Annotated in this window: 56 protein-coding genes and 1 riboswitch (1 of these 57 running past the window's edge); of the genes, 22 read left to right on the top strand and 34 right to left on the bottom strand. The window is 54.9% G+C overall.

Annotation, left to right across the window (positions count from 1 at the left end):
* The 9 genes from KCR01S_RS25585 to KCR01S_RS06210 all read right to left on the bottom strand — a co-directional run.
* A protein-coding gene (locus tag KCR01S_RS25585; protein ID WP_244886197.1) for a ferredoxin reductase crosses the window boundary here: on the bottom strand, nt 1-6 show its start. 567 nt of this gene lie to the left of the window's left edge; only the first 6 of its 573 coding nucleotides appear in the window; it begins with the start codon at nt 4-6; the stop codon falls past the left edge of the window.
* 11 nt (nt 7-17) lie between these two features.
* A complete protein-coding gene (locus KCR01S_RS06245) occupies nt 18-752 on the bottom strand; it encodes an SDR family NAD(P)-dependent oxidoreductase (protein WP_061281178.1) in 735 nt (244 codons plus the stop codon).
* A gap of 10 nt (nt 753-762) precedes the next feature.
* Nucleotides 763-1,245, bottom strand: a complete 483-nt coding sequence (locus KCR01S_RS06240) for an aromatic-ring-hydroxylating dioxygenase subunit beta (RefSeq protein ID WP_061281174.1) — start codon at nt 1,243-1,245, stop codon at nt 763-765.
* Nucleotides 1,246-2,556, bottom strand: a complete 1,311-nt coding sequence (locus KCR01S_RS06235; protein ID WP_082767945.1) for an aromatic ring-hydroxylating oxygenase subunit alpha — start codon at nt 2,554-2,556, stop codon at nt 1,246-1,248.
* A complete protein-coding gene (locus KCR01S_RS06230) occupies nt 2,546-3,100 on the bottom strand; it encodes a nuclear transport factor 2 family protein (RefSeq protein ID WP_244886196.1) in 555 nt (184 codons plus the stop codon). Before KCR01S_RS06230 ends, KCR01S_RS06235 begins: the two co-directional genes overlap by 11 nt.
* 8 nt (nt 3,101-3,108) lie before the next feature.
* Nucleotides 3,109-3,468 (bottom strand): hypothetical protein, encoded by a 360-nt coding sequence (locus KCR01S_RS06225; RefSeq protein ID WP_061281168.1) that lies wholly within the window; start codon nt 3,466-3,468, stop codon nt 3,109-3,111.
* Nucleotides 3,469-3,490: 22 nt separating this feature from the next.
* Complete coding sequence (locus tag KCR01S_RS06220) at nt 3,491-4,618, bottom strand: acyl-CoA dehydrogenase family protein (protein WP_061281165.1); 1,128 nt, start codon at nt 4,616-4,618, stop codon at nt 3,491-3,493.
* Between the two features lie 101 nt (nt 4,619-4,719).
* Nucleotides 4,720-5,844, bottom strand: a complete 1,125-nt coding sequence (locus KCR01S_RS06215; RefSeq protein ID WP_061281162.1) for an amidase — start codon at nt 5,842-5,844, stop codon at nt 4,720-4,722.
* Nucleotides 5,845-6,177: 333 nt separating this feature from the next.
* Nucleotides 6,178-6,651 carry a MarR family winged helix-turn-helix transcriptional regulator gene (locus KCR01S_RS06210; RefSeq protein WP_061281158.1) on the bottom strand — a complete coding sequence of 158 codons (474 nt, stop codon included), beginning with the start codon at nt 6,649-6,651 and terminating at the stop codon, nt 6,178-6,180.
* A gap of 257 nt (nt 6,652-6,908) precedes the next feature.
* Here KCR01S_RS06210 and hpaX point away from each other — a divergent pair, with 257 nt between their 5' ends.
* On the top strand, nt 6,909-8,312 hold the full coding sequence (gene hpaX / locus KCR01S_RS06205; RefSeq protein WP_061281155.1) for a 4-hydroxyphenylacetate permease: 1,404 nt from the start codon (nt 6,909-6,911) through the stop codon (nt 8,310-8,312).
* 39 nt (nt 8,313-8,351) lie between these two features.
* On the opposite strand, the gene KCR01S_RS06200 is transcribed toward hpaX, so the two are convergent.
* Nucleotides 8,352-10,472 carry a TonB-dependent siderophore receptor gene (locus KCR01S_RS06200; protein WP_061281152.1) on the bottom strand — a complete coding sequence of 707 codons (2,121 nt, stop codon included), beginning with the start codon at nt 10,470-10,472 and terminating at the stop codon, nt 8,352-8,354.
* Nucleotides 10,473-10,635: 163 nt separating this feature from the next.
* Entirely contained in the window at nt 10,636-10,890 is a 255-nt protein-coding gene (locus tag KCR01S_RS06195) for a GlsB/YeaQ/YmgE family stress response membrane protein (RefSeq protein WP_052285463.1), read from the bottom strand.
* 269 nt (nt 10,891-11,159) lie between these two features.
* Between KCR01S_RS06195 and ycgR the strand changes: the two genes are divergently transcribed.
* On the top strand, nt 11,160-11,891 hold the full coding sequence (gene ycgR, locus KCR01S_RS06190; RefSeq protein ID WP_061281148.1) for a flagellar brake protein YcgR: 732 nt from the start codon (nt 11,160-11,162) through the stop codon (nt 11,889-11,891).
* Here ycgR and emtA read toward each other — a convergent pair whose 3' ends face one another.
* On the bottom strand, nt 11,892-12,503 hold the full coding sequence (gene emtA / locus KCR01S_RS06185; RefSeq protein ID WP_061281145.1) for a membrane-bound lytic murein transglycosylase EmtA: 612 nt from the start codon (nt 12,501-12,503) through the stop codon (nt 11,892-11,894).
* 93 nt (nt 12,504-12,596) lie between these two features.
* On the opposite strand from emtA, the gene ldcA reads away from it, so the two are divergent.
* Entirely contained in the window at nt 12,597-13,511 is a 915-nt protein-coding gene (ldcA, locus tag KCR01S_RS06180) for a muramoyltetrapeptide carboxypeptidase (protein ID WP_061281142.1), read from the top strand.
* Between the two features lie 95 nt (nt 13,512-13,606).
* Nucleotides 13,607-15,340 (top strand): potassium/proton antiporter, encoded by a 1,734-nt coding sequence (locus KCR01S_RS06175; RefSeq protein ID WP_061281139.1) that lies wholly within the window; start codon nt 13,607-13,609, stop codon nt 15,338-15,340.
* Nucleotides 15,341-15,430: 90 nt separating this feature from the next.
* On the opposite strand, the gene dadX is transcribed toward KCR01S_RS06175, so the two are convergent.
* Complete coding sequence (gene dadX / locus KCR01S_RS06170) at nt 15,431-16,501, bottom strand: catabolic alanine racemase DadX (RefSeq protein ID WP_061281134.1); 1,071 nt, start codon at nt 16,499-16,501, stop codon at nt 15,431-15,433.
* 9 nt (nt 16,502-16,510) lie between these two features.
* Entirely contained in the window at nt 16,511-17,809 is a 1,299-nt protein-coding gene (locus tag KCR01S_RS06165; protein WP_061281131.1) for a D-amino acid dehydrogenase, read from the bottom strand.
* Between the two features lie 320 nt (nt 17,810-18,129).
* Here KCR01S_RS06165 and KCR01S_RS06160 point away from each other — a divergent pair, with 320 nt between their 5' ends.
* A complete protein-coding gene (locus tag KCR01S_RS06160; protein WP_061281126.1) occupies nt 18,130-19,662 on the top strand; it encodes a SpoVR family protein in 1,533 nt (510 codons plus the stop codon).
* A gap of 58 nt (nt 19,663-19,720) precedes the next feature.
* On the opposite strand, the gene fadR is transcribed toward KCR01S_RS06160, so the two are convergent.
* Complete coding sequence (fadR, locus tag KCR01S_RS06155; RefSeq protein ID WP_061281123.1) at nt 19,721-20,440, bottom strand: fatty acid metabolism transcriptional regulator FadR; 720 nt, start codon at nt 20,438-20,440, stop codon at nt 19,721-19,723.
* 212 nt (nt 20,441-20,652) lie between these two features.
* Between fadR and nhaB the strand changes: the two genes are divergently transcribed.
* Entirely contained in the window at nt 20,653-22,206 is a 1,554-nt protein-coding gene (gene nhaB / locus KCR01S_RS06150; protein ID WP_061281119.1) for a Na(+)/H(+) antiporter NhaB, read from the top strand.
* Between the two features lie 138 nt (nt 22,207-22,344).
* Nucleotides 22,345-22,875 carry a disulfide bond formation protein DsbB gene (dsbB, locus tag KCR01S_RS06145; RefSeq protein WP_061281115.1) on the top strand — a complete coding sequence of 177 codons (531 nt, stop codon included), beginning with the start codon at nt 22,345-22,347 and terminating at the stop codon, nt 22,873-22,875.
* 265 nt (nt 22,876-23,140) lie between these two features.
* Here dsbB and KCR01S_RS06140 read toward each other — a convergent pair whose 3' ends face one another.
* The 3 genes from KCR01S_RS06140 to KCR01S_RS06130 all read right to left on the bottom strand — a co-directional run bounded on the left by KCR01S_RS06140 (nt 23,141) and on the right by KCR01S_RS06130 (nt 24,676).
* Nucleotides 23,141-23,587: a YcgN family cysteine cluster protein gene (locus KCR01S_RS06140; protein ID WP_061281111.1), complete on the bottom strand. Its 447-nt coding sequence runs from the start codon at nt 23,585-23,587 to the stop codon at nt 23,141-23,143.
* 93 nt (nt 23,588-23,680) lie between these two features.
* Nucleotides 23,681-24,340 carry a fumarylacetoacetate hydrolase family protein gene (locus KCR01S_RS06135; protein ID WP_061281108.1) on the bottom strand — a complete coding sequence of 220 codons (660 nt, stop codon included), beginning with the start codon at nt 24,338-24,340 and terminating at the stop codon, nt 23,681-23,683.
* A gap of 54 nt (nt 24,341-24,394) precedes the next feature.
* On the bottom strand, nt 24,395-24,676 hold the full coding sequence (locus KCR01S_RS06130) for a YcgL domain-containing protein (protein ID WP_061281105.1): 282 nt from the start codon (nt 24,674-24,676) through the stop codon (nt 24,395-24,397).
* Nucleotides 24,677-24,802: 126 nt separating this feature from the next.
* Between KCR01S_RS06130 and minC the strand changes: the two genes are divergently transcribed.
* From minC to minE, 3 genes are read left to right on the top strand one after another with little or no spacing between them, the layout of a single operon-like run.
* A complete protein-coding gene (minC, locus tag KCR01S_RS06125) occupies nt 24,803-25,510 on the top strand; it encodes a septum site-determining protein MinC (RefSeq protein ID WP_061281102.1) in 708 nt (235 codons plus the stop codon).
* Nucleotides 25,511-25,533: 23 nt separating this feature from the next.
* Entirely contained in the window at nt 25,534-26,346 is an 813-nt protein-coding gene (minD, locus tag KCR01S_RS06120) for a septum site-determining protein MinD (RefSeq protein ID WP_061281099.1), read from the top strand.
* 3 nt (nt 26,347-26,349) lie between these two features.
* A complete protein-coding gene (gene minE / locus KCR01S_RS06115) occupies nt 26,350-26,619 on the top strand; it encodes a cell division topological specificity factor MinE (protein ID WP_052285609.1) in 270 nt (89 codons plus the stop codon).
* A 77-nt stretch (nt 26,620-26,696) separates the two neighbouring features.
* Here the strand turns inward: minE and rnd are convergent, their stop codons facing one another.
* The 5 genes from rnd to KCR01S_RS06090 form a co-directional block, all read right to left on the bottom strand.
* Nucleotides 26,697-27,812: a ribonuclease D gene (gene rnd / locus KCR01S_RS06110; protein WP_061281518.1), complete on the bottom strand. Its 1,116-nt coding sequence runs from the start codon at nt 27,810-27,812 to the stop codon at nt 26,697-26,699.
* 81 nt (nt 27,813-27,893) lie between these two features.
* Nucleotides 27,894-29,579, bottom strand: coding sequence for a long-chain-fatty-acid--CoA ligase FadD (gene fadD, locus KCR01S_RS06105; RefSeq protein WP_061281095.1), 1,686 nt, complete (start codon nt 29,577-29,579; stop codon nt 27,894-27,896).
* Between the two features lie 207 nt (nt 29,580-29,786).
* The gene (locus KCR01S_RS06100; protein ID WP_061281092.1) at nt 29,787-30,371 is read right to left on the bottom strand and encodes a Slp/YeaY family lipoprotein; all 585 of its coding nucleotides are present in this window, start codon (nt 30,369-30,371) and stop codon (nt 29,787-29,789) included.
* A gap of 39 nt (nt 30,372-30,410) precedes the next feature.
* Nucleotides 30,411-31,106: a tRNA (adenosine(37)-N6)-threonylcarbamoyltransferase complex dimerization subunit type 1 TsaB gene (gene tsaB / locus KCR01S_RS06095; RefSeq protein WP_061281089.1), complete on the bottom strand. Its 696-nt coding sequence runs from the start codon at nt 31,104-31,106 to the stop codon at nt 30,411-30,413.
* Nucleotides 31,107-31,215: 109 nt separating this feature from the next.
* Entirely contained in the window at nt 31,216-33,126 is a 1,911-nt protein-coding gene (locus KCR01S_RS06090; protein ID WP_061281086.1) for a DNA repair helicase YoaA, read from the bottom strand.
* A gap of 206 nt (nt 33,127-33,332) precedes the next feature.
* On the opposite strand from KCR01S_RS06090, the gene KCR01S_RS06085 reads away from it, so the two are divergent.
* Nucleotides 33,333-33,677 (top strand): RidA family protein, encoded by a 345-nt coding sequence (locus tag KCR01S_RS06085; protein WP_061281084.1) that lies wholly within the window; start codon nt 33,333-33,335, stop codon nt 33,675-33,677.
* Nucleotides 33,678-33,720: 43 nt separating this feature from the next.
* Here KCR01S_RS06085 and KCR01S_RS06080 read toward each other — a convergent pair whose 3' ends face one another.
* The 5 genes from KCR01S_RS06080 to KCR01S_RS06060 are packed head-to-tail and all read right to left on the bottom strand — an operon-like array spanning nt 33,721 to nt 39,064.
* Nucleotides 33,721-34,860, bottom strand: a complete 1,140-nt coding sequence (locus KCR01S_RS06080; RefSeq protein WP_061281517.1) for an alginate lyase family protein — start codon at nt 34,858-34,860, stop codon at nt 33,721-33,723.
* A 7-nt stretch (nt 34,861-34,867) separates the two neighbouring features.
* Nucleotides 34,868-35,962, bottom strand: a complete 1,095-nt coding sequence (locus KCR01S_RS06075) for an ABC transporter ATP-binding protein (protein ID WP_061281081.1) — start codon at nt 35,960-35,962, stop codon at nt 34,868-34,870.
* Between the two features lie 10 nt (nt 35,963-35,972).
* Nucleotides 35,973-36,812: a carbohydrate ABC transporter permease gene (locus tag KCR01S_RS06070; RefSeq protein ID WP_061281078.1), complete on the bottom strand. Its 840-nt coding sequence runs from the start codon at nt 36,810-36,812 to the stop codon at nt 35,973-35,975.
* Nucleotides 36,813-36,821: 9 nt separating this feature from the next.
* Complete coding sequence (locus KCR01S_RS06065; RefSeq protein ID WP_082767944.1) at nt 36,822-37,763, bottom strand: carbohydrate ABC transporter permease; 942 nt, start codon at nt 37,761-37,763, stop codon at nt 36,822-36,824.
* 11 nt (nt 37,764-37,774) lie between these two features.
* Nucleotides 37,775-39,064, bottom strand: coding sequence for an ABC transporter substrate-binding protein (locus KCR01S_RS06060; protein WP_061281076.1), 1,290 nt, complete (start codon nt 39,062-39,064; stop codon nt 37,775-37,777).
* A 527-nt stretch (nt 39,065-39,591) separates the two neighbouring features.
* Here KCR01S_RS06060 and KCR01S_RS06055 point away from each other — a divergent pair.
* Nucleotides 39,592-40,830, top strand: a complete 1,239-nt coding sequence (locus KCR01S_RS06055) for an alginate lyase family protein (RefSeq protein WP_061281073.1) — start codon at nt 39,592-39,594, stop codon at nt 40,828-40,830.
* A complete protein-coding gene (locus tag KCR01S_RS06050; protein WP_061281070.1) occupies nt 40,830-42,827 on the top strand; it encodes a heparinase II/III domain-containing protein in 1,998 nt (665 codons plus the stop codon). The genes KCR01S_RS06055 and KCR01S_RS06050 overlap by 1 nt, the downstream gene beginning before the upstream one ends.
* Nucleotides 42,828-42,857: 30 nt before the next feature.
* Here KCR01S_RS06050 and KCR01S_RS06045 read toward each other — a convergent pair whose 3' ends face one another.
* Together KCR01S_RS06045 and KCR01S_RS06040 are read right to left on the bottom strand one after the other, a co-directional pair.
* Nucleotides 42,858-43,586 (bottom strand): phosphodiester glycosidase family protein, encoded by a 729-nt coding sequence (locus KCR01S_RS06045; protein ID WP_061281067.1) that lies wholly within the window; start codon nt 43,584-43,586, stop codon nt 42,858-42,860.
* A 4-nt stretch (nt 43,587-43,590) separates the two neighbouring features.
* Nucleotides 43,591-43,776, bottom strand: a complete 186-nt coding sequence (locus KCR01S_RS06040; protein WP_061281063.1) for a YoaH family protein — start codon at nt 43,774-43,776, stop codon at nt 43,591-43,593.
* A gap of 91 nt (nt 43,777-43,867) precedes the next feature.
* Between KCR01S_RS06040 and pabB the strand changes: the two genes are divergently transcribed.
* The 4 genes from pabB to KCR01S_RS06020 all read left to right on the top strand — a co-directional run bounded on the left by pabB (nt 43,868) and on the right by KCR01S_RS06020 (nt 49,029).
* A complete protein-coding gene (pabB, locus tag KCR01S_RS06035) occupies nt 43,868-45,226 on the top strand; it encodes an aminodeoxychorismate synthase component 1 (protein WP_061281060.1) in 1,359 nt (452 codons plus the stop codon).
* A gap of 2 nt (nt 45,227-45,228) precedes the next feature.
* Nucleotides 45,229-45,807: a CoA pyrophosphatase gene (locus KCR01S_RS06030; RefSeq protein WP_052285621.1), complete on the top strand. Its 579-nt coding sequence runs from the start codon at nt 45,229-45,231 to the stop codon at nt 45,805-45,807.
* A gap of 164 nt (nt 45,808-45,971) precedes the next feature.
* On the top strand, nt 45,972-47,336 hold the full coding sequence (sdaA, locus tag KCR01S_RS06025; protein ID WP_061281058.1) for an L-serine ammonia-lyase: 1,365 nt from the start codon (nt 45,972-45,974) through the stop codon (nt 47,334-47,336).
* Between the two features lie 136 nt (nt 47,337-47,472).
* Nucleotides 47,473-49,029, top strand: coding sequence for an EAL domain-containing protein (locus KCR01S_RS06020; protein ID WP_061281055.1), 1,557 nt, complete (start codon nt 47,473-47,475; stop codon nt 49,027-49,029).
* 65 nt (nt 49,030-49,094) lie between these two features.
* On the opposite strand, the gene yoaE is transcribed toward KCR01S_RS06020, so the two are convergent.
* Complete coding sequence (gene yoaE, locus KCR01S_RS06015; RefSeq protein WP_061281052.1) at nt 49,095-50,654, bottom strand: CNNM family cation transport protein YoaE; 1,560 nt, start codon at nt 50,652-50,654, stop codon at nt 49,095-49,097.
* 455 nt (nt 50,655-51,109) lie between these two features.
* On the opposite strand from yoaE, the gene manX reads away from it, so the two are divergent.
* The 5 genes from manX (at nt 51,110) to mntP (ending at nt 55,258) form a co-directional block, all read left to right on the top strand.
* On the top strand, nt 51,110-52,072 hold the full coding sequence (manX, locus tag KCR01S_RS06010; protein WP_061281049.1) for a PTS mannose transporter subunit IIAB: 963 nt from the start codon (nt 51,110-51,112) through the stop codon (nt 52,070-52,072).
* Between the two features lie 60 nt (nt 52,073-52,132).
* A complete protein-coding gene (manY, locus tag KCR01S_RS06005; protein ID WP_061281045.1) occupies nt 52,133-52,933 on the top strand; it encodes a PTS mannose transporter subunit IIC in 801 nt (266 codons plus the stop codon).
* Between the two features lie 12 nt (nt 52,934-52,945).
* Entirely contained in the window at nt 52,946-53,797 is an 852-nt protein-coding gene (locus KCR01S_RS06000; protein ID WP_052285627.1) for a PTS mannose transporter subunit IID, read from the top strand.
* A 52-nt stretch (nt 53,798-53,849) separates the two neighbouring features.
* Nucleotides 53,850-54,308 (top strand): DUF986 family protein, encoded by a 459-nt coding sequence (locus tag KCR01S_RS05995; protein ID WP_061281043.1) that lies wholly within the window; start codon nt 53,850-53,852, stop codon nt 54,306-54,308.
* Nucleotides 54,309-54,506: 198 nt separating this feature from the next.
* Nucleotides 54,507-54,687, top strand: a riboswitch (yybP-ykoY riboswitch).
* Between the two features lies 1 nt (nt 54,688).
* Entirely contained in the window at nt 54,689-55,258 is a 570-nt protein-coding gene (gene mntP / locus KCR01S_RS05990) for a manganese efflux pump MntP (RefSeq protein WP_061281040.1), read from the top strand.
* Here mntP and rlmA read toward each other — a convergent pair.
* The 3 genes from rlmA to KCR01S_RS23975 all read right to left on the bottom strand — a co-directional run bounded on the left by rlmA (nt 55,255) and on the right by KCR01S_RS23975 (nt 56,588).
* On the bottom strand, nt 55,255-56,052 hold the full coding sequence (gene rlmA / locus KCR01S_RS05985; RefSeq protein ID WP_061281038.1) for a 23S rRNA (guanine(745)-N(1))-methyltransferase: 798 nt from the start codon (nt 56,050-56,052) through the stop codon (nt 55,255-55,257). The genes mntP and rlmA overlap by 4 nt on opposite strands.
* Nucleotides 56,053-56,219: 167 nt before the next feature.
* Complete coding sequence (gene cspE / locus KCR01S_RS05980; RefSeq protein WP_001062678.1) at nt 56,220-56,429, bottom strand: transcription antiterminator/RNA stability regulator CspE; 210 nt, start codon at nt 56,427-56,429, stop codon at nt 56,220-56,222.
* 42 nt (nt 56,430-56,471) lie between these two features.
* Nucleotides 56,472-56,588 carry a DUF2627 domain-containing protein gene (locus KCR01S_RS23975; RefSeq protein ID WP_072277114.1) on the bottom strand — a complete coding sequence of 39 codons (117 nt, stop codon included), beginning with the start codon at nt 56,586-56,588 and terminating at the stop codon, nt 56,472-56,474.
* Between the last annotated feature and the right edge of the window lie 9 nt (nt 56,589-56,597).

Below are 56,597 nucleotides of genomic sequence, written 5' to 3'. Positions count from 1 at the left end.
CAGCATCAACCTCTCCTTTAGCGCATGAACAGCCCGCCGTTGATGTCCCAGGTTGCCCCGGTAACAAACGACGCGTGTTGAGAGGCCAGCAGCGCCACGGCATGGGCGACAAACTCTGCTTCACCGAGCTCACCTACCGGGATCATCTGTAGCAGCCCGGCCATTTTCTCTTCCGGCACCAGTGCGTGAACGGTCGGCAGGTCCATCGGCCCCGGCGCGATGGCGTTAACGGTGACGCCGGATTTCGCCAACTCGCGGGCAAAGACTTTGGTCAGCGTCAGGATCCCGCCTTTAGACGCCGCATAGTGCGCCCCGGAAGCGGTGCCGCCGTTTTGCCCCGCCAGAGAGGCCAGGTTAATGATTCGGCCGTAGCCGCGGCTGGCAAAATAGCGCCCCATCGTCTGGCAGCCGACAAAAGTGCCGCGCAGATTGGTGGAAATCACCCGATCAAACTCATCAACGGTAATGTCCATCACCGGCGTCGCCAGAGTCAGCGCGGCGTTATTGACCAGCGCGTGCAGGCTGCCAAAACGGGCGACGGTGGCGGCAAGCGCCGCGTCAAAATCCTCGGGCTGGCGTATATCCAGCCCCAGCGCCAGCACGTTGCGGCTGTCCAGCTCAGCGGCGGCGGCTTCGGCGCGGGCAGCATCAACGTCGGTCAGCACCACCTGATACCCCTGCGTCAGCAGATGGCGGGCGATTACGTTGCCCAGCCCGCTGGCCGCGCCGGTGACTAATACGGTTTGCGTCATAAACGGCTCCTTACAGGATGTAACCGATGCTGTGCAGCACATCATCGCTGTTGACCAGGCGGATCACTTTCTGGCTTATCCGCCAGCCGTCAGCCTGCGGCTGCAGGTGCCAGGTGATATCGGCGGCATAGTGGCGGCTATGGCCTTTGCGGTGTTCCCACAATGACTGGGCGCCGCGCACCACCACTTCGCTGTCGCTGGCCTCCAGCAGGCGAAAACGCGACAGCGTACGCAGGGTTCTGGCGCGCGGAGTGGTCGAGATAGACTCGCCGCTGTACAGGCGTTTCACCCGTTTGGCGCGCATTTCGTGGTCGTCGCAGGCGTAGTTGAGGGTATTTTTAAAATCGGTCTCCTGCGGATCGATTGGCACCACGTATAGGCCGTCGTGCTGCCACAGATCCAGCCAGGCATTGAATTCGCCCTGATCGAGGAGATCGCCTTCGAGGTTAATCACCGCGATGGCCTTAAACAGTACAGATTCAGCGCTCGTCATTTATTCCATCTCCGTCATCAGTTTTTTCCACTGCTGATACGCGGCGCGCATCCCGGTCTCGGCGCTGACATCGCTGCGCAGGCCGTCATCGGTGCGGTATTCGCCCGCCAGACCGCGATTAAGCATGATCCACAGATCGTCACCGGCGGTGGCGCCGCGCTGGACGCGCTCCCATGCTTCCGAGTCATCTGGCGTGCCGAAGCCCATCGGCCCCTGGAAGTGCTCGTGCAGACGCAGACGGGCCTGGTTGGCGATTTCCGGGCCACCGTCCATGGTGATCACCGCGTGGTGAATTTCGGTTTCATTGACCGACAGCGGTTGCAGGACACGGAAGAACGCCATCGAACAGGCGATGTTAGGGAAGATATTCAGGTTGAAGCCGGAGCCGCCGACCGCGCGCACGATACGGCGCACCTGGTCTTCATCGTGGTCGGCGCGCAGGGCATCGGCCAACTCGGTAAAACGTTCCGGGATCGGCGCATCGAGGTTGGCTTCCAGATCCACCAGTTCCGGGATCATCACCATCACACTGTGGCCGTTACCGAGATCTTCGACATAGCCGCTGCCGTCAACAAAGTTGAGCATCTCTTCGGTCTGCTTATCGACCGAGCTTAAAAACGAGCGATGCACCACCGGGAAGTGGTAGCCGTCGGTGGTGTTCTCGAGCTGGATTTTCCAGTTGCCCGGGAAGCGGAAACGGTGCGCTGGGCCGGTTTTAATCGGGTAGCCCGCGCCCTGCTTCATAAACAGATCCATCCACTTTTTCGCCGCGCCGAGGAAATCTTCCAGCGGCTCAATGTGGTCGTTAAAGGTAGCGAAGATCATTCCCGCGTACTGTTCGGTGCGCAGTGATACCAGCCCCAGCTCGCCTTTTTCCAGCTGGTCGGCATAGCTTTCCGGGTGCGGCACGCCGCGCAGACTGCCGTCCAGCGCGTAGCCCCAGCCGTGGTAAGGGCAGACAAAGCTGTTGGTTTTGCCGCTGCGGTGTTCACACACGGTGGCCGCGCGGTGGCGGCAGCGATTCAGCAGCGTATGCACGGTGCCTTTACGATCGCGCACTACGATAACCGGCTGAGTGCCGATCTCGGTGGTTTTAAAGCTGCCGGTGTCGGGGATTTCGCTGGCATGCGCCACCCACACCCAGGTTTTGCCGAAAACTCTGTCCAGCTCCAGTGCGAACAGCTCTTCAGAGGTGTACAGCGAGGTATGCACACGGTCGTGCTGCACCAGCGATGCAATCTCTTCGCGGCTCGGCGCGGTGGGCATCGTGGTATCGATATTTTTCACATTAATGAGGTGGTCACACTGCATGTCCATTCTCCTGCACGTCTTCGACGGTCTGATGGTTTTCCGGCACCGGGAGCGTGTCCTCGGCGTGCCAGTGGCTTACGGGTCGGCTAAACAGGTTGCGGGTAGTGAAATGGTGCATCACCATCTCTCCCGCTTCGCGCCGAAAGCTAACGTTGATTTCAGCGGCGTTGAGGTGCGCGCCGCCGGCGCTAAACGCCGAGGTTTGCAGCATTAGCCAGCGGCCGTGCAGCTCACCGTTGGCCGCTGCGCTGAGCGCCTCGGAGCATAGAAAATGTGCGTTCATGGCGAAGTGGGCCGGTTTGCGCACATACCCGGCCATCATGCTGGTAATGGCTGCGCGCCCGACATGACGCCCCAGGCGGGTCGCATACGGTTCACCCACCCCTTCCCAGCAGGCGTCAACGGTGAACAGTGCGCCGATGGCGCGCACGGTTTCGCTATCGTCGAGCCGGTCGCACAGGTGCATGTACTGGCTTATGCACACGCGGGCGGCCTGCTGATCTTCGAGCTGCTGTAAGCGCTGCGCATCCTGAGAGGTCATCATCGACTCCGTTAGTTCTGAATAATCAGTTCACGGCCGACGCGGGCCTCGATTTTGCAGTACTTCCACAGTTTGCTGCCGCCGTCACCGACGGGCGTTGTGCGGAACAGGTTGCAGACGGCGGCCACATTTTCCAGCGCCTGAGCGTCGGCCAGCACGTAGGTGGTCCACGGGGCGGTGGTGGATGGGCCGACCATCAGTTGGTCATCGTCCATGTTGCCGATAACGGTGATCCCCGGCGTTTCGTCAATGCCTTTCATCATCACGCCGAAAGCGGCCCACACCTGCTTGGCTTCCGCCGCGCTGGCATCGAAAAAGTTCTGATTCACGCCGATGCAAAACAGCACGCGTAAGGTTGTGGTCTGGCTCATCTGATGCTCCTTAAGTTAAAAATCACAGGTAGCCGGGCTGCGGCTTGCCACCGAAGAAGACGGTGCCTGCATTGAGATATGAGAGATCGCCCATAAAGGCGTGTTGGGTAATGACCATGGTGTCGCGCACATAGCGCTGCAGCGGGCTGGTCATGGTGACGCCGCCCATGCCGTTTAACGCCAGCGCCTGACGCGCCACGTCGGCGGCCACGCGCGTCACGTGAGTCGACGAAAGACGCAGCGCGTTAATCTGCTCGCAGCTAGCATCATCGCCGGACAGCAGCTGTTGCCAGACATCATCAATAGCGTCATAGAACCAGGCGCGGGCGGAGCGCAGATCGGCCTCACAGCGGGCTATTTGCATCTGCGCCTGCGGGCGGTCGGCCAGACGCGGCGCGCCGGTCACCGATTGCTGGCGATGGGCAATGGCATAGATTTCATTGAGCGCCGCGCGTGTTACGCCGAGCGCCACCACCGACAGCACTTGGGTTGCCAGCGACAGCACCGGATAGCGATACAGCGGGCCGTCGAGATTCAGCGCACCGCCGCGAATAAAGGTCCACTCCTGCGGCACAAAGACATCGTCCACCAGCAGATCGTGGCTGCCGGTACCCGCCAGCCCGACGGTGTTCCACACCGGGTCAATCTGCACGCTGGCACGCGGTAACACCGCCATGCGCGGCAGCGGCTGTTCGCCGTCGGGCAGGATCCCGACGCCGAGAACTGAAGCCCCCATACTGCCGCTGGCAAAGCTCCAGCGCCCGCTGACCCGGTAGCCGCCATCGGCCTGCCGCGCTTTTTGCGTAGGGAAGATACCGCCAGCAAAGACCACATCCGGGCCCTCGCGATAGAGCTCTTCCAGGGTCTCAACCGGCAGCGCACCGAGATAAAACGGGCTCATGCCGAAGCTTGCCACCCAGCCTGCGGAGCCGTCGGCGGTGGCAATCTGCTCAATCAGTTCGCAAAACTGCGCCGGAGAACACTCGTCGCCGCCGTAGCGTTTCGGCACCAGCGCACGATAGACGCCCACCTGTTTAAAGCGGCTGATAATGTCGTCAGAAATATGACGTTGATGCTCAAAATCCTGGCTACGAGTCGCAACTTCGCTTAACAGCGGCTCTAGCGCTTCACGGGCGTGGACGGCAGACATAGCGTTCTCCGGTAGTTGTCACGGCCATGCGCAGAGCGCACGAGGCCGCAATGAGTCGAACTCACTGAGTCATCAGGAATAAAGAAAAAGAGAGTGCGCGGTTAGCGACGTCGTCGCGCGGTCAGCCACTCGGCGGCCTGAACCAATAATCCCTCAGCCCCTTTACGGGCCACCAACTGGAGGGCAATCGGCCTGCCGTGTAGCTCGCCGGCGGGTAGCGTCAACGCCGGGTGCCCGCTGAGGTTGAACGGGCGGACAAGGCGAGTCAGATTGACTACGCTCAGCGGATCGGCCGCTTCGGCAAGCGTCGGCGGTAGTTCCGGGAGCGTAGCCAGCGCCAGCAGCGGCGTTTTCGCCAGCAGTGCATCGACATCAGCGGTGAAGCGTTGGCGGATCTGTTCGGCCTCTTCCAGCGTCTGCTGGCTTACCGTCTCACCGGCGCGAATACGCGTGGCGACATCTGCTGAGACCGCCCCAGACGTCAGTAAAGAGTGAAAAGCCTGCCAGTTTTCATGGCTGATAATGGCAATACCAGCGCGGTGCGCATCGGCAAGCGTGGGCAGTTCTGCGCGATGCGGCTGCACACCCGCATGGGTGAGGAATTGCATCAGCAGCGTATCGATTTCCGGCAGCGCGGCGGCAATAAAGGCCACCTCGGGAAGATCGGTAAGGGGGGCAGCAACCGGCAGACTAAGGTGATTCAGCGCCAGGCGCAGAACATGCGTATCGCGGGCAAACAGGCCGACGCAGTCCAGTGAACTCTCGGCGGGCAATACGCCCTCGCGGCTGAGCACACCGTAGCCCGGCTTGAGCCCGAGAATACCGCAGCAGGCAGCAGGCATCCGCACCGAGCCACCGGTATCGGTGCCCAGTGAAAAGTCGACTTCGCCGGCAGCGACAACCGCCGCCGAACCGCTGGAGGAGCCGCCGGGGATCAACGTTGGATAAAGCGGATTGACCGGGGTGCCGCCCCAGGCATTAATCCCGGTAACGCCAAACGCCAGCTCATGCAGCGTGGTTTTCCCCGTCAGCCGACAGCCGCTAGCGAGAAGCGTTTCGACCACGCCGGCGTGCTGCGCTGCGGCGGTTGTTTCCGCCAGCGCTGGACAGCCCGCCTGAGTGCGGTATCCCGCCACGTTGAGGGTATCTTTGACGGCAAAACTGAGCTCACCCTCACCGAGGGTAAAGCGTTCGACAAACCCATTGCTCTCGTAAACTGGCTGCATGATTAACACCTTAACCAGAAATAATGAATCATATTCAGGCGAGCAGTCGATGCTGCTTTTTTGTCCTGAGTTGCGTTAAATCAATACTGGCAAATTTAGATGAATATTCAAGTAATATTTCACGTTAATTTTACGCATACGCAACAACCCATTAACCTTTAAAAGGATATGGTTAATCACGCAGTTTGATGAAATATAAAGCAAATTAATGCATATAGGCAGGCACAGCCTGCGAAGGGATTTTCGCAGACTGTGTTTAAAAATCGTTTATTTACAGGTGGTTATAAATATTTTCTACGCGAGTCACAATTTTGTCATTGTGGCGGTGGAGGGTCAAAGTTCGTTGAGATTATCGAGGACTTTAGCCAGCGACTGATTCATCTTTTCAACCTGGCTGGCGCTCATTCCCTTAAAACCTTTATCAAAAATCTTGCCTACCAGCGGCATGGCTTCCGCCACTTTCTGCTGCCCGGCTTCGGTTAGCATCACCACCGTTACGCGGGCATCGCGTTCGCTGCTGGCGGTGGTCACCAGGCCGTCATCGCGCAGGCGACCAACGATTTTGGTCACGGTAGGCATTTTCGCCAGCGCATATTCCGAGATTTGCGAAATGCTCGCTTCGCCATACTGGTGGGTGATCATCAGCACGCGAAAGCGCGATACGTCTAGCGCTATCTTTTTGAGGGCGATTTCTACGGTCTGGGTGTAGCGCGCATAGACGTTAACAATCCAGTAGAACGGAAACTCTTCCCGGTGAAACACGGTCTCATCTGACTGACCGGCAGCGCTCTTTTTAGTCGGACTCATGCGTTTCCTTACCCCAAAATGCAACAGATTTGCCGATTATACCCTGTGTCTTTGCGCCCGTCCTGACACCATTACGCCCGCTCCGCTTCCCTCTTGCATGTTTACGCGACTCAGATCGCATTATGATTCACAAATGCCACATACATAACAATTACGTATCATTTTTCACACATAAAATTGACACTCATCATGGCTATTTTCTATACGTTAGCAGCCTGTACGACCCTTATACTAATAAACACAATGTGGAGCTTTTCATGAACGATAGCCCTTCTACGGAACAGACACGCTCCGGGGCGCAAGCCCCAACGCAAATACCTCTGAATCCCCGCCAACAGGCGGTTATTAATAAACTTTTTCGCCGTCTGGTCGTTTTTTTGTTCGTACTGTTCGTTTTCTCCTATCTCGACCGCATCAACATCGGTTTTGCCGGTCTGACGATGGGCAAAGATCTCGGGTTAACCAGCACCATGTTTGGGCTGGCGACCACGCTGTTTTACGTGATGTACGTGGTCTGCGGGATCCCCAGCAACGTGATGTTGACTATCGTGGGCGCACGGCGCTGGATTGCTATCCTGATGATCGTCTGGGGAATTGCCTCTACCGCCACGCTGTTCGCTACCGGGCCGAATAGCCTGTACGCCCTGCGCATGCTGGTGGGGATTGCCGAAGCGGGCTTCCTGCCGGGCCTGCTCTATTACATGACCTACTGGTTCCCGGCGCACTACCGCGCGCGCGCCAATGCCCTGTTTATGATTGCCATGCCGGTCACTATGGCGCTGGGATCGCTGGCGTCCGGTTATATTCTCAATATGGACGGCATGCTGAATCTCAAAGGTTGGCAGTGGCTGTTCCTGCTGGAAGGCTTCCCGTCGGTGCTGTTGGGTCTGGTGGTCTGGTTCTGGCTGGACGATAGCCCGTCAACCGCGAAGTGGCTGACCGACGACGATAAAGCCTGTCTTAACGAGATGCTGGAAGCGGATAAGCAGCAGGCGCTGCAAACTCAAAGCGCCATTGCAGCGGCGTCGGTGGGGCAAAAAAGCGTGATGCGCGAGCTGTTCACGCCAATCATCATTCTCTACACCGTGGCCTATTTCTGCCTGACCAACACCCTGAGCGCCCTGAGCGTCTGGACACCGCTGATTTTGCGCAGCTTTAATGCCGAGAGCAGCAACGTCACCATCGGGCTGCTAAGCGCCATTCCGCAGGTGTGTACTATTATCGGCATGATTTGGTGGAGCAAACGTTCAGACCGCTACAACGAACGCAAACTGCATACCCTGCTGCCGTATCTGTTTGCTGCCGCCGGTTGGATCCTGACCGCCACCAGCCCGAATCCGCATCTGCAGTTTACCGGCATTGTGATGGCATCGATGGGGGCATTCGCGGCAATGGTGATTTTCTGGACCACGCCGGATCGCGCCTTGTCGCTGCGCGCTCGCGCGCTGGGGATTGCGGTGATAAACGGTACCGGGATGACCGGTGCGGCGCTGGGACCGTTGCTAATGGGCTGGATGAAAGATGTCACCGGCAGCTTTAACGCCGGGATCTTTATGGTCGCTGGATTCCTCGTGCTCGGTGCAATCGTAGTGGCGTTTATTCCGATGAAGACCGTGGCGAAACCGATGGTGAATGCCGGAACCGCGCCGGAATCAGCGTAACGGATTGTCCGGGCGATAACGATCGCCCGGACATTTCACTTAGAAGGTGTAACTCGCCCCTACCTGAACCGTACGATCGCGGCCAATCCAGCAGTTGGTGCTGTCATAGCAGGTAAACGTCTCTTTATTGGTCAGGTTCTGTGCGCTGGCCTTAAGCATCAAGCCGCTCAGGCTGCTGTCCAGAGCCGACATATCGTAAGACACCGACATATCGTACTGCGTGGTGCCACCCAGTTTGCCTTCATTATTCGCCGGTGCAATTTCCATCGGCCCGGTATAACGCACCCCGGCGCCGACCGTCAGCCCGCGCACCATGCTCTGGTCAAAGGTGTAATCGCCCCACAGATTAAACGCATTTTCCGGTACCTGAGTCGGGCGTTTGCCCTGATAGCTCTCGTCTTCGGTGTTGATGGCGTGGGTATAGGCGTAGTTGGCAATCAGGTTGATATTGTCCGTCGGGCGGCTAATGACCGACAGCTCGGCACCTTTCGATTCAATTTCGCCGGTCTGGTGATAGTTCCAGCTCGGATCTGCGCTGAGCACATTTTTCTGGCGAATATTAAATACCGAGGCGGTAAAGGTCGTGGCGTAATCCGCCAACAGATACTTCACGCCGCCTTCCACCTGTTTACTGGTGGTCGGTTTCACCTGATCCGCCGTCAGCCCACGGGCCGGTGAAATCGGTTTGAAGCCTTCCGAGTAGCTGATGAACGGCGAAATGCCGTTATCAAAGGCATACAGCACGCCCAGACGTTTGGTCACCCGATCCTGCGAAATCCACTCTTTCTGGTCGCTATTGAGATAGTCGGTGGTCGCCGACTGGTACTCGTCATAGCGCAGGCTGGCGAGGATGTTCAGGCCACCGTAGGCCATCTGATCCTGCAGGTAATAGCCTTTTTGGTTGTAGGAAAGACGATTTTTCTGCGCGGTATACAGCCCCAAGGCATCTTCACTCACCAGGCCAAAGTCTGGGTTACGCATATCCAGATTCGGCGGCGGGGTTAAATAGTTAGAATACCGGTAATGGTAATGCGAATTCAGTTTCTGATAATCAAACCCCGCCAGCAGATGGTGCTGCCAATCCCCCAGGCTCAGCGTGCGGGTGAGTTGGTTATCAATGTTAAAACTGTGCAGATTTTCATCGGTCGTATAGGCGGAACGACTAATGTCGTAGACCGCCGTTGGGCTATTGCCGGTGGAGTACACGCTTTGCTGATGGGTATCGATATCAAAGTAGCGCGCTTTCTGTGCGATGCCCCAACCGCTGTCAAACTCATGTTCAAAGCTGTAGCCAATCATCCACTGGCGCTGTTTAAAACCACTCCAGTCATCGCCGGCAAAGGCGCGTTTGTCGGCATACTGCGAGCGTAAGTAAGAGAGCGGCAGCGGGTTAGACGGCGTCAGGCTCGGGGTATTCTGCGCCAGCGCGTCGAGGGTCAGGCGCGTTTTGTCGCTCGGCTGCCAGGTGACGCTCGGCGCGACCAGATAGTCTTCGTAGCGGGTGGTGTGCGGCTGATCATCGCCCTCGGTGGCTTTCCCCAACAGACGATAGCTCCAGTCGCTGTCGGCAATCCGGCCGGTAGAGTCGATATACCCTTCTTTCAGATTGCGGGTGCCGGTGTTAAAACCGATTTCGGTGCGCGGCGTGGTCTGCGGTTTTTTACCCTGAATATTTACAAGCCCGCCCGGCGAACCGTTGCCGTAGAGCACGGATGAAGGCCCTTTCAGGATATCGACGCTATCAACAAGCAGCGGGTCGATACGCGCTTTGGTATTGCCGGTGACGTTATACGGTAGCTGTAGGCCGTTGTAATATTCGTTATCAACGGTAAAACCACGAATTTTGTATTCGCTCATATAGGTCGTGCTTCCGCGCGATTCAGTCGAAACGCCTGGCGCATAGCGCAGGATTTCATTAATCGACGTCGCATGACGCTCGCTGATTTCATGCTGGCTGATGGTGTTAATCACCTGCGGCGTTTTGCTTTCCGGCACCGCCGATTTGGTGGCGCTGTTGGTCCAGCCGGGCAGTTCACTCCCCTCACCGTTTGCCGAACCGGTGACCACCATGGTCGACTCCTGGGCAGCGTACCCCTGTGTTGATAGTGCTAGCGCAATCATCCCCGAAAGCGTGCAAACGCGAAAAGCGGTCTTATTCATTATATGTGGCTCAAATCAAACAAAGAACGATAATTATTATCATTCATGTTTGCAATTCAACGCCAAAATCAGCAAGGGATTAGAAATGTGACAGAGGTAGCAGTTTTGATGCAAAAGAAAACGGCCCCTTATGGGGCCGTCGATGAATATGCTTCGGGAAACATTATTCGCGGCGAATCAGGCGGAATACCGCCAGTACAACAATGGCGCCCACTACCGCTACCAGGAAGCTGTGCAGATTAAAGCCACTGACGCTGCCGCCAAGACCAAACGTGGTCGCTAACCAGCCACCGACAACGGCACCGACAATACCCAGGATACAGGTGAGGAAGAAACCACCCCCATCACGCCCCGGCATAATCAGTTTGGCAATAACACCGGCAATCAGACCAAAAATAATCCAGGCAATAATACCCATTTTTCCCACCTCTTCAGTTCCATTAACACCAATAAAAGCGCCGTCATTCTGCGCCGCTAATGTTTCAAGTATAGGTAATTGTTCTTAAAAAGCCTGGTTCGCCGATGATATTTTATGCAGATAAATACGAATATTGACGTAGGCACTGCCTTAAGTGCTTTACGCAGCCGAAACCGATAAAAATGTTAAAAAATTTTACGAGGAGGCTGAAGTTCTGTTTTTCAACGCCGATAGATAAATGAGAGTCTGCCATTCAGGAGCCATACCCGGTGAGTGAGCACAACACACAGTTTCTTAAACAAAATCCGCTCGCAGTATTAAACGTTCTGCGCGACCTTCAGCAGGCAAACGCCGCGCTGCGCGTGAGCTGGTCATCACGCCAGTTTATTAGCCGTATTCTTGACGTCAGCCAACAGCAGTTGGTGATCGATTTTGGTAGCCGTGAGGAAGATAACACGGCCGCCTTAGCGGCCAAAAATCTCTCGATGGTGGCCGAAACCAATGGCGCAAAAATCGAATTTTCGGTACCACAAATGCAGGTTGAGAATTATCAGGGGCTGCCCGCCTTCGTAATGCCCACGCCGCCTGCGGTATGGTTTATCCAGCGTCGTGAATATTTCCGCATCCCTGCCCCGCTGTATCCCCCTTATTACGGCTGTGCGACCTTGCCGGATAAGAAAACGCTGCGTTTCCGCCTGTTTGATTTGTCACTGGGTGGCATGGGGGCGCTGCTGGACGCGCCGCCGCCGGAGATGCTGGTTCCCGGCATGGAGCTGAAAGAAATTGAGCTGGATATGGGGCAATGGGGGCGTTTTCGTTTCGACGTTCAGCTACTGGCCATCAGCGAACGTAAAGTGGTCGACAGCAAGAATGAAACGATTGTCACGCCGCGCCTGAGCTTCCGTTTTCTGTATATGAATCCAGTGTTGGAGCGCTCGCTCCAGCGAATTATTTTCTCGCTGGAGCGTGAGGCGCGCGAACGGGCAAATAACGTTCGCTGATTACATGGCGTCCATGGCTTTCTGGATTTTCCAGATATAGCGTGGCGCCTGCGGTGACGGATGGTTTTTCACCACGTGGTCGAAGAATTCATCCGCATCCAGATCGTTTATTTTCGAAATGGCTTTTTTACGATCCGACGAGAAGGTCCTCAGCAGCGCACCTGCACCGTTGGCGTAGGACACCACCAGCGCATATTGCATCACCTGCGGGTCGGAAATCCCGGCCAGCGAACCATGTTCCAGAATGCTCAAATACGCCGCGCCCATCGAGATGTTGCGTTCCGGATTTTTCAGCTCACTGGTTGACGGCTGACCGCTCCAGCCCATATGACGATAGACATCCAGACCCGATGTCGATGCTTTAAGCTGCATCAGCCCGACCGCATTGGATTTACTCACCAGCGTCGGGTTACCGCCTGACTCGACGGCAATAATGGCGGTGATAAGGCGTGGGCTCACGCCCCAGGCCGCACCGGCTTTTTCAGTAATTGGCATCCACTGCATCGCGCGCTTCACTGGAACCTCGGGATTCCACGGCGGATTGCGGTAATCCGATTTAGAGCTACACCCGGCAAGTAATACAATTAAAAAAGCAAACCATCTTAATTTCACGCATCTATCCTTTTAGCTGAACTTTGCTGTCGCTAATGACAACCACTGGCTCAGGCGGCATGATACCCGTTTCATTCTCAGCAAGGAAATGCCATGTCTTCGTTTCATCTTATCGCTCCCTCTGGTTACTGCATCAACCAGGCCGCTGCACGGCGCGGCGTTTCACGGCTGGAGGCATCAGGGCATCAGGTGACGAACCAGCAGGTGATTTCTCGCCGCCATCAACGATTTGCCGGTACTGAGGCCGAACGGCTGGCGGATATCAATGGCCTTGCCCAACTGCCGGGAGAAAATCAGATTGTGATGGCGGTACGCGGCGGCTACGGCGCCAGCCGCCTGCTGACGAACATTGACTGGCCGTCGCTGGTCGCTCGCCAGCAGCGCTCCCCGCTGCTCATCTGCGGGCACAGCGATTTCACCGCGATTCAGTTCGGCCTGCTGGCCACCGGTAACGTCGTGACCTTTAGCGGCCCAATGCTGGCGGGTAACTTTGGCGCAGAAAGCCTTGATCCTTTTACCGAGGAGCATTTCTGGCGCGCGCTGCGTCATCCCACCTTTACCGTTGAGTGGAACGGTGACGGCCCGCAGTGCGCCACCGAAGGCACACTCTGGGGCGGGAATTTGGCGATGATCGTTTCGCTCATCGGTACGCCGTGGATGCCGGATATTCGCGACGGCATTCTGGTGCTTGAAGATATTAACGAGCATCCGTTCCGCGTTGAACGCATGCTGTTGCAGCTGCTGCACGCGGGTATTCTGCCGCGCCAGCGCGCTATCGTGCTGGGTAGCTTTAGCGGCTCCAGCCCGAACGATTATGACGACGGTTATAGCCTGGACGGCATGTATGATTATCTGCGTTCGCGGCTGTCGATTCCGCTGATTAGCGGACTGGATTTTGGCCATGAACCCCGTACCGTCACCCTGCCGCTGGGTGCCCGCGCGCAGCTTAGCCATAATCCCGGCCGTTCAGCGCTGACGCTAAGCGGTCATCCGGTATTAGCCGAATAAAAAACAATAATCACCGCTTATTTATCCAATGTTTGCGCCCTAATTATGGTAACGTTTTGTAACTAGCTTGTTCGTTATCGGGGAGTGCGTGAACATTGGACGCCGCGGCAGTCATTAGTCTTTTTATTTTGGGTTCGGTCTTAGTAACCTGCAGTATTCTCTTAAGCTCATTTTCTTCCCGTCTTGGTATCCCGATTCTGGTTATCTTTTTAGCCATCGGCATGCTGGCGGGCGTCGACGGCATCGGCGGCATTCCCTTCGATAATTATCCTTTCGCCTACATGGTCAGTAACCTGGCGCTGGCGGTTATCCTGCTGGACGGCGGGATGCGTACCCAGGCCAGCTCGTTTCGGGTGGCATTAGGGCCGGCATTATCGCTGGCCACCGTTGGCGTGCTTATCACTTCGGGTCTCACCGGGATGATGGCGGCCTGGCTTTTCAATCTGAATATCATGGAAGGAATGCTGATTGGGGCGATAGTCGGTTCGACCGATGCCGCGGCGGTGTTCTCACTGCTCGGCGGGAAAGGGCTCAACGAACGTGTTGGTTCAACGCTGGAGATCGAATCCGGCAGTAACGATCCCATGGCGGTGTTTCTCACCATTACGCTGATTGAAATGATCCAGCAGCACGAAACCGGCCTCAGTTGGATGTTCCTCGTGCACATCATTCAACAGTTTGGCCTCGGCATTGTGATTGGCCTGGGCGGCGGCTATCTGCTGCTACAGATGATTAACCGCATCGCCCTGCCCGCTGGGCTGTATCCGCTGCTGGCACTCAGCGGCGGGATCATGATTTTCGCCGTCACGACCACTCTCGATGGCAGCGGTATTCTGGCGGTGTATCTGTGCGGTTTCCTGCTGGGCAATCGGCCGATCCGCAACCGATTCGGTATTTTGCAGAACTTTGACGGTCTGGCATGGCTGGCGCAAATTGCCATGTTCCTGGTGTTGGGGCTGCTGGTTACGCCATCCGATCTGCTGCCTATCGCCATCCCGGCGCTGCTGCTCTCTATCTGGATGATCTTCATTGCCCGCCCGCTGTCGGTCTTTGCCGGCCTGCTGCCGTTCCGCGGTTTTAATCTACGCGAACGCACCTTTATCAGTTGGGTGGGTCTGCGCGGCGCAGTGCCGATTATTCTGGCCGTTTTCCCGATGATGGCGGGGCTTGAGAACGCTCGTCTGTTCTTTAACGTCGCCTTCTTCGTGGTACTGGTGTCACTGCTGCTGCAAGGGACTTCGCTATCGTGGGCGGCCAAAAAAGCCAAAGTGGTGGTGCCGCCGGTCGGCTGGCCTATCTCCCGCGTCGGGCTGGATATTCACCCGGATAACCCGTGGGAACAGTTTGTCTACCAGCTCAGCGCTGACAAATGGTGTGTGGGGGCCGCGCTACGTGACCTGCATATGCCGCAAGAGACCCGTATTGCTGCACTGTTCCGCGATAACGTCCTGCTGCATCCTACCGGCAGCACCCGTCTGCGGGAAGGCGATATTCTGTGCGTCATTGGCCGGGAGCGCGATTTACCGTCGCTGGGCAAAATGTTTAGCCAGTCGCCGCCGGTCGCGCTTGATCAAAGCTTCTTTGGCGACTTCATTCTCGAAGCCGGGGCCAAGTTTGCCGACGTGGCGCTAATTTACGGGCTGGACGGTGGCGAAGAGTTTCGCGATAACCAGCAGTCGCTGGGGGATCTCGTTGAACATCTGCTCGGTGCCGCGCCGGTAGTCGGTGACCAGGTAGAATTTGCCGGGATGGTATGGACAGTGGCCGAGAAAGAAGAGAACCAGGTGCTGAAGGTCGGCGTCCGGGTCGCGGAAGAAGAGAGCGAGTGATGGCTAACGGCCGGATAACCCAACGTTATCCGGCCAGCATAGCGCGTATTCACGCAGACGCCGCTGACTCGGCGTCATTTGCTGAGAAAGTTACACTGTCACGAATGGTACGCGCGGTGCAACCGCACACATCAGCTCATAGCCCACGGTGCCAGCGCTGGCGGCAACTTCATCAATCTTAATGTTCTCCCCCCACAGCTCCACCGAGGCGCCGATTCCCGCCTGCGGACACGGCGTTAAATCCACCGCCAGCATATCCATGGAAATCGCCCCTACCGTTCCGGTGCGAATGCCGTCGACCAGCACCGGCGTGCCGTTGGCGGCTATACGCGGATAGCCGTCGGCATAGCCGCAGGCAACAATACCAATGCGCTGTTCTTCCGTTGCGCGATAGCGGCTGCCGTAGCCCACTGCATCGCCCGGCTTCAGGTTCTGGATGCCAATGATTTCGCTGCTTAACGTCATCACCGGCTTCAGGCCGCTGTTGGCAATGTCCTGCCAGTGGCCAGAAGGTGACGCGCCGTAGAGCACAATACCCGGGCGCACCCAGTCGAAATGCGTTTCCGGGTGCCATAGCGTGGCCGCCGAGTTGGCCAGCGAACGTGGGCAATCCAGCCCTTCTGCCGCCTGCTCAATCCGCTGCATCGGTTCGACGATACCATCGGTATTTTCCGCCTGCGCGAAATGCGACATCAGGGTCATCGACCCTACGTTGCTCATGCCACGCAGCTGCTGCCAGACGCTATGCACCCGTTCAGGGGCAAATCCCAGCCGATTCATGCCGCTGTTCACCTTCAGATAGACATCGATCGGTGAATGCAGCCGCGCGTTTTGCAACGCCTTAAGCTGCCAGTTGCTGTGTACGCTGGTGGTCAGGCGGTATTTATCAAACAGCTCCAGCTCATCAACATGGAAGAAGCCCTCAAGCAGCAGAATCGGCCCTTTCCAGCCGCGTTCACGCAGCAGGATCGCCTCTTCAAGATTGAGCATCGCGAAGCCATCGGTTTCCCGCAGGGCGTTCCAGACACGCTCTAATCCATGTCCATAGGCATTGGCCTTCACCACCGACCAAATGCGAGCACCGCCCGCCGCCCGGCGGACAATGGCTAAGTTATTGCGTAACGCCTGCAGGTCGAGGCTGGCGAGCACGGGACGTGACATGCGTTCTCCTTATTGGTGTGCGCCATGCAGATGCTGCGCGCGAGCGGGCGTGAATCCCGGTGAGTAGCGAGCAACGCTCAGATCATCATAGGGAATAGCAGGTGTTCGGCCAGACATCAAATCACTTAGCAGTTGACCCGAACCACAGGACATGGTCCAGCCCAGCGTGCCGTGGCCGGTGTTGAGCCACAGATTTTTAAACGCCGTTTTACCCACCACCGGCGTACCGTCTGGCGTCATTGGGCGCAAACCGGTCCAGAAGGTCGCTTCGGTGATTTTCCCACCGCGTGGGAACAGATCGCCGACCACCATCTCGAGGGTTTCCCGCCGCGGCTGCAGCAGTTCGGTATTGAAGCCGACAATTTCTGCCATTCCGCCGACGCGAATACGGTTATCGAAACGGGTAATCGCAATTTTGTAGGTTTCATCAAGGATCGTAGAAACCGGTGCCCCGCTCTCTTCGACAATCGGAATGGTCAGCGAATAGCCTTTAAGCGGATAGACCGGGATGTCCACCAGCCCTTTGAGCATCGCCGTTGAATAGGAACCGAAGGCCATCACATAGGCATCAGCTTTCACCACTTCATCACCGCACTTGACGCCCATAATGCGGCCACCGTCTTCAAGCAGACTGTCGACCGGGGTGTTAAAGCGGAACTGAACGCCCGCCTGCTCGGCCATTTTCGCCAGTCGTTGGGTGAAGAGCTGACAGTCACCGGTTTCGTCATTCGGCAGACGCAGCCCGCCGGTCAGCTTGTGTGCTACATCGGCCAGCGCAGGTTCCACCTCGGCAAGCCATGAAGCCTCCAACAGCTGATAGGGGACGCCGGCGTCTTCCAGCACCGCGATGTCGCGGGTGGCGTTTTCGTATTGCTGAGCGGTACGGAACAACTGCAGCGTGCCGCCCTGACGTCCTTCATAGCTGATCCCGGTGGTGTCACGCAGGGTTTTCAGGCAGTCGCGGCTGTATTCCGCCAGACGCACCATCCGCCCTTTGTTTTCCATGTAATGGCGTGTGTCGCAGTTGCGTAGCATCTGCCACATCCATTTTAACTGGAAGCCGGTGCCATCGAGGCGTATCGCCAACGGCGCATGGCGCTGGAACATCCATTTAATCGCTTTTAACGGCACCCCCGGCGCGGCCCACGGGGCTGCGTAGCCCGGAGAGATCTGCCCGGCGTTGGCGGCGCTGGTTTCTAATGCTGGGCCCGCTTCACGGTCAATCACCGTGACCTGATGCCCTGCCTGACTTAAATACCAGGCGCTGGTGACGCCCACGACTCCACTTCCCAGTATGACAACGTGCATAGCCACTCCAGAATCAGTAAAAGAACAATCATCTAATTACAAATTGATAACCTAGATGAAAATATTATTCAACATAGGCTTTTTTTATGGTGACTTATCTCACAGAGCGCCCACTCTGCGTGGATAGCGGGAAATTGCGATCTCCTGCTGCCCGTTATTTTTTGTCAGCATAAAATCCTGTAAAGGCGCCAAATTTTCGGCCTTAGGATGAATTAATCATGAAGAAAAAAAATGCCGCTTGTTACAGATTTTCTGCGGTGTTCTATTCTTTATTTGAGGCTCTCCAGACAGAGAGGGTCGCCAACAATGAGGGCGCGCTAATGGCTACGATTGACTCGATGAATCAGGACACTACTCGTCTGAGCGATGGACCCGACTGGACGTTTTCGCTGCTCGAAACCTATCTGGCTGAGATTGACCGGGTAGCGAAGCTGTATCGACTGGACACCTACCCACATCAAATCGAAGTCATCACCTCCGAGCAGATGATGGATGCCTATTCCAGCGTGGGGATGCCGATTAACTACCCGCACTGGTCATTTGGTAAAAAGTTTATTGAGACCGAACGCCAGTACAAACACGGCCAGCAGGGCCTGGCGTATGAAATCGTCATTAACTCCAACCCGTGTATTGCGTATTTGATGGAAGAGAACACCATTACCATGCAGGCGCTGGTGATGGCGCACGCCTGCTACGGGCACAACTCTTTCTTTAAAAACAACTACCTGTTCCGTAGCTGGACGGACGCCAGCTCCATCGTTGACTATCTGCTGTTTGCGCGCAAATACATTACCGATTGCGAAGAGCGTTACGGCGTTGATGAGGTGGAACGGCTGCTTGACTCCTGCCATGCGCTGATGAACTACGGGGTGGATCGCTACAAACGCCCGCAAAAAATCTCCCTGCAGGAAGAGAAAGCGCGGCAGAAGAGCCGCGAGGAGTATCTGCAAAGCCAGGTGAATATGCTGTGGCGCACCCTGCCAAAACGCGATGAAGAAAAAGCGTCAGAGGCCGCCCGCCGCTACCCGTCCGAGCCGCAGGAAAACCTGCTGTACTTTATGGAAAAGAATGCACCGCTGCTTGAACCCTGGCAGCGTGAGATCCTGCGTATTGTGCGCAAGGTCAGCCAGTATTTTTATCCGCAGAAGCAAACTCAGGTGATGAACGAAGGCTGGGCCACTTTCTGGCACTACACCATTCTCAATCATCTTTACGATGAGGGAAAAGTGACCGAACGCTTTATGCTGGAATTTTTGCATAGCCACACCAACGTGGTCTTCCAGCCACCGTATAACAGCCCATGGTACAGCGGTATTAACCCTTACGCGCTGGGTTTTGCCATGTTCCAGGACATTAAGCGTATCTGTCAGAATCCGACCGAGGAAGACAAATATTGGTTCCCGGACATCGCAGGTTCCGACTGGCTGACGACGCTGCATTTTGCGATGCGGGATTTTAAAGACGAGAGTTTTATCAGCCAGTTCCTGTCGCCGAAAATCATGCGCGATTTCCGCCTGTTTACCGTGCTGGATGACGATCAGCATAACTATCTGGAAATTTCTGCCATTCACAACGAGGAGGGCTATCGCGAGATTCGCTCGCAGCTCTCTTCACAATATAACCTGAGTAACCTCGAGCCGAACATTCAGGTGTGGAACGTCGACCTGCGCGGCGATCGCTCGTTGACGCTGCGCTACGTACCGCATAACCGCGCGCCGCTGGATAAAGGCCGTCGTGAGGTGCTCAAGCATGTGCAGCGTCTGTGGGGCTTTGACGTTCATCTGGAACAGCAAAATGCCGATGGCAGCGTTGAGCTGCTCGACCGCTGCCCACCGCGCCCTAATGCGTTATAAGCGTTAAATGCAAAACACCCCGGCATAACCGGGGTGTTTTATTTTATAAAGCCGGAAATTAACGGCCGTGGATCGCCAGATCGCCGGGCAGATTTTTCTGCATCCGGTGCCAAATCTGACCACTCTCGTGACCGTAGCGGCGCACCGTCTCATACACCTTATCGTGATCGCCCTGCTCGCACAGTTCAGTCAGTCGATGGTAGAAACCCAGCGCCAGGCTGCGTGCTTCCGGGCTTGAGAAGTAGTGACGGCCGAGGCGGGTATACAGGCCCTTCATGCCGTTTAAGATCAGACCGTAGATCGGGTTGCCGGAGGCAAACGCCAGACCGCGGAAAATGCCGTAATCCAGCTCGGCAAATGCATCGGCGTAGTCTTCCACCTCACGCGCGCTCGCCAGTACTTCCAGCGCTTTTTCCGGATGTTGACGGAATGCGGTGCGAATATAGATGGTCGCGATATTGGTACGCACGGAGAGCAGATTGTCGATCAACTGCGGTACGCTGTCGTGATCGAGACGTGCCAGCGTTTCCAGGATATTCAGCCCCGATGTTTCCCAGAAATTATTGACCTTCGTTGGCTTACCGTGTTGGATGGTTAACCAGCCATCGCGTGCCAGACGTTGCAACACTTCACGTAAGGTGGTGCGAGTCACACCAATTAATTCAGAGAGTTCACGTTCAGCAGGAAGTATTGAGCCTGGAGGAAAACGGTTATTCCAGATACTTTCAACAATATACTCTTCCGCGAAACCCGCCGGGCTTTGCGCCTTAATGACCATAGTAAAAATTCCATTACACAGCGTTGCAATTGGACTCATCATACCAGAGCCAACATAGTGCAGATAGCGGGACGGGTGAATTAAAAAGGGATCGCTGTTTCATTTTTCACATTTCTTTTTTATCCCGGAAAGCCCGCTTGCTGGGGCATTTCTGGTAGTACGTCCGAATAAATGGTAAAAAATGTTATCTTTTCAGGAGGAAAACGGTTGTCATGGAAATTTCCTACGGTCGCGCCCTGTGGCGCAACTTTCTCGGCCAGTCACCGGACTGGTATAAACTGCTGCTGATTATCTTCTTAATCATCAATCCGTTAGTCTTTTTACTCAATCCGTTTGTCGCCGGATGGCTGCTGGTCGTCGAATTTATCTTCACCCTCGCCATGGCGCTGAAATGCTACCCGCTGATCCCCGGTGGTTTGCTGGCAATTGAAGCTGTCTTTATCGGCATGACCTCAGCCGAACACGTGCGCAATGAAATTGCCGCCAATCTGGAAGTTTTACTGCTGCTGATCTTTATGGTCGCCGGTATCTACTTTATGAAGCAGCTGCTGCTGTTTATCTTCACCCGCCTGCTGCTCACCATTCGCAGCAAACGGCTGCTGTCTATCGCCTTCTGCCTGGCCGCGGCCTTCCTGTCAGCGTTCCTTGATGCGCTGACGGTCGTGGCGGTGATCATCAGCGTCGCGGTGGGCTTCTACAGCATTTATCATCGGGTTGTCTCCTCGCGCCCTGATGACGACGATCTGCTTGATGATAGCCACATCGACAAGCATAACCGCGAAGTACTGGAGCAGTTCCGCGCCTTCTTGCGTAGCCTGATGATGCATGCGGGCGTCGGCACCGCGCTAGGCGGCGTAATGACTATGGTGGGTGAGCCGCAGAACCTGATTATCGCCAAAGTCGCCGGTTGGCACTTCGGTGAATTCTTCCTACGCATGTCGCCGGTGACCATTCCGGTATTTTTCTGCGGCATTCTCACCTGTTTCCTGCTGGAGAAATGCAAAGCCTTCGGCTACGGCGCCGAATTACCCGATACGGTGCGAAAAATTCTCCACGACTACGACGAACGCAGCCGCAAACAGCGCACGCAGCAGGAAACCATGCGGCTTATCGTTCAGGGGGTTATCGGCGTTTGGCTGGTGCTGGCGCTGGCGCTGCATCTGGCGGAAGTGGGGCTGATCGGGCTGACGGTGATTATCTTCGCCACCTCCTTTACGGGTATCACCGACGAGCACGCGATCGGTAAAGCCTTTACCGAAGCGCTGCCGTTCACCGCTCTGCTGACCGTTTTCTTCGCTGTGGTGGCGGTGATTATCGATCAGCATCTGTTCGCGCCGATTATCGACTTTGTCCTGCAGGCGTCGCCGCACGCGCAGCGCTCGCTGTTCTATCTATTTAACGGCGTGTTATCGTCAATATCGGATAACGTCTTTGTCGGCACGGTTTATATCAACGAGGCTAAAACCGCGCTGGATAACGGGGCGATTACCCTGCCGCAGTTTGAACTGCTGGCGGTGGCGATCAATACCGGGACCAACTTGCCGTCAGTGGCGACGCCAAACGGGCAGGCCGCGTTCTTGTTCCTGCTGACGTCTGCACTAGCGCCGCTGATTCGACTGTCTTACGGCAGAATGGTGTGGATGGCGCTGCCGTACACGCTCGTGCTGACGCTGGTGGGTCTGCTGTGCGTAGAATTTACCCTTCAGCCCGCCATTGACTGGATGATGAGCCAGGGGCTTGTCGCGCTCCCTTCAATAAGCCACTAAAATCGCGGCATTTCTCGCTGCCGGTGAATTTCTCACCGGCATTGCCCGACCATTTACGATTTATTGCGCATAGCCAGATGGCACGGCTATCGTTTTCGTTTACACTGCGTTTTCACAGCTCGTTCCAGGGAAATAATTATGTTGCGATATTTAAACCAGAGCTCACGTGGCCGCAGTGCCTGGTTATTAATGGCGTTGACCGCTTTTGCGCTTGAGTTAGTGGCATTATGGTTCCAACACGTGATGTTGTTGAAGCCATGTGTTCTGTGTATTTACGAGCGCTGCGCGCTGTTTGGCATTATGGGTGCCGGACTGGTGGGGGCGATCGCGCCAAAAAGTCCGCTGCGCTACGTGGCGATTTTTATCTGGATTTACAGCGCATTTCGCGGTTTGCAGTTGGCGTGGGAACACACGATGATCCAGCTTCATCCGTCGCCGTTTATGACCTGCGACTTTATGGCACGCTTCCCAAGCTGGTTGCCTTTAGACAAATGGTTGCCGCAGGTGTTTGTAGCATCAGGCGACTGCTCGGTGCGTCAGTGGGAGTTTTTATCGCTGGAGATGCCGCAGTGGCTGGTGGGTATTTTTGCCGCCTACCTGATTGTGGCGCTGCTGGTTCTGATTGCCCAGCCGTTTAAGCCAAAAAGACGCGACCTGTTCGGCCGTTAATCGCATTTATTGCCAGCTGCATCACCTTTGCGGCTGGCATGCCATCTGCCTATCCTATCAGCGCCCAGATACCGTATCCCGCCGCAAGCAGCAGTCCCCATCCCCCCAGGTTTATCACCACGGCCAGGACTAACAGTCTTATTGAATTATTCATCAGCAACCTCATACCGCAGCGAATAGATACACTATCGGCACGGGACGAGATTTACCCAGCAAATTTGTTACTAAAAAGTAAAAATCAAAAGATTGTCGCGGAAATTGCGAATTAGTCAGCCCATTCGGGTTTGTTCATGATGTGATCCTGCCAATCGATCACTTCGGACTCTTTCACCGCGATATGGCGCACGGAGATACGCTCGCCGTGCATAGCGGCCTTCGAGCCGGCAATCAGCGGATGCCACTGCGGCAGCGGCTGCCCTTCCGCCAGCAGGCGATAGGCGCAGGTATGCGGTAACCATTCGAAGGTTGGCAGGTTATCGCGCGTCAGCTTGATGCAGTCAGGCTCGTACTCGAAACGACGCTCATAGTTACGGCACTGGCTGGTTTTGATATTGAGCTGACGGCAGGCGACGTTGGTAAAATAGATTTCATCGGTGTCTTCATCCATCAGCTTGTGCAGGCAGCACTGCCCACAGCCGTCGCACAGCGATTCCCACTCGGCGTCGGTCATATCATCAAGGGTTTTGCTTTGCCAGAAAGGTAATTCGCTCATCAGGATGTCCACATCAAAAATCGGGTTGCATCTTATAACCAGTCTGGCACAGGGATGCAAGTTTTGCCGCCCGAATGGGGCGGCAAGAAGGGATTACAGTACGCGCGTTGTCAGAGATTGGCCGTTAAACTGAACGTCCAGCTCGTCGCCACTGTGCAGCGGGCCGACGCCTTCTGGCGTGCCGGTTAGCACCACATCACCCGGTTTCAGGGTAAAGAAGCGGCTCATATAGGCAATCAGCGGCACGATTTTATGGATCATATCTGCCGTCGTCCCCTGTTGACGTATTTCGCCGTTCACCGACAGCCCCAGCGTGATATTTTGCGGATCACCTGAAAAAGCCGAAACCGGAATAAAGCCGGAGATTGGGCAGGAATTATCAAAGCCCTTCGCTTTCTCCCACGGCTGTCCGGCTTTTTTCATTTTCCCCTGCACATCGCGCAGAGTGAGATCCAACGCAACACCGTATCCGGCAATGGCCTGCTGGACGTGATCCGGCGTTGCCTGACGCAGCGTCGCCCCAATCAGCACCGCCAGCTCAACTTCGTGATGCACTGAACCCAACCCCTGCGGCAGAATCAGCGGCTGGCGTAAATCGCACAGCGCCGTTTCCGGCTTAATAAACAAAACGGGTTCTTCCGGCGTTGCGCTGCCCATTTCCTGGATATGTTTTGCATAATTACTGCCAACACAAACAACTTTGCTTACCGGGTAATCCAGCAGAGCGCCCTGCCAGTTATGATGCTGATACATGCTTTTCCCTTAATCGTTGTTACCATGGACATACATCTGCCGGAAGCGAATGAATTATTCGCCCTTATTTTTGGCGTCGGCCAGATGCTGTTTTAACAGATTTTCAGGCGGTGGCGGGAGCTGCAAATAATACCCCTGCTCAACTAACGCCTGTTTTACCTTTTCCCAATCGGCATTGACCGGTTTCTTACGTCCGTCCAGCGGCAGCACCATCGCCAGCTTCGGCTGACCGAAGCCCTGCATTAATTCAGCGGGCACGCGCGAGAAGTCGTCTTTTTTTTCGACATACAAATAGGTTTGGTCGCGTTTAGTACTACGATAAATCACACAAAACATATTTTTACTCTGAATTAGGACTGTGGTTGCTTGCTTGAATATATTAGTGACTATAACATGCCTGATAGTCTTCGGAATATCATCGCGCATTATGCGATGGTAAATAGCAAATTGAGTAAGGCCAGGATGTCAAACACGCCAATCGAACTTAAAGGCAGTAGCTTCACCTTATCTGTGGTTCATTTGCACGATGCAAATGCCGAGGTTATTCGTCAGGCGTTAGAAGACAAGGTCGCCCAGGCTCCGGCTTTTTTCCGTCATGCACCTGTGGTGGTTAACGTCAGCCGCCTTGAAGAATTCACTCAATGGCGCGCAATTCAGCAGGCCATTATGTCTGTCGGCTTACGTATTGTAGGCGTTAGCGGCTGCAAGAACCCGCAGTTCAAAGCCGCTATCGACCAATCGGGCCTCCCTTTACTGACTGAAGGGAAAGAAAAAGTTGCCCGACCGCAGCCCGTTGAGCCCACGCCAGAGCCTGAACCGGCACCAATTGTTAATGCGATCACAAAAACGCGAATGATTGATACGCCGGTACGTTCCGGTCAGCGCATTTATGCACCAAACTGTGATCTGATTGTGACCAGCAACGTCAGCGCAGGCGCAGAACTTATCGCCGATGGCAATATTCATGTCTACGGTATGATGCGTGGCCGCGTTCTGGCTGGCGCCGGCGGAGACCGGGAAGCACAAGTATTTTGTACCCACCTTGCGGCGGAGCTGGTCTCTATTGCAGGGGAATATTGGCTGAGCGATAAAATCCCAGCCGAATTTTATGGCAAAGCGGCCCGTCTGCGTTTGGACGATAACGCTTTGACAATTCAACCGTTAAATTAATCCCTTTTTAACAAGGAATCTCTATGGCACGCATTATTGTTGTGACTTCAGGTAAAGGGGGCGTGGGTAAGACCACCTCCAGCGCGGCCATCGCGACTGGTTTGGCGCAGAAGGGAAAGAAAACGGTCGTTATCGATTTTGATATCGGTCTGCGTAACCTTGACCTGATCATGGGCTGCGAACGTCGCGTAGTTTATGATTTTGTTAACGTTATCCAGGGTGATGCCACGCTGAATCAGGCGTTAATCAAAGATAAGCGCACCGAAAATCTCTATATTCTCCCCGCCTCCCAGACGCGTGACAAAGATGCACTGACCCGTGAAGGCGTCGAAAAAGTGCTCGACGAACTGAAAAAGATGGAGTTCGACTTCGTCGTTTGCGATTCCCCAGCGGGTATCGAAACCGGCGCGCTGATGGCGCTGTACTTCGCCGACGAAGCGATTATCACCACCAACCCAGAAGTGTCGTCCGTGCGTGACTCTGACCGCATCCTGGGCATCCTGGCGTCCAAATCACGCCGCGCGGAAAATGGTGAAGACCCAATCAAAGAACATCTGCTGTTAACGCGCTATAACCCAGGCCGCGTGAACAAAGGTGACATGCTGAGCATGGAAGATGTGCTGGAAATCCTGCGCATTAAGCTGGTCGGTGTCATTCCAGAAGATCAGTCCGTACTGCGCGCCTCAAACCAAGGTGAGCCAGTTATTCTGGATGAAGTGTCTGATGCAGGCAAAGCCTACGCGGATACCGTAGATCGTCTGTTGGGAGAAGAACGTCCTTTCCGCTTCGTTGAAGAAGAGAAGAAAGGTTTCCTCAAACGCCTGTTCGGAGGATAAATCATGGCATTACTCGACTTTTTTCTCTCACGGAAAAAGCATACCGCTAACATCGCTAAAGAACGTCTGCAAATCATTGTCGCGGAACGCCGCCGCAGCGATGCAGAACCGCACTATCTGCCGCAGCTACGGAAAGATATTCTGGAAGTGATTTGCCGCTACGTGCAGATCGACCCGGAAATGGTCACGGTGCAACTGGAGCAAAAAGACGGGGATATTTCGATTCTGGAACTCAACGTCACGCTACCGGAAGCCGAAGAGTCAAAATCCTGACTTTGAGTCGTGTAAAAAAGGCGCTAATGATAGCGCCTTTTTTATGTTTCCTGCCTTCACGCAGTACGGTGATTCGGTTAACGCGGGTACTGCGCAAGCAGCGCGTCAAGACGCCCGGTCAGCAATTCACCACGCCAGCCGGAAATCATCTCCGGTGCGGTCGCGCGCGGTTTTAGCTGCCAGTGCCAGTTCAGCAGTTGGTTTATCTGGCGACGGGAAGCCAGCATTTCAGCGCTTACGCCATTTTCCTGCCCCACTTCCTGCACCAGCGCCTTAATCTCTTTAAACGCCTTACGGTAGCCCGGCATATCCATCAGATTGAGCAGCGGTTCTGGCAACGAAGACTCCGGCAGCGCCTGCGCTTTTTCCACCAGACTCAACAGCGTTTTACCGTGGAAGCGAATTTCGCTGCCCGACAGCCCCAGGCTATCCAGTTCACCGAGGCTGCCCGGCATATAGCGCGCCACGCTCCACAGATGCTCTTCGCGGACCACAAAGTTAACCGCCAGATCGCGCTCACGGGCTTTACGCAGGCGCCAATCCGCCAACAGCTGCAAACAGGCCAGTTGACGCGTCCGCAGCTGCCAGGCATTGGTGATGTCACGCCAGGCATCGCTCGGGTCGGTCACTTCCTGACGGCGCTGCTGCATCAGCTGGCATTCGTTCAGCGCCCAGTCCAGACGGCCTGCCTGTGCGGTTTCGGCCATCAGCGTGTGGGCAATCGGCAGCAAATACCAGACGTCGGCTGCCGCATATTCACACTGGCGTTCAGTCAACGGCCGTGCCAGCCAATCGGTACGCGATTCGCTCTTATCAAGCTCAACGCCGGAGTATTCGGCGACCATCGCCGCAAAGCCCCATGACATTGGGCGCCCGCAGAAGGCAGCCAGCACCTGAGTATCAATCAGCGGCTGCGGCATCGCGCCGAACGTATTCATGAAGACTTCCAGGTCTTCACTCCCCGCGTGCAGATATTTGGTAATGTTACGGTCCTGCAAAATCGCCTGTAGCGGCGACCAATCGGTAATACCCAGAGGATCAATGAGCGCCGTACGTTCGCCGTCAAAGAGCTGGATAAGCCCCAGCTGTGGGTAGTAGGTTCGGGTACGGACAAACTCGGTATCCAGCGCCACGGCGTTAGTCTGACGAACCGCGTCGCACAGCGTGCTGAGCGCGTCGTTGGTGGTGATCATCTGATAGTTCAAATCATACTCTCTTATTTTTTGCCAAAAAAAACGCCAGCAGAGCTGGCGTTAGGCATCATGACTCGTGGCTTATCCCTTATTGTCCACTTTGGCACGGGCTTCGTCACGTAATTCTCGTCGTAAAATTTTGCCGACGTTCGACTTCGGCAGTTCATCCCGGAATTCGACCAGTTTCGGCACTTTATAGCCGGTGAGCTGGCGGCGGCAGAAAGTGATCAGCGCCTCTTCGGTCAGACTGGCCTCTTTTTTGACCACGAAAATCTTCACGGCTTCGCCGCTGTTACCGGACGGTACGCCGACGGCCGCCACTTCCAGCACGCCAGAGTGCTGCATGACCACGTCTTCAATTTCGTTCGGATAAACGTTGAAGCCGGACACCAGAATCATATCCTTCTTACGGTCGACGATGCGCAGGAAACCTTCGTCATCCATCACCGCGATATCGCCGGTATGTAGCCAGCCGTCTTTGATAATTTCATCGGTGGCATCCGGACGCTGCCAGTAGCCTTCCATCACCTGCGGCCCTTTCACGCACAGCTCGCCCGGTTCGCCGGTAGCCACTTCATTATCATCATCGTCCACCAGCTTCACGTCGGTAGACGGCACCGGCAATCCAATGCTGCCGCTGTGATAATCGATATCGTGCGGGTTCACGCTGACCAGCGGCGCACATTCGGTCAGGCCGTAGCCTTCCAGCAGATATTGCCCGGTCAGCTTCACCCAGCGTTCGGCCACCGAGTGATTCACCGGCATCCCGCCGCCGGCGGACAGATGCAGAGTCGAGAAATCAAGCTGCTGGAAATCTTTATTGTTTAGCAGCGCGTTAAATAGCGTATTCACCCCGGTCATCGCGGTGAACGGGTATTTCGCCAGCTCTTTCACCAGCCCCGGAATATCACGCGGGTTGGTGATCAGAATATTTTTCCCGCCCAGTTCGATAAACAGCAGGCAATTCATGGTCAGAGCGAAGATGTGGTACAGCGGCAGTGCGGTGATCACCACCTCTTTACCTTCATGCAGCAGCGGCCCGTAGGTGGCTTTCACCTGCTCCAGGTTGGCAAGCATATTGCGATGGGTCAGCATCGCCCCTTTCGCTACGCCGGTCGTGCCGCCGGTGTACTGCAGGAAGGCAATGTCATCCGCTTTCACTACCGGTTTAACGTACTGTAGACGATAGCCAGAATGCAGCGCGCGGCGGAAAGAAATCGCGTCCGGCAGATGATATTTCGGCACCAGTCGTTTGATGTACTTCACCACAAAGTTGACCAGCGTCCCTTTCGCGGTCGACAGCTGATCGCCCATGCGGGTCAATATCACGTGTTTTACCGAAGTTTTGTCCACCACCTTTTCCAGGGTATGGGCAAAGTTAGAAACGATAACAATCGCCTGCGCGCCGCTATCGTTAAGCTGGTGCTCCAGCTCGCGCGGGGTGTACAACGGGTTGACGTTAACAACAATCATCCCGGCGCGCAGAATACCAAACAGCGCAACCGGATACTGCAACAAGTTAGGCATCATCAGCGCGACGCGATCGCCCTGCTTGAGCCCCAGCCCCTGCTGAAGATACGCGGCGAAAGCGCGGCTGCGCTCTTCCAGTTTTCGGAAGGTCATCACTTCGCCCATATTGACGAAGCCAGGCTGATCCGCGAAGCGGGTTGTCGCCTGTTCAAACAGTTCCACCAGGGATTGATAGCGGTCAGGGTTGATCTCTGCCGGAACATCAGCAGGATAACGGTTGAGCCAAACCTTATTCAAAGCATCACCTCTAAAATACGTATTTGTCGTCATCACAACCCCAAATGGTAAACTTTCGTTAACATAATATTAACTCAGCGTACCAGTTTAAGAATCACTCGAAATTAAGGTTGCGAAGCGCGTCACTCTTTATTTTTTTTATATCCATTACAACGAAGAAACAGCGGGCTAGCCGCTGTTTCTTTTTTGTCTCTCAGACTTCAGATCTTATTCCGTTACGACGTTCCGGACTTCTGCAGGGCCGGTGTTGTACCAGCCCCAACCACCGTAACCGTAATTCCAGGGACGAGGACCAAACCCCCACGGATCGATCATCGGCTGTGGTGGCATCACCACCTGCTGCGCAATACGCCAGCGCTTGTAGCCCGTCGCCTGTACGTGCAGGAAGGTGTATTTGGTGGTCCCGACTTTGCCTTCCAGCGTCCCAACGATCGGGCCGACAACCGTCACCAGTTGGCCGCGATAGTCTACAGGATCAAGAAAACCGTTCACGTCAGCATAGATTCGCCCGCGTGATGCTTCACCCAGCGTAGGCCGTGCGCCGCTGTCCAACGGAACCGTGGCGATCTCCAGCCGGGTATGACCCTGCTGGTTTTCAATACCGACCACCGTACCGCCAAAACGTGACTCCTGGCCAACGTATAGCTGCGGCGCGGACATCACCCGCACCAAATCCTGCTGCGGCGTAGGGCTACTGCCCTGAATGGCATCAGGCACGGTGACGCAACCGCTTAACGCTACGGCGATAAGACCTGCGATAACACCCCGAAAGACCGTCTGTTTACCTGCCATGATGCTGCTCCTATATTCTCAATATCTCTCTATTGAGATTCATTCGCGGCCAGGAAGTTTCTTCCAGGCAACCTCATTACGCAAATAAACTGGTTCAGCTTTGTCGACGGCGACCGTTTTACCCTGTTCCAGCAGTTGGCAGGCGATAGGCAGCATATCTTCCGCTTCTGGCAGCAACACATCGCCATCGCTCAGCGTCACGTTCGCTCCCTGGGTCATATCCGGCCAGGCGGCCCAGCCGGTCCCCACCGTTGCCCACTCGCCTTCCAGCTCGGCCAGACGCTGTTGAACGGCTTCCGGCTTCAATACGGCTTCGGTATTTTCACCGTGCCACACGCCCTGTGCATCGCGCTGATATTCAGCCCAATACACTTCGCCCATGCGCGCATCAATGGCGGCGAGCACGCGTGACGCGCCCTGCTTACGCCATGCGCCTTGCGCCATGGTCGCCAGCGTAGAAACGCCAATCATCGGCAGCTCGGCGCCCAGCGCCAACCCTTGGGCGATACCAATCCCGATACGCACGCCGGTAAAGCTGCCCGGCCCGCGGCCAAACGCCAGCGCGTCGAGGTCAGTGAGGCTTACGCCACCTTGAGTGAGAATATCCTGCACGATAGGCAGAATACGTTGGGTGTGTTCACGGGGACAAAGCTCGAAGTGGGCACAGGTATTACCATCATTCCACAGGGCAGCCGAGCAGGCTTCCGTGGCGGTATCGATAGCCAGAATTCGCATGGATTAGTCGCGCTCTCGCAGTTATATACGCCTTATCGCCCAGTTAACCTGATTGATTCAGCGTAGAGATCAACAAAATGGCGCGCATCTTATCACACTTTAGCGCGTATTACCGCGTCGATGCGAGCGCCAGGAAGCGCACCGCGCGGCGAATGTCGCGGGTACGAGGCGCCGGCGGTAGGCTGGCGAGGAACGTGGCGCCGTAGGGGCGCATCACCAGACGATTATCACAAATCACCAGCACGCCGCGATCGGTGACGTCACGAATCAATCGCCCTACGCCCTGTTTCAGAGTGATGACGGCATCGGGAAGCTGCACGTCGTCAAAAGGATCGCCGCCGCGCAGGCGACAATCTTCCATGCGGGCCTTAAGCAGCGGATCGTCCGGAGAGGTGAACGGTAGCTTATCGATAATCACCAACGACAGCGCATCACCGCGCACATCGACCCCTTCCCAGAAGCTGCTGGTTGCCACCAGCAGCGCGTTACCGGCGCTGACGAACTGTTGTAGCAGCTGTCCTTTACTGGTTTCGCCCTGCAGCAGCACCGGCAAGGTCATGGTGGCACGGAACTGTTCTGCCAGGTCGCGCATCATGGCGTGCGAGGTGCACAGCATAAAGCAGCGGCCGTTGTTGGCTTCAATCAGCGGGCGCAGCATAGCAGCCAGATGGCGCGCAGCACCCGGCTGATTTGGCAGCGGCAAATTACGCGGCACGCACAGTAACGCCTGGGTCGCGTAGTCAAATGGGCTAGGCAGCAACATTGACTCGGCGTTTTCTATTCCCAGTCGCTCAGTGAAGTGGTGCAGATCGTCATTAACCGACAGGGTAGCGGAGGTGAAGATCCAACTGCCCGGCTTGGCCGCCATGACTTCTTTAAATTTATCCGCCACCGTTAGCGGCGTCAGCGCCAGCGTGAAGTGGCGGGAATTGCATTCGTACCAGTAGCTAAAACCGGGGGTATTGATCTCTTTTAAACGCTTTAACCGCGCCCGATATAGGGTAGCTCGTTCAAATGCCACATCCAGCAGCGCCGAGCGGCCGAGCGACAGCTTGGCCACGTCGTAGCAAAGCTCCAGCGCGTCATCCAGCAGCAGTAACGCGCGCTGGACGTTGTTATCGGTGAGCAGTTCGCGCAGATTGCCGCGATAGCCCGGATCGCCGACCTGCAGACGGAAATCCTGCGTCGCCTGCGCCAGACGGTCGGCGCATTTTTGCAGCTGCTGGGTATCTTTGAGTTCGGTACGGTAGGCAATGGTGACATCTTTTGCCAGATCCAACAGCTGGCGGCTGGAAAGCGATTGGCCAAAATACTGGCTGGCAATATCCGGTAGCTGATGGGCTTCATCGAAGATCATCACTTCAGCCTCCGGGATCAGCTCACCAAAACCGCTCTCTTTCACCACCATGTCGGCGAGGAACAGGTGATGGTTAACCACCACCACGTCGGCGTCCATCGCTTTTTTACGCGCTTTCACCACAAAGCACTCCTGATACTGCGGGCAGTCGCTGCCCAGGCAGTTATCGTTAGTACTGGTGACCAGCGGCCACGCTTGTGAATCTTCCGCCACGCTAACGCAGGTACTGATATCGCCATCGACGGTTTGATTTGACCAACTGCGCAGTAAAATCACATCGCTGAGGATCTGTACCGGGAGATCGCCCCCCGCCAGCGCCTGCTGCTCAAGACGCTCGAGGCACAAATAGTTGGAACGGCCTTTGAGTAGCGCCAGTTTACCGCTGTAGCTAAGCGCTTTTGACACCGTGGGCAGATCGCGGCTGTAGAGCTGATCCTGCAACGCTTTTGAACCGGTAGAGATAATGACCTTTTTATTGGCACGCAATGCAGGCGCCAGGTAGGCGTAGGTTTTACCTGTACCCGTACCGGCTTCCACCACCAGCGGTTGACCCTCGTCAATCGCCTTCATGACGGCGTGCGCCATCTGGCGCTGCGGTTCACGCGGTTTAAAGCCGCTTATCGCCTGCGCAAGCTGGCCGTCTGCTGCAAAATCGTCCGTCACATTACCCCCTGGAAAAATTCCCAGTGATTATGTCAGGCCAACCCCGCTTATGCCAGTCGAAGTCGTGACGCGGCGTCGACAATGTGGCAGTCTTACCGCGTTTGTGCGCCTCATCTTTTAAGCCGCATCGGCATGGGCAACGCCGGAGCACCGGCCTGGATGCCGCTTAACAGATTGTGTACCCGTGATGTTAAAAGGAAATTGAAATGACAATTGTACGTATTGATGCCGAAGCGCGTTGGTCTGACGTCGTTATCCATAACCAGACGCTGTACTACACTGGCGTACCCGAAAACCTGGATGCCGACGCCTTTGAGCAAACGGCAAATACGCTGGCGCAAATTGACGCCGTACTGGAAAAACAGGGCAGTAACAAGTCGCGTATTCTCGACGCCACCATTTTCCTGCCTGACGCAGATGATTTCGCCGCGATGAATAAAGCGTGGGATGCGTGGGTGGTTGCGGGCCATGCGCCGGTGCGCTGCACGGTGCAGGCAAAACTGATGAACCCGCGTTATAAAGTCGAAATTAAAATTATCGCTGCCGTCTGATGCCGCAAGGCTTCCCCGGCCAAAGCCGAGGAAGCCGCTCATATCAGCCCGGGCACCACATTAGCTGCTCTTTGAGCTGTAGGGTTTCCTGCGGCAGACATTTCAACGCTTCGCGATAGTTTGCCGCCTGTTTGGCATAGCCGCGTACTGACTGCAACAGCACGCGCAGCGCGCTGTCCCAGACAATTCCCTGCAAATCGCTGTACGGCCAGAGGTCCGGTTCGCGGACGAACGGCACCAGGTAATCAATCCCCTGCTTCACCCCTCGCCCATCGCGGATCGTATTCCAGCGGTCAAATTCGACGTGCTCGGCGTAGCGGTTGAGCAGCAAATGTGCTTCGAGGTTAAACAGTGAGTAGTGGAACGGGATCGTGCGTTCCAGCTCCATGGTCTGCTTACCGTCCTGATCAATTTGCGCCGCCATACGCTGGGTGATCCCCTGCTCGATAATGCGCGCCGCCAGCCCTTTATCACCGTAAAACAGCGCGTTAACCGCGCGCTGTGCATCGTACCAGGTACCGTGGTTATTGTGCCAAACGTATTCCGAATGGCCAATCTCGCTGTAGTACATCCAGTGGTTAAAGTCGCGGAACCATTGATGCAGACCGATAATATCGTCGGTATCCAGTACGTTAGCCGTATTAATCAGGCCGATGGTATCCACCACCATCCACAGCAGGCGAGTATCGATGAGCCCGGTGCCGCGCCCGGAGACAATCCCGGGGATCGCCTGGCCATAATTGAGATGCGGGTTCATCCGCGTATCGGCATCAAGGAACCAGCAGCGAATTTGCTGCGCCGCCGCCAGCGCATAGTGCCGTTGCCCGGTAAAGTACCACGCCAGTCCCAGCGTCAGGCAGCGCTCGCACATGCGAATAATGCGCGAAGTATCGGTATCGTTATTTTCACACTGCGGGTTAATGTGCCCGTCGCGGCGAATATAGGGCAGCCCGTTGGGCCGCCGCGGGTTTGGCCACCAGTAGGTGCCCAGACTGTAGTAATCGTGGGCATCACCGCTCGCCGGACGCAGTTTTTTATGCACCACGCTTTCCGGCGCTTCACGTCTTAAGACATCCGCTTCGGCAACCAGCTTGCTCAACGCCAACTGCAGCGGGGAAAACGGCTGCTTCAATCCCGCGCGGGCATTTTCCAGACAGGTTTCATCAAGGGTGTACAGCTTCATCGCCACCTTAATTTTCCTCCCCACAGGCAATACGTACGCCGCTTTGCGCATCGAAAAGATGCACGCCGGAAAGCTTCGGCTGCAGCCAGATGTTGTCACCTTCTTTGACCGGTAAACGCTGCTTAAACACGGAAGTAAACGCCCCGCCGCCGGTATCGCAGAACAGCTGCATATCCGAACCGGTATTCTCTACCGCGGTGACCTTCGCGGCCAGCGCGTCATCGCGCGCTTCGTGCACCACGTTGACCTGTTCCGGGCGGATGGCGTACACCACCTGCTGACCATTTTTCACCTGCATGCCAGCCGGCAACGCCAGCAGCGAACCATCTTTCAGACGCAGGCTGGTCACGCTGCCGTTCAGCACCACTTCCCCCGGCAACTGGTTAATTTCCGGTGAGCCGATAAAGCCGGCAACAAACAGATTCGCGGGCTGGTCATACAGCTCCAGCGGAGTTCCCGCCTGCTCGATGCGTCCGTCACGCAGCACCACAATCATCTGCCCCATGGTCATCGCTTCAATCTGATCGTGGGTAACGTACACCGAGGTGGTTTTTAACCGGCGATGCAGTTCGCGAATTTCACCGCGCACCTGAGTACGCAGCTTGGCATCCAGGTTCGACAGTGGTTCATCAAACAGGAAGACCTGCGGCTTACGCACAATGGCGCGCCCCATCGCCACACGCTGACGCTGACCGCCGGAGAGATCTTTCGGCAGGCGCTCTAACAGCGGTTCCAGCCCCAGCAGCGCCGCGGCTTCGTTGACCTTCTGATTAATATCGCTTTTCGGCAAACGCGCCATCTTTAGCGCAAAGCCCATGTTTTCGCGCACCGTCATCTGCGGGTAGAGCGCATAGCTCTGGAACACCATGGCGATATCACGCAGCTTTGGTTCCACTTCGGTGACATTGCGTTCATTAATGTGCACTTCACCGCCGGAGATCTCCTCCAGCCCGGCAATCATGCGCAGCAGCGTGGATTTGCCGCAGCCGCTGGGGCCAACAAGGACGCAGAACTCACCGTCCGGGATAGTCAGCGACACATCTTTAATGACGTGCGCATCACCATAAGACTTACGCACGCTATTCAGTACAACAGATCCCATCGGTAACTCCTTATCCTTTGACCGCGCCGGACATAATCCCGCGATTGAAATGTTTTTGCAGACCCAGATAGACGATGATGCTTGGCAGCATCGCCAGTAGCGTAATGGCGATAAAAATGTTCGGGGTGATACTCTCATCGGTACGCAACGTGCCGAGGATCACCGGAATGGTATTCAGACTGTCCTGGTTCACCACAATCAGCGGCAACAGGTACTGGTCCCAAATCATAATGAAGCCGAACGTCACCACCGTACCGAGCGCCGGTTTCACCAGCGGCAGAATAACGTGGAAGAAAATCTGCCATTCGTTCGCGCCGTCAATGCGCGCCGCCTCTTCCAGCTCTTTCGGGATGGCCGACATAAATTCGGTCAATACGAAGATGGAGAACGCCCAGCCTACAACCGGCAGAATCATCCCGAGGTAGCTGTTATAAAGTGAGGCGTCGATAAACGGCAGCCGCCAGTTGATAATCATGTACAGCGGAATGGCGATAACTTCTTCCGGCAGCATCATGGTGGAGAGAATGATGAGGCTCACCAGCGCGACGCCGCGGAACTTTTTGCGTGCCAACGCATAGGCCGCCAGCGCGCTCACCGACACCTGCAGCACAGTGCCGAAGAACACCACCAGAATCGAGTTCAGCAGGTACTGCCAAACGCCGATATCCATCCAGGCGAAGATGAAGTTTTCAAACGAGAACTGATTTGGCCAAGCCAACAGTTCGCCCGGTTTAACCGGTGCACCGCTAAAGGCGGTGGCGACGATGCCCCAGAACGGTCCCACAAAGACAATCAGCAGCAGCGCGTAAATGCACCAGCGTCCTGCGGTATCCCAACGTTTACTTAACATCACGGCTCCTTAGTAACGTGCGATACGTTTTTTCAGCGTCAAATGGCAGATGGTTAAGATCACCGTGAAGGTGAATAGCAGGAACGACACCGCCGACGCGTAGCCATAATCAAACTGCTCAAAACCAAGTTTATAGATGTGGGTCATGACCATTTCGGTGGAGTTAGATGGCCCCCCGCCGGTGGTGGCGTACACTTCCGCAAACACGCGGAACCCACGAATAAAGGAGAGCATCAGTACCACCGACAGCGCCGGGATCATCCCTGGCAGCGTGACGTAGCGCAGACGGTTCCACCAGTTCGCCCCGTCCACGTTCGAAGCGTCGTACAAGTCGCGGCTGATCCCTGCCAGACCGGCGATGAAAATCACCATGTTGTACGGCACCGCCTTCCAGATATGCAGCAGCATGATGACCCATAGCGCCTGATCGGAGCTGGCAAGAAAGCCCTGATCGGCCACGCCAAACCAGCTCAGAATGTGGTTCATCACCCCGTTCGGCGTTGGGTTAAACAGAATGCGCCACATTTCCGCGACGATGGCCGCGCTGGTAACCGCCGGTAAAAAGATCGCGGTACGAATAAAGCGCAGATGGCGCGCCGGGCCTTCCAGCAGCATCGCGAGGAAAAATGCCAGAATCGCCGCGGCAAACATCGTGACCAGCACGTACAGCAAGGTGTTAACCACCGCCGCATGCAGTTCAACATCGGCAAATGCGCGGCTAAAGTTGGCGAAGCCGACCCACTCGTTGGGCTGATTAAAGTTGACCTTGTAGAAGCTCATCACCAACCCCTGAATCATCGGGATGAACTTAAACCAGCTAAAGATAATCAGCGCCGGGGCGAGAAACAGCCACGGAATTAGCGCTCGTTTACGTTTTGACGTCAGCCATCCGGTAGCGTCAGGCGAAGCGGCTTGCTTTAGCGGCGAGGACTTCGTCTCATGCAGCGTCATAACTCAATTCCTCACTTAGCCAGCACATTTTGTTTTTCCAGCTCGGCATTCACCTTGCCATCGATAACCTTCAGCTCAGCGCGAATATCGCTGTTACAGTCGGCGAAAATACGGTTGAAGCCATCGGCGGCTACCTGACGAACCGGCGTCCAATTAGGGATCTGCGGAACGTAGCGGCCCTCTTCGTTATACAGGCGCGCAAAAGTTTCCCAGCGAGCATCCTGATAAACGGCTTTCACATCGACATTTTTGTTGACCGGCAAACGCACGACGGGAATATGCTGGCTGCCTTTGCCCATGCCGATTTCCTGGCCTTCCTGAGAAATCATGAATTCGATGAATTTACGTGCTTCTTCTTTCTGTTTGCTGCTCTTCATCATAAAGACCGTGGTCCCTTCAGCGAGAGTGGCCTCCCCTTTTGGCCCGACAACCGGCACAACTTCAAAATTGTCTTTGCCTGGGTCTTTATCAAACAGGGCAATATGGTAGGGACCGCTGAAGAACATGCCGCTCTGACCGGAACGGAAGGATGGGATAACGTCGGCGGTGGTGGCGTTAATCGCGCCCGGCTGGGTCACTTTTTCGCACATCATGGTACGCATAAAGGTCATCGCCTGAGCGACTTCAGGCGTATCAAGGGAAGCGCTGAATTTACCGTTATTGTCTTTCACGAAATCACCGCCCGCCTGCCAGATAAAGCTACTCATAAACCAGCTGGCATAGCCGCGAGTGGTTGAGGCAGGAACGATAAAGCCGTAGGTGTCGTTTTTACCGTTACCGTCCGGATCCTGGGTAGTGAAGGCCTTCGCCAGGGTCTGAATATCGTCCCAGCTCTTTGGCAATGGCAGGCCCAGCTTTTCACGCCAGTCTTTACGGACAAACAGCGCAAAGGTCTGTGCCGAAGTTGGCACACCGTAGTATTTGCCATCAATATAACGGGTGCTGTTCCACGCAGTGGGATACAGGCTATCGCCGCCGTTTATTGTTTTCGGATCGATCTCCTCCGCAATACCTAGCTGGATAAACTGCCCCAGCGATGCCGCATCGTTAAAGATCAGGTCCGGCAGCGCGTTCCCGGCAGTGGCGCGCGCCAGACGCTGTTCAAAATCGGTGGTGGCGTTGAAATACTCAATTTTGATACCGGTTTTTTCTTCAAACTTCTCCGCCTCTTGCTTGTAGATATTCTTGGAGTCGTTGCTTGCGCGGATCCAGACGTTAAGGGTTGTGGCGGCGTAGCTTTGCCCAACGCCAAGTCCCAGAGCGGTAAGAAGTAATATTGAACGTAATTTATTCGCAGACATGATCGCATATCCTTTATTGTAGGGCACAAAGGTAATTAAATTCGCAACAAATGCATTTTAAAGTCAGAAAAAAAGCATTTGGGTATTAATACGAGATGCGTAAAAATCTATTTTCAAACATTAAATAGAATTATATTTTTCAATACAACCACACAAAAAAGAAATCCCATTTCAAAAACAAAAAAGTTGAATCAGATCACACACGAAAGTGACAAAATAAGTGACATAAAAATAATACTAATAAATATCAACAAGATATGATTTTAACCATTTCGTTGAAAAACTAAACAAAAATAGAAAAACGCTGATTTATGTGATTCAGACTGCATTAAAAACGTTATTTTTTAACCATCACCCTAAATATGATGAGCATCACAAAAAAAATCACTTTGTCTTTTACACTGCACGCCATCCTATTTAAAAACGCTTTATTTTTAATTAAACCGCCTGCCTTTCACGTATCTTAAATACGCGACAGGTATAATTCTGTTGTTATCTTTTCTCATATTTGCAGAAGGGTTATCACTATGAACTCAATACCTCGCCGGGGATTATTAGGCCTTGCGCTCCTGTGTTCTGGCTTAAGTACGTCGCTGTACGCTGCCGAGCCTTATACGCTGGATGGCAAGGATTTGGCGTTTAGCCGCCAGCAAATCGCGGCCAAAGAGCCGTTGTTCGTCCAGGCACAAAGTGCACTGCTAAAAAAAGCGGACCTGGCGTTGAATCACCCGCTGTTTTCCGTGATGGATAAAACGCTGGTCGCCGCCAGCGGTAATAAACATGATTATTACAGCTTCCCGCCATACTGGTGGCCAAACCCGGACACCAAAGATGGGCTGCCTTACATCCGCAAAGATGGGCAAACCAACCCGGATGCCAATAGCGATGCCACCGATAAAAATCGCCTGGTCAAGATGAGTAACGACGTCTCCACGCTGGCCCTTGCCTGGTATTTTTCGCAGGATAGCCGCTATGCGCAAAAGGCCGTTGAACAGCTAAAAAGCTGGTTCCTAAATCCGCAAACCCGTATGACGCCTAATCTGCAACACGCCCAGGCCATCCCCGGCATCAATACCGGCCGCGGCATCGGCATTATCGACAGCCGTGCGCTGGTCGAGGTGGTGGACGCTATCGCCCTGCTGCAAGATTCCGGAAAACTGAGTGATAACGAGGTGGCCGAGCTCAAACAGTGGTTCGGCGAGTTTTATCACTGGATGACCACCAGCCAGAACGGTTTTGAAGAGGAAAACTGGCACAACAACCACGGCACCTATTTCGATATGCAGGCCGCGACCTTTGCGCTGTTTAGCGGTAAAACCGAGGAAGCGAAAAAGCGCTTATACGTTACCCAACTGCGCCGCATCGCCGGGCAGTTTGATATCGAGGGGCGGCAAATAGCGGAACTTGAGCGTACCCGCCCGTGGCACTACAGCAATTTCAATCTTGAAGCCTACAACCGACTGGGCCGCCTCGGCGAAAAAGTCGGTGTCGATATCTGGAACTTCACGCTCGACGACCACAGTCTGCGCAAAGGCTATCACTATATCGCCGGATTCATTAACAGCGACACGCCGTGGCCGTGGAAAGATCTCGACAAAATGGATGATAAGAAAGCGCTGCGAAATATCGCCACCGCCGCGCACGCCTGGCCGGAGGATCCCCTGTTCCGTGAAAAGGCCCAGTGGCTGCGCGCAAAATATCCTGACGATATCACCACGCTCATCGCTCCACTTTCCGCATCAGCAGAGGTCAAGGATAACCACTGATGAAACAATTTTCTGGGCTATGGCCCGACATTGCCAGACGTGCAGCCGGCAATAACGGTCTGATTGCACAGCTCGTGAAGAATGCACAACCGATGCTGGATGCCGAGGTTTGCATCCCGCAGACCGGAATTGCCAGCTGGAATCTCTACTATTTTTGTCCGCATCATGGCGTGCGGCTAACCTGGGAGGCCAACTCGCCCCATCAGCACGCCTGCCCGGTAGACGGCGAAATATTTCGCGGCGAGCCGTGGGATGGCGCCTGGTGGCGCGAAATGAATGGTCGCAACGCCAGCACTTGCCAGCAGTTGGGGCTGCTATGGCAACTGACCGGTGAAACGGCGTATCGCGATAGGGTACGGACGTTGTTGCTGGGCTATGCCGACGTCTACCCGGGTTATGAAGTTCATGGCGATATTCCGCACAACGGGCCGGGGAAAATGAATGCGCAGACGCTGTGCGAAGCCAACTGTATTCTGGATATGGCGCTTGGCTATGACTTTATTCAAGATGGATTAACCCTGGCCGAGCAACAGCACATTTGCGACAACCTGTTGCGCTGCGCCGCCGACTTTTTGCGTCAGCATCGCAGCCCGCAGATCCACAACCATGAGGTAAAAATCAGCGCGGCACTTGGGATACTCGGTTTTGTACTGGAAGATGAGGCACTACTGGAATTTGCCGTCAATCAGCCGTACGGCCTGCGCTGGCAGTTGGAGAATGGTCTTCTGGCGGAAGGACTGTGGTTCGAAGGATCGGTGCACTACCACTATTACGCGCTGCAGGGCTTCTTTGCCTTTGAGAAGCTGGCGCGCGGCACCCGCTGGAGTCTGATTGACGGCCCATGGTATCGGCCGATGCTGAGCTTCCCGCTCTCCTTGCTGCTGCCGGACGGTACCTTCCCGCGTCTCAACGACTGCCTCGCCGGGCAGGAAAAACTGCATCACCGGGATCTGTACGAATTTGCCTGGTTTATCTGGCGCGACCCGCTGTACGCCGCCGTGTTGCAGTTTACCAAGACGCAGCCAGATGAACGCGAAACGCTGCTCTGGCGCGACCAGCCGCTGCCAGAAACCCCAGTGGAGCTGATCCCTCAGCAGTCGCTGTTTGCACCGGGCGCTGGGATCACGCTTTGGCGTAAACCGCAGCAACAGCAGGCGCTGCTGATTAAACACAGCCCCTGGGGCGGCGAGCACGATCACTACGATAGGCTGGGGCTGATGCTGTGGCAACGCGACGGCTGGCTACTTCCGGATCTGGGGACCACCGGCTATGGTGCCAAAATGCACTATGACTACTACAAAAACAGCGCCACCCATAACACGCTGACGGTCAACCAAAGCAATCAACCACCCGCCAATCCTGAAGTGCTAGGCTGGCATATGGGGGATGACTACCTATGGCTTGATACCGAGGTAGACTGGCGTAAACCGGCGCCGCAGTTGAATAGCCATACGCGGGTCGAATGGGATGAACAGTCCTGGCAGGAGATTCGTTTCCGCCGCAGGCTGCTGTGGCTCGATGATGTGCTTATCGATCTGTCGACGGTTGCCAACCCGCATCGTCAACAGCTTGACTGGACGCTGCACCTGGCGGCGCAGGCGCTGGATCAAAGCGGTAGCGCGCTACCCTTCTCACTTAGCGGCCCGCTGCGCCATATGGAAAACTCGACCATGACGCCGCTTCACGGCTGTCAGCCGCGCCATTTTACCCAGGGTGAAGAGACGGTCGCGCTATGGCTGGCGGGCGATGGTGAACTGTGGCAAGGGCTGGCACCAGATAACCCAGCGATAAGCAACCTCAGCTATCTGGTGTTGCGCAACCATCTGCCGCAGGCGCGTTTTGTCTGTCTATGGGATCTGGCGAAGTCGGCGCCCTTAACCGAAGTGAGCGTCCATCATACGCCGATTGGCACGCAAATTTCGTTCTGGCGCGGCGAAAACGTGTGCCATGTGACCTTATACGATGACCCTGAGCAACGACCGGATGTGATTAACTAACAGACCGCCTTCCGGAAACGGAAGGCGTTTTTAACGTTTTTCGACGGTGATCATCGACACAAAAGGATGGTACTGCCAGGGAATACTGCTCCCCTGCTGGTACATTTTCGAAATAGTGCCATCGAGATAGAGCATCTGGCGCACGTTGAGTCGCGTTTTGGCATAGCAGGCGAAATCATAAAAGTTGGTTTCGCGGTCGCTTAGCATGAACACCACTTTCCCCTGGGTTGTAATCCCCACGCCATTACGCAGCTTACGCGAGCTGGCGGATGGTTTAAGCCGCCAGTTAATGACGCCATTTTCAATCAGCATCGGGCCGGACTGTACCGCATAGTCCATCCCGTTGGTCGATTTCAGCTTATCAAGGCTGATGATCCCCGCCTTCTGGCCGCGCAGATAAAACACACCGCCGGGTTTAATAAAGAAATTACCGCCGCCTGACGATCGGTTCACGGCAACTTTTTGCTGCCCCTTCTCAATATACAGGCCGAGCGGTGCATAGGCTTTGTCGTAAATACCGCCATTCATCGCCATTCGTACGCGCCCGTCGCCGTTGATATCGGCGAGCAGCGCGCGCAATGAGCCATAGTCTTTACCATTAGACTGGCGCCAGTACATGGCGATACGTTCATGTTGAGGGTCGGCGCGATAGCTTTGCAGCGTCAGGCCGGGATCGGTAAGCTGACAGGAGGAACCGGCTGCCGCCAGTAGAGGCGTTGTCGCCAATACCAGCAGCAGGGGTTTTAGGAAGGACGCCATTGGCTTACTCGTCCTCGTCTTCGTCCTCAAAACGGGCAACGATTCGCTCGCCTTTATGGTTCGCGCGCAGCTCTTCAGCCACCAGCGCAATTGCCTGACCGCTCGCCATGCCCTGAGACATCAGCTCCTGAATACGTTCAACGGCTTTCTGCTGCTGTTCATGGCTTAATGAAGGTAATCCTGCAAACATCATTGACTCCTGCTACATTGTGGGCGCTTATTATCCCATGCTGCCCGATTATTCGCCATAGGCAGCGCAGAACAGGCTGGACAGAATAACAATGTTACCCCCTTCAACCATGACGCTTCCCTGGCGACAGGACGCTGCAGAATATTATTTTGCCCCGTTAAGCGCCTCGCCATGGGCCATGATGCTGCATTCAGGCTACGCCAATCATCCGCACAGCCGTTACGATATTGTGGTTGCCGAGCCGCGTATCACGTTAGTCACCCGCGGGGAGACCAGCGAGATCAGGAACGCCGACGGCACGGTCACCCCCTCAACTGACGATCCGCTAACGCTATTGCACCAAGCGCTAGCCAACTGCGCATTCAGCAACGCTTCGCTGCCGGAGCTGCCGTTTATCGGCGGAGCCGTGGGGCTGTTCGGTTACGATCTTGGCCGTCGGTTTGAATCCTTACCCCAGCAGGCGCAAAACGATCTGACGGTGCCGGACATGGCCGTTGGCATTTATGACTGGGCGCTGATCGTCGACCATCACCGCCAGACCGTCACGCTGCTGAGCTACGGCGATATTCAGGCGCGTCTGGCCTGGCTTGAACAGCAACGCCCAGCCGACGGCGAGCCATTTGCGCTGTCATCACGCTGGCAATCCAATATGAGCCGTGAACAGTACGGAGAGAAATTCCGCCAGGTGCAGGCCTATCTGCAAAGCGGCGACTGTTACCAGGTCAATCTGGCCCAGCGTTTTCAGGCTCGCTATCGTGGCGATGAGTGGCAAGCGTTTGTTCGCCTAAACCGCAGCAACCGCGCGCCGTTTAGTGCCTTCTTACGGCTCGACGACAGCGCAATCCTGAGCCTGTCTCCCGAACGTTTTATTCAGCTTGAGCAAGGACACATCCAGACTCGCCCTATCAAGGGGACATTGCCGCGTCTGGACGATCCGCTGGCCGATGCCAAACAGGCCAAGCGACTGGCGAATTCTGCGAAGGATCGTGCAGAAAACCTGATGATTGTTGACCTGATGCGCAACGATATTGGCCGCGTAGCGGTACCGGGCAGCGTGCGGGTGCCGGAGCTTTTTGTTGTCGAGCCGTTCCCAGCGGTTCACCATCTGGTGAGTACCATAACCGCCACGTTGCCAGCCACGCTACACGCCACCGATCTGCTGCGCGCTGCGTTTCCCGGCGGCTCGATTACCGGCGCACCCAAAGTACGGGCCATGGAGATTATTGATGAGCTGGAACCGCATCGTCGTAATGCGTGGTGCGGCAGCATTGGCTATCTCAGCGCCTGCGGTAATATGGACACCAGCATTACTATCCGCACCGTTACCGCAACGCAAGGCACGCTGTACTGCTCGGCAGGCGGCGGGCTGGTTGCTGATAGCGAGGAAGGGGCGGAATATCAGGAAACATTTGATAAAGTTAATCGTATCTTATCGCAACTGGAGTCATAACCATGGATGTCAACGCGCTGAATCTGGATGATTTCCTCTCCCGCTTTCAGCTGCTGCGCCCGCAAACCAGCCGCGCGGCGTTAAATGCCCGCCAGGCGGCGGTGCTGGTGCCCATTGTGCGTCGTCCGCAGCCCGGCCTGCTACTGACGCAGCGCTCTGCGCGTTTGCGCAAACATCCCGGCCAGGTAGCCTTTCCCGGCGGCGCGGTGGACAGCAGCGATGCCTCGCTGATCGCCGCCGCGCTGCGTGAAGCACAGGAAGAAGTGGCCATACCGCCGGAGTGCGTGGATATTATTGGCGTCCTGCCTCCGGTGGACAGCGTGACCGGTTTTCAGGTGACCCCGGTGCTGGGCGTTATCCCGCCGGATCTGCACTATCACGCCAGTGAAGATGAAGTCGCCTCGGTGTTTGAGATGCCGCTGGCTGAAGCGCTGCGCTTAGGCCGCTATCACCCGCTGGATATCCATCGCCGCGGAGATTCTCACCGCGTCTGGCTATCGTGGTATCAGCACTATTTTGTCTGGGGCATGACCGCTGGCATCATTCGTGAACTGGCGCTACAAGTGGGCCTGAAACCCTGACTATACTTATCATTCAATCCGGCGCTCAGTATTAGTAAAATCGGGGCTATTCATTAGTTAAATTCATGTGAATAGTTAAGCTGAGTTCCGGGTTCCCTCATACACTATGCGCAGTTATTACATCGTTGCCGCAACAACGCGGCAACCCTGTCAGGAGTGTTAAAGTGATTAGTATATTCGACATGTTTAAGGTGGGGATTGGCCCCTCATCTTCCCATACTGTAGGGCCGATGAAGGCTGGCAAACAGTTCGTCGATGACCTGGTCGAAAAGGGACTGATTGATGACGTGACGCGCGTTGCCGTTGACGTCTACGGTTCACTGTCCCTCACCGGTAAAGGCCACCATACCGATATCGCGATCATCATGGGTCTGGCGGGTAACCAGCCGGATACCGTAGATATTGATGCTATTCCGGCGTTTATTCGCGATGTGGAAACCCGCGGACGCCTGCTGCTGGCGCAGGGCCGTGTGGAAGTCGATTTCCCAGCAAATGATGGGATGCGCTTCCGCAGCGAGAACCTCTCGCTGCACGAGAACGCCATGCAGATCCACGCCTGGGCTGGTGAAACGCTGGTCTATAGCAAAACCTACTACTCCATCGGCGGCGGTTTTATCGTTGATGAAGAGCATTTTGGCAAAGAAGCCAGCAATGCGGTGCAGGTGCCATATCCGTTCGCCTCCGCCACGGAGCTGCTGGGCTATTGCCAGCAGACCGGTCTGTCTGTCTCCGGCATGGTGATGCAAAATGAGCTGGCGCTGCACAGTAAACAAGAAATTGAAGACTATTTCGCCAACGTGTGGCAAACCATGCGCGCTTGTATCGATCGCGGAATGAACACCGAAGGGATTCTGCCGGGGCCTCTGCGCGTGCCTCGCCGCGCCTCCGCGCTGCGTCGTCTGCTGGTTGCCAGCGATAAGCTGTCTCACGATCCGATGAACGTGGTCGATTGGGTCAATATGTTCGCGCTGGCCGTTAACGAAGAAAACGCCGCCGGGGGCCGCGTCGTCACGGCGCCAACCAACGGCGCATGTGGGATCGTTCCAGCGGTACTCGCCTACTACGATCACTTTATCGAACCGGTGACCCCGGAAATTTATATTCGCTACTTCCTCGCCTCCGGCGCGATTGGCGCACTGTATAAAATGAACGCCTCGATTTCAGGTGCCGAAGTGGGCTGTCAGGGTGAAGTGGGCGTAGCCTGTTCAATGGCGGCGGCCGGTCTGGCCGAACTGCTGGGCGCAAGCCCTGAACAAGTATGCGTGGCGGCTGAAATTGGCATGGAGCATAACCTGGGGCTGACCTGTGACCCGGTCGCCGGACAGGTTCAGGTGCCTTGCATCGAACGTAACGCCATTGCCTCGGTCAAAGCGATTAACGCCTCGCGGATGGCAATGCGCCGTACCAGCGAGCCGCGCGTCTCTCTGGATAAAGTGATCGAGACCATGTACGAAACCGGTAAAGACATGAACGCCAAATACCGTGAGACATCACGCGGCGGTCTGGCGATTAAGGTTCAGTGCGACTAGTACGACGTTTCACCCACCCCTAATACGGGTGGGTGATTTATTTGCCTCTTTTTTCTCACATTTTTCGCTTCCCACTACACTTGCTCTGACGTCACTGGTATTTTCTTTATCAATATATCCGCACCGGGCATCGGACATGCAAACCGCACAATGGATTATCAGGAAGTATCTACGTAAGCGAATCGCCGTATGTGTGACCGTCGCGGTATGTGCTTTTGTGCTCACCCTCGGGACGCGATTTATTTCACAGCGTAGCGTAAATCACAAACAGATAGATACGCTCACCCGCCATTCGGTCGAGCGGTTAAATAAGATTCTGCAGCCGCTGCAAACCCAACGCCATGCGATGCTGGCACTGGTAGGTCAGCCCTGCGAGGCCATTCATCTGCAGTTGCGTAAGGTGGCCGTTGAGCTGCAAACCGTCCGCTCCATCGCGTTGATTAAATCAGGCCAGCTTTACTGCTCCAGTGCGCTGGGTGCCCGCAATGTGCCCATCCATTCGCTTCAGGCGCGATTGCCTAACCCCCAGGCGGTGCTGGAATTAACCATCGACCACTCGTTGATTAAAGGCACACCAATCCTTATCCAATGGTTTCCCGCCTCGGCGGACGGTCAGGACGGCGTTTTGGCCTCTATCAACATTGATTTAGTCAGCAATATTATTCTTGAGTCCTCTCCGCCGCTGATTAGCCACATGAGCCTGAACGTGGGCAACCATTATTTTCAGCATGAGACGGGCATTACCCCGCATTTGGTCAATTCCGACAGCAGTTCATATACCCTTAAATCTTCTCAATTCCCTTTCAGTATTAGCGCGTTAGGCCCGGGCTCCGAACGGCTGACCTTCAATAATCTCTATTCTGAGCTGCCGCTGGCGATCATCATGAGCGTCCTGTTTACCTGGATTGCCTGGCTGGCCACCGCGGGACGGCTGAGTTTCTCGCGTGAAATCAATATGGGTATTGCCGGGAAAGAGTTCAGCCTGTACTGCCAACCGCAAATGGATGCCCGCGTGCAGCGCTGCACCGGGGTTGAAATTCTGCTGAGATGGAACAATCCGCGCGTGGGCTGGGTAGATCCGGATGTGTTTATTCCCATTGCCGAAATGCAAAACCTGATTATCCCCCTCACCCGCTATGTCATTAGCGAAACGGCGAAAAAACTCCATCTCTTCCCGCAAGATCCTGAATTTCAGATAGGTATTAACATTGCCGCGCCGCACTTTAAGGATGGGCTGCTGCTGAAGGATTTAGAACAAAACTGGTTTAGCGTAAAGCCGATCCAGCAATTGACGGTTGAGCTCACCGAACGTGAAGCGCTGCACGACGTCAACTATGAGGTGCGTAGCGAACTGGGCAATCGCCAAATTAAGCTGGCGATAGACGATTTTGGCACCGGCAACAGTTCGCTTTCATGGCTGGAGATGCTGCACCCGGATGTCCTCAAAATCGACAAATCATTCACGGAAGCAATAGGTACGGATGCCGTGAACTCAACTGTCACCGATATGATCATCGCGCTGGGTCAGCGTCTGAACATTGAACTCATTGCGGAAGGGGTTGAGACGGACGAACAGGCCAGCTATCTCCAGCGTCAAGGCGTCTATTTACTGCAGGGGTATTTGTTTGCAGAACCGATACTGCTTGAGGATTTTCCGCGCTGGATGGCAGAGCAGGAAGCACAGGCACAGTAGAGTCCGTGCTTCCCTTAACAACCCGGAGTCAGCTATGCATGCCTCCTCCGGGTCGCTCACTGGCGTTACTCTTCTTCATCGTGCGGGGAGGTTAACTTCACCACCCGCACCTGATCCACACGATAGTTATTGGCTTCGGTAACGGTAATTTGTATCGATGGCAGTTCAACCATTTCACCCGCATGCGGGATTTGGCCGTTAACCGCAATCACCAGGCCGGCAACCGTCGCATAGTCATTGTCTTCATCGACCAGGTTTTCCAGCCCCAGCGTCTGCTGCAGCGCGTGCAGGTCGGTGGAACCTTTCACCAGCCAGCCGTCGCCGTCGGCTACAATTTCTGGCGTTTCGTCAGCATCCGGGAATTCACCGGCAATCGCTTCCAGTACGTCCAGCGGCGTCACCAGCCCCTGCACCATCCCGAATTCGTTGGTGACCATCACGAAGCTACCGCGCGCCCGGCGAAGTACGCCCAGCAAATTGATAGGATCCAACGTATCCGGCACGATGATCGCCGGCGAAGCCGAGGCGATTGCCAGTACATCTTCACCCGCTTCAAGCGCCACCAGCAGCTCTTTGGCCCGTACAATCCCGACAATCTCATCCAGCTCGCCCCGACACACCGGGAACAGGCTGTGCGGAGAAGACAACAGCTGTTCACGAATTTCTTCTGTGCTCAGACAGGCATCAACCCAGCTAATTTCATTACGCGGCGTCATAATGCTGCGCAACGAACGAGAGGCCAGCGTCAGTACGCCATTAATCATGTAGCGTTCTTCTTCAACGAACGCGCCTTCTGGCACCGGTACCGTCGGTTTATTGCCCTCTTCGCTCACCACGGTCGCCGGTTTGCGATTGCCCATCAGACGCAGAATGGCATCAGCGGTGCGGGCACGCAGCGGTTGCGTTGACTGGTGGCGAATAAAGTTTCGGCGCGCAATCTGGTTAAACAGTTCAATCAGAACCGAGAAGCCAATCGCAGCGTACAGGTAACCTTTTGGAATATGGAAACCAAAGCCTTCGGCCACCAGGCTCAGACCAATCATCAGCAGGAAGCTCAGACACAGCACCACCACGGTTGGGTGCTGGTTGACGAAGTTGGTCAACGGCTTAGAAGCCAACAGCATCACGCCCATGGCGATAACCACCGCCGCCATCATTACCCACAGATGCTCCACCATGCCGACAGCGGTAATCACCGCATCGAGCGAGAAGACCGCATCCAGCACCACGATTTGCGCAACGACAACCCAGAAGCTGGAATAGCCTTTGCCGTGACCGGAGTCGTGCTGACGGTTTTCTAATCGCTCATGGAGCTCGGTCGTCGCTTTAAACAGCAGGAACAGACCACCAACCAGCATGATCATGTCACGCCCGGAGAACGTCTGCCCCCACACGGTGAACAGCGGCGCGGTAAGCGTAACCATCCACGAAATCACGGAGAGCAAACCCAGTCGCATGATCAGCGCCAGCGAGAGACCGATGAGACGGGCTTTATCACGTTGTTTTGGCGGCAACTTATCGGCAAGGATGGCGATAAACACCAGGTTATCAATACCCAGAACAATTTCCAGCACCACAAGCGTCAATAATCCCGCCCAGATTGACGGATCCATTAACAGTTCCATAAACCACTCCAACGAGAGACAAGACGGGTCATCGCTATGTCATGTTTAAGCGAGACGATACCTGAGGATACAAAAAGTTGGCGCGTATGGCCGGAGAAAGTGCCGCATAAGCGAGCGGTTGCGAAAAGGCGTCGGTGACGATCCATACTACGGGCTGATGCCCTATACTCCTGTGTAATTAAACGAAACATTAACATAGCAAAATTAAAAGAGAATTTGGCAAAGATTTACCAGTCTTTGCAAAATGTGAGTCTATTTTTTACGCCGCAAAATAATTGCGACCCATTAACTAAATTACGGATCTTCATCACATTAATTATTCTTTCACTGTCTAAAATAATTCTCGGTAACTATTGGTTTATCTCTCTAACCCTTGTCTGAATCGATTCGGTAACGGCATCGGCTCAAATAGTATCAGCCCTACTGGTACTCACGATAATAAAAGGAGGTAGCAAGTGACGATTGCTATTGTAATAGGCACACATGGTTGGGCAGCAGAGCAACTGCTGAAGACGGCAGAGATGCTGTTAGGCGAGCAGGAAAATGTTGGCTGGATCGATTTCGTGCCTGGCGAGAATGCAGAAACGTTAATCGAAAAATACACCGCTGAGCTGGCTAAGCTTGATACCAGCAAAGGCGTGTTGTTCCTTGTAGACACCTGGGGCGGTAGCCCATTCAACGCGGCAAGCCGCATTGTGGTTGATAAAGAAAACTACGAAGTGATCGCTGGCGTCAACGTACCGATGCTGGTTGAGACCTTTATGGCTCGTGATGATAACCCAAGCTTTGATGAGCTGGTGGCGTTAGCTGTTGAAACCGGTAGCGAAGGCGTGAAAGCGCTGAAAGCCAAACCGGTTGAAAAAGCGGCTCCCGCACCGGTTAAGCCGAAAGCTGCAGCACCTGCGAAACCAATGGGCCCGAACGATTATATGCAAATCGGTCTGGCGCGTATTGATGACCGTTTAATCCACGGCCAGGTTGCTACCCGCTGGACCAAAGAGACCAACGTGTCGCGCATTATTGTTGTTAGCGATGAAGTCGCCGCTGATAACGTGCGTAAAACGTTGCTGACTCAGGTTGCACCTCCTGGCGTCACGGCACACGTTGTCGATGTCGCTAAAATGATCCGCGTCTACAACAACCCGAAATATGCGGGTGAACGTGTGATGCTTCTCTTCACTAACCCAACCGACGTTGAACGTATCGTGGAAGGCGGCGTGAAAGTGACCTCAGTCAACGTGGGCGGTATGGCGTTCCGCCAGGGTAAAACCCAGGTAAACAACGCGGTATCCGTTGACGAGAAAGATATTGAGGCCTTTAACAAACTGAACGCACGTGGCATCGAGCTGGAAGTCCGTAAGGTTTCCACCGACCAGAAACTGAAAATGATGGATCTGATTGCCAAAGTGCCGAAATAAACGCTTTGGCAACGTTTTAGCCTTCACACTTAAGTCTGAATAAGCAATAGGAGAAGTACAATGGAGATTACCACTCTTCAGATTGTGCTGGTGTTCATCGTCGCATGTATTGCAGGTATGGAATCAATACTCGATGAATTTCAGTTCCACCGTCCGCTGGTCGCCTGTACGCTGATCGGTATCGTTCTCGGGGATATGAAAACCGGTATTATCATCGGTGGTACCCTGGAAATGATCGCTCTGGGTTGGATGAACATCGGTGCAGCGGTTGCGCCTGATGCCGCACTCGCGTCCATTATTTCTACCATTCTGGTCATTGCCGGCCATCAGGGTATCGGTGCAGGTATCGCCCTGGCTATCCCTCTGGCAGCAGCAGGTCAGGTTCTGACCATCATCGTTCGTACCATCACCGTGGCATTCCAGCACGCAGCGGATAAAGCAGCGGAAAGCGGAAACCTGACGGCGCTGTCCTGGATTCACGTGTCCTCTCTGTTCCTGCAGGCGATGCGTATTGCAATCCCAGCCGTTATCGTTGCGGTTTCCGTGGGTACCAGCGAAGTTCAAAGCATGCTGAACGCCATTCCGGAAGTGGTAACCAGCGGTCTGAACATCGCCGGTGGCATGATCGTAGTCGTAGGTTACGCGATGGTCATCAACATGATGCGCGCAGGCTACCTGATGCCGTTCTTCTACCTCGGCTTCGTCACTGCGGCATTCACTAACTTCAACCTGGTTGCTCTGGGCGTGATTGGTGCCGTAATGGCCATCCTTTACATCCAGCTGAGCCCGAAATACAACCGTGCTGCAGGTGCACCTGCTCAAGCGGCTGGTTCTAACGATCTTGATAACGAATTGGACTAACAGGTGAGCGAAATGGTTGATGTGACTAAAACTACCACCGAGAAAAAACTCACTCCGGGCGATATCCGTGGCGTGTTCCTTCGTTCAAACCTGTTCCAGGGTTCATGGAACTTCGAACGTATGCAGGCGCTGGGCTTCTGCTTCTCTATGGTTCCGGCGATTCGTCGTCTGTATCCTGAGAACAACGATGCGCGTAAACAGGCTATCAAGCGTCACCTGGAATTCTTTAACACCCATCCTTACGTAGCGGCTCCAGTTCTGGGCGTTACGCTGGCGATGGAAGAACAGCGTGCAAACGGCGCAGAGATTGACGATGGTGCTATCAACGGTATCAAAGTTGGTCTGATGGGCCCGCTGGCAGGCGTGGGTGACCCAATCTTCTGGGGTACCGTACGTCCGGTCTTCGCGGCGCTGGGGGCCGGTATCGCGATGAGCGGCAGCCTGCTTGGGCCACTGCTGTTCTTCATCCTGTTTAACCTGGTTCGTCTGGCGACCCGTTACTACGGCGTTGCTTACGGCTACCGTAAAGGGATCGATATCGTTTCCGATATGGGCGGCGGCTTCCTGCAGAAACTGACTGAGGGGGCGTCTATCCTCGGCCTGTTTGTCATGGGGGCCCTGGTAAACAAATGGACGCACGTGAACATCCCACTGGTGGTTTCGACCATCACCGGCCAGGATGGCCAAACGCGTGTGACCACCGTGCAGACTATCCTTGACCAGCTGATGCCGGGTCTGGTGCCTCTGCTGCTGACCTTCGCCTGCATGTGGCTTCTGCGTAAGAAAGTGAACGCCCTGTGGATCATCGTTGGCTTCTTCGTCATCGGTATCGTGGGTTACGCAATCGGCCTGCTGGGTCTGTAATATCTGCTGTACGCCGGGGGCCCTGCCCCCGGTTTTTTTATTTGGAGGCTTAATGTCCATCACGGATCTGGTACTGGTCCTTTTCATCATCGCGCTGCTGGCTTTTGCCATTTACGATCAGTTCATCATGCCCCGCCGTCATGGCGCCACCCTGCTCGCCGTTCCTCTCTTACGCCCCGGCCGCGTAGACAGCGTTATCTTCGTCGTGCTGATTGTCATCCTGGTGTACAACAATGTGACCAGCCACGGCGCGCTCATTACCACATGGTTATTATGTGCACTGGCATTAATGGGCTTTTATCTGTTCTGGATCCGCAGCCCGAAAATTATCTTTAAAACCGAAGGCTTCTTCTTTGCAAATGCATGGATAAAATATATCCGCATTCAGAAAATGAATTTATCGGAAGATGGTGTACTGGTCATGCAATTAGAAAAGCGCCGCCTTCTTGTCCGCGTCAAAAATATTGACGACCTGGAGAAGATCTATAAACTTCTCGTTAATTCTCAATGAGTTAAAATATAGCCATCGCTATATCTGCGTTATTTAACAGCAGATCGAATATAGCGTTGGCTATGTTTACCCTGCCAAATCCATCGATATTTATTAACGTCTTGATTACGCAACAAATCTAAATGAAAATCGTTATCATCAAAAAATTAAATAAGCAATAGCAATTGTTGTTTTATATTCTAAAAATATGTTAAGGTTGCGCCCGTCGTTGGGGAGTAGCTGATTTCCATCCCTTGGAAATGTACGTGTCAACATACTCGTTGAAAAACGTGGTGCGTACGGATTACACACTGTAGTCAAGCGAGACCATAGACGCATTCACTGCTGATTACTGGGGGCAGTAATGTGTCATATGGAAACTTCCCGGTCTGGACATCTTCATGAATTTAACCGCTACGATCCTCCTTGCCTTTGGTATGTCGATGGATGCTTTCGCTGCATCAATCGGTAAAGGCGCGACGCTACACAAACCTAAATTCTCTGAAGCCCTGCGCACCGGCCTGATTTTTGGTGTCATCGAAATGCTCACACCGTTGATCGGTTGGGGTTTGGGCATGCTCGCCAGCCAGTTTGTGATGGCATGGAGCCACTGGGTTGCCTTCGCCCTGCTGGTATTCCTGGGTGGACGAATGGTTATTGAAGGTTTTCGCGGTGATGACGCGGAAGAAGATAAAGAGGCTCCGCGTCGCCACGGCTTCTGGCTACTGGTGACGACAGCCATTGCCACCAGCCTGGATGCGATGGCGGTTGGTGTAGGCCTGGCGTTCCTGCAGGTCAATATTCTGGCTACCGCTTTCGCGATTGGCTGTGCAACCTTCATTATGTCGACGCTGGGAATGATGGTTGGCCGCTTTATTGGCCCGCTGCTCGGGAAACGGGCTGAAATTCTCGGTGGGATCGTGTTGATTGCCATTGGCGCGCAGATCCTCTACGCGCACTATATGGGTTAATCGCTCTCTCTTTGCCAGGCGTGAATCGCGAAATCCGTCTGGCAATCAAACCGTTCACTCTGCTTCAATGTCTCCCACACCTCTGGCTTCGCTCGCCACGCAAATGGCGTCATCTGCAAAAGCGTCACCGCTTCTTCACCACTTAACTGCATCGGATAGGCTAGCTCGTCGTGGCTTTGTAGCGTAAAGCCGTCAATCACTTCGGAATGCGGCGCATGCAGCTGCACTTCGTGGTAGATGAGTCCCTTCATTTCGAGCAGATGGCGAGGCCCTGGCGTCACGGTAATCACCCAGCCGCCCGGTTTGACCACGCGCTTGAGTTCCGCTGGATTACAGGGGGCATAAATACGCACCACAGCGTCCATACTGGCATCGTCGAAAGGCAAACGCTGGCTGGACGCCACGCAAAAGTTTACCTGCGGATAGCGCTTTGCGCCGTAGCGCACGGCCGTTTTCGAGACGTCCAGCCCCCAGGTTTCTTTCGCGACAGCCGCAAAGGCGTGCGTGTAGTACCCTTCCCCGCAGCCAATGTCCAGTAAAGCGTTGGGTTTAATGGCGATTAACTTTGTGCTGACGGCGTCACGCAATGCCAGGTAGTGCCCGGCATCCAGAAATGCGCGACGAGCCTGCATCATTTCCGCGCTATCACCCGGATCGCGAGAACGTTTATGCTGTACCGGCAGGAGATTCACGTAGCCCTCTTTCGCCTGGTCAAACTGATGACGCTGTGGGCAAAGGTAACTATTGCCGCTGCGCGTTAGCGGCGCGTGGCAGAGCGGACAACTGTAGGACATAACAACTCCGGCATAATCGTAAAGGGCGAAAGTGTACCGCTATTCAGGCGAGGGAGAAAGGTGAAGCGGCAGGTATGAGAGGGCTGGAAATGATAAAGCCCCGCATTTGCGAGGCTTTATGTCTGATAATGATGCGCAGCAGCGCCGCAAGATCAGTGATTGTCGAATCAGATAGCGGTTACGTTAACAGCCGCTGGGCCTTTCTGGCCGTCCTGAATTTCGAACTCAACGTTCTGGCCTTCAGCCAGAGTTTTGAAGCCATTACCCTGGATTGCAGAGAAGTGTACGAATACATCTTTGCTGCCGTCAGCAGGAGTAATGAAGCCAAAACCTTTAGACTCGTTGAACCACTTAACTTGACCTTTAATCTTTGCCATTTGCAAAATTCCTTAGAGTGTTTTCTGCGCCCGCAGGCGTTTTCATATAGATAAAACTGAGACATGACTGCATGCGGCACTAATATAAGGTTCGGCAGAGAAGCGGTATTCAACGTCAACGTGTTTACTCAGAACTTCTTTACTGATAATGCCATACATAAACAGAAC

The sequence above is a fragment of the Kluyvera cryocrescens NBRC 102467 genome (assembly GCF_001571285.1).
Taxonomy (GTDB): Bacteria; Pseudomonadota; Gammaproteobacteria; order Enterobacterales; family Enterobacteriaceae; genus Kluyvera; species Kluyvera cryocrescens.
The sequence above is the reverse complement of the archived record's forward strand: the minus strand, read 5'-3'. Positions and strand labels throughout refer to the sequence as shown.

Excerpts from the sequence above, each read along its gene's own strand:
- hpaX (WP_061281155.1), top strand. The coding sequence starts at position 6,909 with ATGAACGATAGCCCTTCTACGGAACAGACACGCTCCGGGGCGCAAGCC.
- cspE (WP_001062678.1), bottom strand. The coding sequence starts at position 56,429 with ATGGCAAAGATTAAAGGTCAAGTTAAGTGGTTCAACGAGTCTAAAGGT.
- KCR01S_RS06020 (WP_061281055.1), top strand. The coding sequence starts at position 47,473 with ATGCAAACCGCACAATGGATTATCAGGAAGTATCTACGTAAGCGAATC.
- mntP (WP_061281040.1), top strand. The coding sequence starts at position 54,689 with ATGAATTTAACCGCTACGATCCTCCTTGCCTTTGGTATGTCGATGGAT.
- KCR01S_RS06235 (WP_082767945.1), bottom strand. The coding sequence starts at position 2,556 with ATGCAGTGTGACCACCTCATTAATGTGAAAAATATCGATACCACGATG.
- KCR01S_RS06195 (WP_052285463.1), bottom strand. The coding sequence starts at position 10,890 with ATGGGTATTATTGCCTGGATTATTTTTGGTCTGATTGCCGGTGTTATT.
- KCR01S_RS06135 (WP_061281108.1), bottom strand. The coding sequence starts at position 24,340 with ATGTATCAGCATCATAACTGGCAGGGCGCTCTGCTGGATTACCCGGTA.
- ldcA (WP_061281142.1), top strand. The coding sequence starts at position 12,597 with ATGTCTTCGTTTCATCTTATCGCTCCCTCTGGTTACTGCATCAACCAG.
- nhaB (WP_061281119.1), top strand. The coding sequence starts at position 20,653 with ATGGAAATTTCCTACGGTCGCGCCCTGTGGCGCAACTTTCTCGGCCAG.
- KCR01S_RS06225 (WP_061281168.1), bottom strand. The coding sequence starts at position 3,468 with ATGAGCCAGACCACAACCTTACGCGTGCTGTTTTGCATCGGCGTGAAT.
- dadX (WP_061281134.1), bottom strand. The coding sequence starts at position 16,501 with ATGTCACGTCCCGTGCTCGCCAGCCTCGACCTGCAGGCGTTACGCAAT.
- KCR01S_RS06245 (WP_061281178.1), bottom strand. The coding sequence starts at position 752 with ATGACGCAAACCGTATTAGTCACCGGCGCGGCCAGCGGGCTGGGCAAC.
- manY (WP_061281045.1), top strand. The coding sequence starts at position 52,133 with ATGGAGATTACCACTCTTCAGATTGTGCTGGTGTTCATCGTCGCATGT.
- minD (WP_061281099.1), top strand. The coding sequence starts at position 25,534 with ATGGCACGCATTATTGTTGTGACTTCAGGTAAAGGGGGCGTGGGTAAG.
- KCR01S_RS06160 (WP_061281126.1), top strand. The coding sequence starts at position 18,130 with ATGGCTACGATTGACTCGATGAATCAGGACACTACTCGTCTGAGCGAT.
- KCR01S_RS06220 (WP_061281165.1), bottom strand. The coding sequence starts at position 4,618 with ATGTCTGCCGTCCACGCCCGTGAAGCGCTAGAGCCGCTGTTAAGCGAA.
- KCR01S_RS06080 (WP_061281517.1), bottom strand. The coding sequence starts at position 34,860 with ATGAAGCTGTACACCCTTGATGAAACCTGTCTGGAAAATGCCCGCGCG.
- KCR01S_RS05995 (WP_061281043.1), top strand. The coding sequence starts at position 53,850 with ATGTCCATCACGGATCTGGTACTGGTCCTTTTCATCATCGCGCTGCTG.
- dsbB (WP_061281115.1), top strand. The coding sequence starts at position 22,345 with ATGTTGCGATATTTAAACCAGAGCTCACGTGGCCGCAGTGCCTGGTTA.
- KCR01S_RS06165 (WP_061281131.1), bottom strand. The coding sequence starts at position 17,809 with ATGCACGTTGTCATACTGGGAAGTGGAGTCGTGGGCGTCACCAGCGCC.
- KCR01S_RS06230 (WP_244886196.1), bottom strand. The coding sequence starts at position 3,100 with ATGATGACCTCTCAGGATGCGCAGCGCTTACAGCAGCTCGAAGATCAG.
- KCR01S_RS06100 (WP_061281092.1), bottom strand. The coding sequence starts at position 30,371 with ATGGCAGGTAAACAGACGGTCTTTCGGGGTGTTATCGCAGGTCTTATC.
- KCR01S_RS06000 (WP_052285627.1), top strand. The coding sequence starts at position 52,946 with ATGGTTGATGTGACTAAAACTACCACCGAGAAAAAACTCACTCCGGGC.
- KCR01S_RS06045 (WP_061281067.1), bottom strand. The coding sequence starts at position 43,586 with ATGGCGTCCTTCCTAAAACCCCTGCTGCTGGTATTGGCGACAACGCCT.
- KCR01S_RS06065 (WP_082767944.1), bottom strand. The coding sequence starts at position 37,763 with ATGACGCTGCATGAGACGAAGTCCTCGCCGCTAAAGCAAGCCGCTTCG.
- KCR01S_RS06240 (WP_061281174.1), bottom strand. The coding sequence starts at position 1,245 with ATGACGAGCGCTGAATCTGTACTGTTTAAGGCCATCGCGGTGATTAAC.
- KCR01S_RS23975 (WP_072277114.1), bottom strand. The coding sequence starts at position 56,588 with ATGTATGGCATTATCAGTAAAGAAGTTCTGAGTAAACACGTTGACGTT.
- KCR01S_RS06200 (WP_061281152.1), bottom strand. The coding sequence starts at position 10,472 with ATGAATAAGACCGCTTTTCGCGTTTGCACGCTTTCGGGGATGATTGCG.
- KCR01S_RS06140 (WP_061281111.1), bottom strand. The coding sequence starts at position 23,587 with ATGAGCGAATTACCTTTCTGGCAAAGCAAAACCCTTGATGATATGACC.
- pabB (WP_061281060.1), top strand. The coding sequence starts at position 43,868 with ATGTTACCCCCTTCAACCATGACGCTTCCCTGGCGACAGGACGCTGCA.
- KCR01S_RS06050 (WP_061281070.1), top strand. The coding sequence starts at position 40,830 with ATGAAACAATTTTCTGGGCTATGGCCCGACATTGCCAGACGTGCAGCC.
- KCR01S_RS06215 (WP_061281162.1), bottom strand. The coding sequence starts at position 5,844 with ATGCAGCCAGTTTACGAGAGCAATGGGTTTGTCGAACGCTTTACCCTC.
- fadR (WP_061281123.1), bottom strand. The coding sequence starts at position 20,440 with ATGGTCATTAAGGCGCAAAGCCCGGCGGGTTTCGCGGAAGAGTATATT.
- KCR01S_RS06055 (WP_061281073.1), top strand. The coding sequence starts at position 39,592 with ATGAACTCAATACCTCGCCGGGGATTATTAGGCCTTGCGCTCCTGTGT.
- KCR01S_RS06075 (WP_061281081.1), bottom strand. The coding sequence starts at position 35,962 with ATGGGATCTGTTGTACTGAATAGCGTGCGTAAGTCTTATGGTGATGCG.
- KCR01S_RS06040 (WP_061281063.1), bottom strand. The coding sequence starts at position 43,776 with ATGTTTGCAGGATTACCTTCATTAAGCCATGAACAGCAGCAGAAAGCC.
- KCR01S_RS06210 (WP_061281158.1), bottom strand. The coding sequence starts at position 6,651 with ATGAGTCCGACTAAAAAGAGCGCTGCCGGTCAGTCAGATGAGACCGTG.
- minE (WP_052285609.1), top strand. The coding sequence starts at position 26,350 with ATGGCATTACTCGACTTTTTTCTCTCACGGAAAAAGCATACCGCTAAC.
- KCR01S_RS06070 (WP_061281078.1), bottom strand. The coding sequence starts at position 36,812 with ATGTTAAGTAAACGTTGGGATACCGCAGGACGCTGGTGCATTTACGCG.
- rlmA (WP_061281038.1), bottom strand. The coding sequence starts at position 56,052 with ATGTCCTACAGTTGTCCGCTCTGCCACGCGCCGCTAACGCGCAGCGGC.
- tsaB (WP_061281089.1), bottom strand. The coding sequence starts at position 31,106 with ATGCGAATTCTGGCTATCGATACCGCCACGGAAGCCTGCTCGGCTGCC.
- KCR01S_RS06060 (WP_061281076.1), bottom strand. The coding sequence starts at position 39,064 with ATGTCTGCGAATAAATTACGTTCAATATTACTTCTTACCGCTCTGGGA.
- minC (WP_061281102.1), top strand. The coding sequence starts at position 24,803 with ATGTCAAACACGCCAATCGAACTTAAAGGCAGTAGCTTCACCTTATCT.
- KCR01S_RS06030 (WP_052285621.1), top strand. The coding sequence starts at position 45,229 with ATGGATGTCAACGCGCTGAATCTGGATGATTTCCTCTCCCGCTTTCAG.
- KCR01S_RS06130 (WP_061281105.1), bottom strand. The coding sequence starts at position 24,676 with ATGTTTTGTGTGATTTATCGTAGTACTAAACGCGACCAAACCTATTTG.
- rnd (WP_061281518.1), bottom strand. The coding sequence starts at position 27,812 with ATGATCACCACCAACGACGCGCTCAGCACGCTGTGCGACGCGGTTCGT.
- KCR01S_RS06085 (WP_061281084.1), top strand. The coding sequence starts at position 33,333 with ATGACAATTGTACGTATTGATGCCGAAGCGCGTTGGTCTGACGTCGTT.
- yoaE (WP_061281052.1), bottom strand. The coding sequence starts at position 50,654 with ATGGAACTGTTAATGGATCCGTCAATCTGGGCGGGATTATTGACGCTT.